Annotated in this window: 42 protein-coding genes and 3 pseudogenes (1 of these 45 running past the window's edge); 16 read left to right on the top strand and 29 right to left on the bottom strand. The window is 68.6% G+C overall.

Translation table 11 applies throughout. The features are described 5' to 3' along the window. Together ACWGJ5_RS34590 and ACWGJ5_RS34585 are read left to right on the top strand one after the other, a co-directional pair. On the top strand, window positions 1–281 hold the 3' end of the coding sequence (locus ACWGJ5_RS34590) for a maleylpyruvate isomerase family mycothiol-dependent enzyme (protein ID WP_453313589.1). It extends 511 nt beyond the left edge of the window; 281 of the gene's 792 nt are visible here — the last part of the coding sequence; its start codon lies beyond the left edge, outside the window; the stop codon is at window positions 279–281. Window positions 282–432: 151 nt separating this feature from the next. Beyond that, window positions 433–801 (top strand): annotated as a pseudogene (locus ACWGJ5_RS34585) (transposase family protein); the annotation flags it as partial. A gap of 532 nt (window positions 802–1333) precedes the next feature. On the opposite strand, the gene ACWGJ5_RS34580 reads toward ACWGJ5_RS34585, so the two are convergent. Beyond that, entirely contained in the window at window positions 1334–1876 is a 543-nt protein-coding gene (locus ACWGJ5_RS34580; RefSeq protein ID WP_453313588.1) for a GNAT family N-acetyltransferase, read from the bottom strand. Window positions 1877–2034: 158 nt separating this feature from the next. Here ACWGJ5_RS34580 and ACWGJ5_RS34575 point away from each other — a divergent pair. Beyond that, window positions 2035–2677 (top strand): annotated as a pseudogene (locus ACWGJ5_RS34575) (IS630 family transposase); the annotation flags it as partial. 80 nt (window positions 2678–2757) lie between these two features. Here ACWGJ5_RS34575 and ACWGJ5_RS34570 read toward each other — a convergent pair. Further along, window positions 2758–3411, bottom strand: coding sequence for a class I SAM-dependent methyltransferase (locus ACWGJ5_RS34570; RefSeq protein ID WP_453313587.1), 654 nt, complete (start codon window positions 3409–3411; stop codon window positions 2758–2760). 360 nt (window positions 3412–3771) lie between these two features. Here ACWGJ5_RS34570 and ACWGJ5_RS34565 point away from each other — a divergent pair, with 360 nt between their 5' ends. The 3 genes from ACWGJ5_RS34565 (at window position 3772) to ACWGJ5_RS34555 (ending at window position 9869) form a co-directional block, all read left to right on the top strand. Next, a complete protein-coding gene (locus ACWGJ5_RS34565; RefSeq protein WP_453313586.1) occupies window positions 3772–5682 on the top strand; it encodes a hypothetical protein in 1911 nt (636 codons plus the stop codon). Window positions 5683–6454: 772 nt separating this feature from the next. After that, a complete protein-coding gene (locus ACWGJ5_RS34560; protein WP_453313585.1) occupies window positions 6455–8875 on the top strand; it encodes a SpoIIE family protein phosphatase in 2421 nt (806 codons plus the stop codon). 151 nt (window positions 8876–9026) lie between these two features. Beyond that, window positions 9027–9869 carry an NmrA/HSCARG family protein gene (locus tag ACWGJ5_RS34555; RefSeq protein WP_453313584.1) on the top strand — a complete coding sequence of 281 codons (843 nt, stop codon included), beginning with the start codon at window positions 9027–9029 and terminating at the stop codon, window positions 9867–9869. Here the strand turns inward: ACWGJ5_RS34555 and ACWGJ5_RS34550 are convergent. The 13 genes and pseudogenes from ACWGJ5_RS34550 to ACWGJ5_RS34490 form a co-directional block, all read right to left on the bottom strand. Continuing rightward, window positions 9866–10384: a pyridoxamine 5'-phosphate oxidase family protein gene (locus tag ACWGJ5_RS34550; RefSeq protein WP_453313583.1), complete on the bottom strand. Its 519-nt coding sequence runs from the start codon at window positions 10382–10384 to the stop codon at window positions 9866–9868. The two genes, ACWGJ5_RS34555 and ACWGJ5_RS34550, sit on opposite strands and share 4 nt — an antisense overlap. Before the next feature lie 335 nt (window positions 10385–10719). Then, window positions 10720–11349 carry a helix-turn-helix transcriptional regulator gene (locus ACWGJ5_RS34545; RefSeq protein WP_453313582.1) on the bottom strand — a complete coding sequence of 210 codons (630 nt, stop codon included), beginning with the start codon at window positions 11347–11349 and terminating at the stop codon, window positions 10720–10722. A 46-nt stretch (window positions 11350–11395) separates the two neighbouring features. After that, window positions 11396–11873 (bottom strand): annotated as a pseudogene (locus ACWGJ5_RS34540) (hypothetical protein). A gap of 653 nt (window positions 11874–12526) precedes the next feature. Further along, window positions 12527–12835 (bottom strand): EthD family reductase, encoded by a 309-nt coding sequence (locus ACWGJ5_RS34535; RefSeq protein ID WP_453313581.1) that lies wholly within the window; start codon window positions 12833–12835, stop codon window positions 12527–12529. Window positions 12836–12854: 19 nt separating this feature from the next. Further along, window positions 12855–14510 (bottom strand): alpha-keto acid decarboxylase family protein, encoded by a 1656-nt coding sequence (locus ACWGJ5_RS34530; RefSeq protein ID WP_453313580.1) that lies wholly within the window; start codon window positions 14508–14510, stop codon window positions 12855–12857. Between the two features lie 19 nt (window positions 14511–14529). Next, on the bottom strand, window positions 14530–15321 hold the full coding sequence (locus ACWGJ5_RS34525; protein WP_453313579.1) for a hypothetical protein: 792 nt from the start codon (window positions 15319–15321) through the stop codon (window positions 14530–14532). Between the two features lie 29 nt (window positions 15322–15350). Then, window positions 15351–16385 carry a sugar phosphate isomerase/epimerase family protein gene (locus ACWGJ5_RS34520; RefSeq protein ID WP_453313578.1) on the bottom strand — a complete coding sequence of 345 codons (1035 nt, stop codon included), beginning with the start codon at window positions 16383–16385 and terminating at the stop codon, window positions 15351–15353. A gap of 19 nt (window positions 16386–16404) precedes the next feature. Beyond that, the gene (iolE, locus tag ACWGJ5_RS34515) at window positions 16405–17319 is read right to left on the bottom strand and encodes a myo-inosose-2 dehydratase (RefSeq protein WP_453313577.1); all 915 of its coding nucleotides are present in this window, start codon (window positions 17317–17319) and stop codon (window positions 16405–16407) included. Next, on the bottom strand, window positions 17316–17840 hold the full coding sequence (locus ACWGJ5_RS34510; RefSeq protein ID WP_453313576.1) for a hypothetical protein: 525 nt from the start codon (window positions 17838–17840) through the stop codon (window positions 17316–17318). The genes iolE and ACWGJ5_RS34510 overlap by 4 nt, the downstream gene beginning before the upstream one ends. Then, window positions 17837–18949 (bottom strand): ferritin-like domain-containing protein, encoded by a 1113-nt coding sequence (locus ACWGJ5_RS34505; protein WP_453313575.1) that lies wholly within the window; start codon window positions 18947–18949, stop codon window positions 17837–17839. The genes ACWGJ5_RS34510 and ACWGJ5_RS34505 overlap by 4 nt, the downstream gene beginning before the upstream one ends. Next, a complete protein-coding gene (locus ACWGJ5_RS34500) occupies window positions 18946–20871 on the bottom strand; it encodes a GMC family oxidoreductase (protein ID WP_453313574.1) in 1926 nt (641 codons plus the stop codon). Before ACWGJ5_RS34500 ends, ACWGJ5_RS34505 begins: the two co-directional genes overlap by 4 nt. A gap of 76 nt (window positions 20872–20947) precedes the next feature. Further along, on the bottom strand, window positions 20948–22369 hold the full coding sequence (locus ACWGJ5_RS34495; RefSeq protein WP_453313573.1) for a glycoside hydrolase family 15 protein: 1422 nt from the start codon (window positions 22367–22369) through the stop codon (window positions 20948–20950). 1218 nt (window positions 22370–23587) lie between these two features. Beyond that, window positions 23588–23794 (bottom strand): hypothetical protein, encoded by a 207-nt coding sequence (locus tag ACWGJ5_RS34490; protein WP_453313572.1) that lies wholly within the window; start codon window positions 23792–23794, stop codon window positions 23588–23590. A gap of 581 nt (window positions 23795–24375) precedes the next feature. Between ACWGJ5_RS34490 and ACWGJ5_RS34485 the strand changes: the two genes are divergently transcribed. After that, window positions 24376–24765, top strand: coding sequence for a hypothetical protein (locus ACWGJ5_RS34485; protein WP_453313571.1), 390 nt, complete (start codon window positions 24376–24378; stop codon window positions 24763–24765). Between the two features lie 747 nt (window positions 24766–25512). Here ACWGJ5_RS34485 and ACWGJ5_RS34480 read toward each other — a convergent pair. The 4 genes from ACWGJ5_RS34480 to ACWGJ5_RS34465 all read right to left on the bottom strand — a co-directional run bounded on the left by ACWGJ5_RS34480 (window position 25513) and on the right by ACWGJ5_RS34465 (window position 30963). Next, window positions 25513–26457, bottom strand: a complete 945-nt coding sequence (locus tag ACWGJ5_RS34480; RefSeq protein WP_453313570.1) for a GNAT family N-acetyltransferase — start codon at window positions 26455–26457, stop codon at window positions 25513–25515. A 323-nt stretch (window positions 26458–26780) separates the two neighbouring features. Next, window positions 26781–28406, bottom strand: coding sequence for a multicopper oxidase family protein (locus tag ACWGJ5_RS34475; protein ID WP_453313569.1), 1626 nt, complete (start codon window positions 28404–28406; stop codon window positions 26781–26783). Between the two features lie 168 nt (window positions 28407–28574). Continuing rightward, complete coding sequence (locus tag ACWGJ5_RS34470; protein WP_453313568.1) at window positions 28575–29876, bottom strand: MFS transporter; 1302 nt, start codon at window positions 29874–29876, stop codon at window positions 28575–28577. 1 nt (window position 29877) lies between these two features. Further along, window positions 29878–30963 carry a GNAT family N-acetyltransferase gene (locus ACWGJ5_RS34465; RefSeq protein WP_453313567.1) on the bottom strand — a complete coding sequence of 362 codons (1086 nt, stop codon included), beginning with the start codon at window positions 30961–30963 and terminating at the stop codon, window positions 29878–29880. 291 nt (window positions 30964–31254) lie between these two features. Between ACWGJ5_RS34465 and ACWGJ5_RS34460 the strand changes: the two genes are divergently transcribed. The 8 genes from ACWGJ5_RS34460 to ACWGJ5_RS34425 are packed head-to-tail and all read left to right on the top strand — an operon-like array spanning window position 31255 to window position 38432. Next, entirely contained in the window at window positions 31255–32610 is a 1356-nt protein-coding gene (locus ACWGJ5_RS34460) for a DegT/DnrJ/EryC1/StrS family aminotransferase (protein WP_453313566.1), read from the top strand. Then, window positions 32607–33458: a transketolase gene (locus tag ACWGJ5_RS34455; protein ID WP_453313565.1), complete on the top strand. Its 852-nt coding sequence runs from the start codon at window positions 32607–32609 to the stop codon at window positions 33456–33458. The genes ACWGJ5_RS34460 and ACWGJ5_RS34455 overlap by 4 nt, the downstream gene beginning before the upstream one ends. Continuing rightward, window positions 33455–34480 carry a transketolase family protein gene (locus tag ACWGJ5_RS34450; RefSeq protein ID WP_453313564.1) on the top strand — a complete coding sequence of 342 codons (1026 nt, stop codon included), beginning with the start codon at window positions 33455–33457 and terminating at the stop codon, window positions 34478–34480. Before ACWGJ5_RS34455 ends, ACWGJ5_RS34450 begins: the two co-directional genes overlap by 4 nt. After that, on the top strand, window positions 34477–34656 hold the full coding sequence (locus ACWGJ5_RS34445) for a lysine biosynthesis protein LysW (protein WP_385315850.1): 180 nt from the start codon (window positions 34477–34479) through the stop codon (window positions 34654–34656). The genes ACWGJ5_RS34450 and ACWGJ5_RS34445 overlap by 4 nt, the downstream gene beginning before the upstream one ends. Window positions 34657–34659: 3 nt before the next feature. Continuing rightward, window positions 34660–35529 (top strand): lysine biosynthesis protein LysX, encoded by an 870-nt coding sequence (lysX, locus tag ACWGJ5_RS34440; protein ID WP_453313563.1) that lies wholly within the window; start codon window positions 34660–34662, stop codon window positions 35527–35529. After that, window positions 35526–36548, top strand: coding sequence for an N-acetyl-gamma-glutamyl-phosphate reductase (gene argC, locus ACWGJ5_RS34435; protein WP_453313562.1), 1023 nt, complete (start codon window positions 35526–35528; stop codon window positions 36546–36548). Before lysX ends, argC begins: the two co-directional genes overlap by 4 nt. A 7-nt stretch (window positions 36549–36555) precedes the next feature. Then, on the top strand, window positions 36556–37365 hold the full coding sequence (locus tag ACWGJ5_RS34430) for a [LysW]-aminoadipate kinase (protein WP_453313561.1): 810 nt from the start codon (window positions 36556–36558) through the stop codon (window positions 37363–37365). Between the two features lie 29 nt (window positions 37366–37394). After that, window positions 37395–38432 (top strand): M20/M25/M40 family metallo-hydrolase, encoded by a 1038-nt coding sequence (locus ACWGJ5_RS34425; RefSeq protein ID WP_453313560.1) that lies wholly within the window; start codon window positions 37395–37397, stop codon window positions 38430–38432. A gap of 69 nt (window positions 38433–38501) precedes the next feature. On the opposite strand, the gene ACWGJ5_RS34420 is transcribed toward ACWGJ5_RS34425, so the two are convergent. The 4 genes from ACWGJ5_RS34420 to ACWGJ5_RS34405 all read right to left on the bottom strand — a co-directional run bounded on the left by ACWGJ5_RS34420 (window position 38502) and on the right by ACWGJ5_RS34405 (window position 42072). Continuing rightward, window positions 38502–39335, bottom strand: a complete 834-nt coding sequence (locus ACWGJ5_RS34420) for an AfsR/SARP family transcriptional regulator (RefSeq protein WP_453313559.1) — start codon at window positions 39333–39335, stop codon at window positions 38502–38504. A gap of 86 nt (window positions 39336–39421) precedes the next feature. Then, complete coding sequence (locus ACWGJ5_RS34415; RefSeq protein ID WP_453313558.1) at window positions 39422–39775, bottom strand: cupin domain-containing protein; 354 nt, start codon at window positions 39773–39775, stop codon at window positions 39422–39424. A 377-nt stretch (window positions 39776–40152) separates the two neighbouring features. Beyond that, a complete protein-coding gene (locus ACWGJ5_RS34410; RefSeq protein WP_453313557.1) occupies window positions 40153–41604 on the bottom strand; it encodes an MFS transporter in 1452 nt (483 codons plus the stop codon). Window positions 41605–41661: 57 nt separating this feature from the next. Continuing rightward, on the bottom strand, window positions 41662–42072 hold the full coding sequence (locus ACWGJ5_RS34405) for a DUF3291 domain-containing protein (RefSeq protein WP_453313556.1): 411 nt from the start codon (window positions 42070–42072) through the stop codon (window positions 41662–41664). Window positions 42073–42189: 117 nt separating this feature from the next. Between ACWGJ5_RS34405 and ACWGJ5_RS34400 the strand changes: the two genes are divergently transcribed. After that, entirely contained in the window at window positions 42190–42807 is a 618-nt protein-coding gene (locus tag ACWGJ5_RS34400; RefSeq protein WP_453313555.1) for a MerR family transcriptional regulator, read from the top strand. Window positions 42808–42810: 3 nt separating this feature from the next. Here ACWGJ5_RS34400 and ACWGJ5_RS34395 read toward each other — a convergent pair whose 3' ends face one another. The 6 genes from ACWGJ5_RS34395 to ACWGJ5_RS34370 form a co-directional block, all read right to left on the bottom strand. Next, window positions 42811–44121 (bottom strand): NAD(P)/FAD-dependent oxidoreductase, encoded by a 1311-nt coding sequence (locus tag ACWGJ5_RS34395; protein ID WP_453313554.1) that lies wholly within the window; start codon window positions 44119–44121, stop codon window positions 42811–42813. Between the two features lie 30 nt (window positions 44122–44151). After that, entirely contained in the window at window positions 44152–44868 is a 717-nt protein-coding gene (locus tag ACWGJ5_RS34390; RefSeq protein WP_453313553.1) for a 4'-phosphopantetheinyl transferase superfamily protein, read from the bottom strand. A gap of 138 nt (window positions 44869–45006) precedes the next feature. Further along, window positions 45007–46803, bottom strand: a complete 1797-nt coding sequence (locus ACWGJ5_RS34385) for an acyl-CoA dehydrogenase family protein (protein ID WP_453313552.1) — start codon at window positions 46801–46803, stop codon at window positions 45007–45009. Next, window positions 46790–48514: an acyl-CoA dehydrogenase family protein gene (locus ACWGJ5_RS34380; RefSeq protein ID WP_453313551.1), complete on the bottom strand. Its 1725-nt coding sequence runs from the start codon at window positions 48512–48514 to the stop codon at window positions 46790–46792. The genes ACWGJ5_RS34385 and ACWGJ5_RS34380 overlap by 14 nt, the downstream gene beginning before the upstream one ends. Beyond that, complete coding sequence (locus ACWGJ5_RS34375; RefSeq protein WP_453313550.1) at window positions 48511–50145, bottom strand: PfaD family polyunsaturated fatty acid/polyketide biosynthesis protein; 1635 nt, start codon at window positions 50143–50145, stop codon at window positions 48511–48513. Before ACWGJ5_RS34375 ends, ACWGJ5_RS34380 begins: the two co-directional genes overlap by 4 nt. A 23-nt stretch (window positions 50146–50168) precedes the next feature. After that, the gene (locus ACWGJ5_RS34370) at window positions 50169–57647 is read right to left on the bottom strand and encodes a beta-ketoacyl synthase N-terminal-like domain-containing protein (protein WP_453313549.1); all 7479 of its coding nucleotides are present in this window, start codon (window positions 57645–57647) and stop codon (window positions 50169–50171) included. Window positions 57648–57671: the final 24 nt, after the last annotated feature.

Raw genomic sequence — 57671 nt, 5'->3', positions numbered from 1 at the left:
CCAACTCCGCAGCCACGGCCGGACTCACCGCCCGATACCGAATCCGGCTGCGCGGGGGCGATACATTCAGCGTATCCCTGACCGACGGCACCGTGCAGGTGACAGCAGGGACACCACCCAAGCCCGCGGACTGTACCATCCTCCTCGATCCCGTCGCCTTCCTCCTCATCGCACTGGGCCGGCTCAATCCCTGGCGCGCCATCGCCCAGGGTCACGTCCTCGCCTGGGGCCCCCGGCCATGGCTCGCCCCCCGCTTCCCCGCCCTGTTCACCGCACCCTGAACCGGCACCCGGGCGGCCACACGCAGCACTCGAAATGCCAAGTCCTAAAGGGTGCTGCACAAGGCCGTGAGCTGGGCATCTCCTAGGTGTGGCTGGGGTGTTACGGGCTGGGCGGGTGTGGGTGGAGACGTTCACGGGGCTGCGGGTGACGCAGTTCTCGGGTCTGATGCAGGTCATCGTGGACGCGGACACCAGGCTGGTGATCGCGGCAGCCCGTCCGGTGCCGGGGACCACCGCGGACGCGCATGCCTGGCGGGCATCCGGGCTCAGCCAGTACTGCCAGGACGTGACGGTGCTCGGTGACGGCGCGTATCTCAACTGCGGGATCGCGGTGCCGCACCGCAAACGCCCCGGGCGGCCGCTGCTGAAGGGCCAGGAGGACGACAACGCAGAGCACCGCAAGGTCGGCGGACGCGTGGAACACTTCATCGGCCGGATGAAGAACTACAAGATCCTCCGTGACTGCCGGCAACGCGGAGACGGCCGCCATCACGCAGTCCAGGCCGTCGCCCACATGCACGCCGCCGGTGCACGCAAAAAGGGGATTTCCAACAGGAACCGCCTGTCTGTCTCGCCTCCGAGCCGGACGACGACGGGCTAGGACGCTCCCGCCGCGCTCCTACCGCCAAGCTGCACCTGCCCGTCGAACAGAGGCAGAAGCCCATGTCCATCGTGATCACGGGCGGGCAGCGCGGGGATTCTCCGCAGTTCGAGGTCGTGCCGGCCGCCTCCGGGTGCCCCGACTGGGGTTCGTCAGGCCCCGCGTGCGCCCGCGACGGGTGCGGGCGGATAGGGCGTACGCGTCCCGCAAGAACCGCGCCTGGCTGCGGCGTCGCGGGATCCGCTCCACCATTCCGGACAAGGCCGACCAAGTCTGCAACCGCAAGAAGCGCGGGTCCGGCGGCGGCCGGCCACCGAAGATCGACCCAGAGGAATACAAGCCCCGTCACGCGGTCGAGTGCGGCATCAATCGCCTCAAGAGACATCGAGCCGTGCCACCAGGTACGACAAACTCGCGGTCCGCTACGAGGCCACCGTCCTCGTTGCCGCCATCAACGAGTGGTTGTGAAGTACTGGTCCGACGACAACTCGAACACCCGTACTCGCCGACCGCAGGTGGGATTGACGGTCTCACGGACCGGATGCATCCCCAGTTTGGTCATGATCCGTTCGGAGGCGTAGTTGCACACTTGAGTGATGCTGACGATCCGCTCCAGCCCTCGCTCTTCGAACCCGAACCGCACAGCGGCCACAGCGGCCTCGGTGGCCAAGCCCTGCCCCCAGTGGGAACGTCCCAGCCGCCAGCCGACCTCAACCGCCGGCAGTACCTCCGGCAAGAAGTCGGGCACCGAAAGGCCAGTGAACCCGGCCAACTCGCCAGTGGACCGGATCTCCACGGCGAACAGGCCGAAGCCCTGTGACTCCCACTCGCTCTCCCATGCCTGGATCCCGCCGCGAGTCTGCTGTTCGTCACGGACGCTGCCGTCACGGATCCACCGCATGACCTCGGGGTCGGCATTCACGGCAGCCATGGGCGCAACGTCTTCCTCGCGCCAGCGACGCAGGATCAAACGGGGAGTCTCAAGCCTGACCATCCGATCATTCTGGATCACAAACGGGCTCTCCGCCATCCTCACCAGGCACTCTCGGTACCCGCCCTAGTGCTGTGACCGCATAGGTTCGCCGAGTTGGTGCTCACGGCTGTTGTGCCGGTCGGATGTGATGACACCTCCGATCGGTGCGGGGAGACGGGATGGCACAGCCGGTCCGAGTGCGTAGATTGACCGAGCAGGAGGGCAGAAGCTGCAGTGGATCGTGCGCCGGGGCAGCACCGGCACGGTGCGCTTCCGTCGCGCGATGATGCTGCTCGCATCGGCGGGCGGCAACAGCGTCCCGGTGACCGCGAATCTCGTGCAGGCAGACGGCCACCACCCGCCCGACCACGCCCGGCAAGCCCTTCACCGGCTGGTCGATCCGGAAACTCGCCGACCACCTGCGGCGCAACGCCTCCCGTCCGATACGGATCGGCCGTGCGACCCTGCGCTGCCTGCTCCCCCGCCGCGGGATCACCTTCCAGCACACCAAGACACGGAACGATTCCACCGACCCGGACTTCGACGCCAAGCTGGAACGCATCGGGTACGCCCTCAACGAGCGACCCCACCGCACCTTTTACTTCCACGGCTGCTACTCGGTCGGCGACGACGCCCTCTGGCGTGTCAACCGGCGCCGCAAGGGCGCCGACCACAGCCTCGCCGCGCTCAAGAGCACCCGGGGCGGCCCGTTCGGACGGCGCCCCGATCTACCTCGTCCTCGACAACCTCTCCGCCCACAAAGCCACCAAGACACGCCCCAGTCCGCAGCGAGAAAGGCATCCGCTGGGGCGGCCACCCTCTCAACCCCCGCGGTCCGACCGTCCACCCCCGTGATCGTCAGTGACCCAGCACGGGCAGCCTCGCCGCAGGAACCTGCCCCGTCAGGGCCTTTCGGGCTTGCGAGCCAGGAGGCAGGCATGCGGTCTGTTCACCCGTCCGCCGGGCTCCTGCTCCAGTCGCGCCGTGACGACGAGTCCGGCCTGGCCCAGCAAGCCGACCACGTGGCCCAGAGGCAGAAGGTGCGACTCATAGGACACTGGACGGCCATAGCCGTGGGTCGGCTGCAGCCGTTCATCGCCGACGTAGTCTCCCCAGAGCAGGAAACCGCCGGGCGCGAGCGTGCGGTGGAATTCAGCAAACACCGCCGCCAGCCACTGCGGAGGCGTGTGGTGGGTGGCATACCAGGCCAGGATGCCGCCGAGCTCGTCGTCCCCCATCTCCAGCGCCGTCATCGAGCCCTCGGTGAACCGCAGGTCCGGATAGGCCTTACGGGCCAGCCCGATCATCTTCGGTGACACATCGACGCCGAAGGCGGACACCCCCAACCCCGCCAGGTACGCCGTGATACGGCCGGGACCGCACCCCAAGTCCGCGACCGGTCCCAGACCGGCCATCCGCACGAGTTCAGCAAACCCCGCCAGCATCGCGCGGGACAACGGGTCCATCTCGGCCGGAGCCGGGACGCGTTCGACGTACCCGGCCGCGACCGTGTCGTACGACTCCCGGACAGCGGTCAAAAAGGAGGGCTCAGCCATGCGGACGACCCTGGACCAGACAACTCACAGGCCGTGGCGCGACCTTGTTGACCTGCCTGACATCCACCACTGCAGACACCCGGGTGGCTACGACGTCGTAATTCGGCCCCGGCATGACGACTCGAATCGGCCCCGTTTCGTGAAGATCCATGACCGCTCGAAACGGTCCCCACGCCGTCATGGGCCAGGTCTCTGCCGGAGTCTGAGAAAGCTGCCGATGCTCAAGTAGGGGCCGATTCCAGCCGCCCGGGTGGGGCCGCCCGAACGACGTCGCAGTCAATGACGTGTACGCGGGTGAGGGCCGGTTGGGCCTTGGCTGCGGGCCTTGTCCCACCGCGAGCCGGCGGGGATCATGACCGCGTGCCGCACCAAGAGAAACTCCACGAACTACTCGCACGCGCCGGCCTCACGGTCGTCGAGGACGTGCGCCCGGGCAGCCTGTTCCCGCCAGAGGCCGGCTGGCGGATCGCGCGGGGGATCGCGGCGCCGGACGGCGTGGCCCGGGAAGCGCTCGATGCCGCATGGTGGCGCCGTCTTTGCGATGTCGACGGCGAGTTCCTGGTGGCCGTCTTCAGGCACCGGATCGGCGGCAACGACTCCTGGTGGACCCGGGTCCGGCACGCCGGGAGCGGCGTGCCGGAGTTGACCGCCGACCCCGGGTTCGTGGCCCTCTCCCTCGACGGGCAGGTGCTGGTGGCGGAGGTGCCCGGCGCGGGCGGGCCTCGGGTGACGGCCCTCGACCGACTGCCGGAGCGGCTGGAGGAGGCCGCCGCGGCCGCCGGGCGCGAGACGGAGGCCGAGCGCGCCGAGGCGTGGGCGGCGGTGCCCGGCCGACGTGCGTGGCCTCTGCACTGGGCGGAGGGGATCGGGTCCAATCCGGCCGCGACGGACGAACTGCTGATCCGGCTGCTGGATGTGGAGGAGGGCTTCCTGCACGGATGCGACCGGCCCGCCGTCCTCGACGCCGCCGTGGCGCACCCCGATCCGCGGGTGCGGTCAAGGCCCGCCGACACCTTCCGGCCCAAGCTCACGTCCGATCAGTGGGTACACGTGGTCCGCGCCGAGCCGTCGCCCGATCGACGCGTGCTCTGGGCGGAGCGCGCCTGCATCTGGGGCGCCGAACTCCCCGAGGACCTGTACGACGACCTCCTCGCCGGCCCGTCCCGCGCGCGAGCCGCCGAACTCCCGGGGCTCCCCGCACAGCACCTCCCTGGCCTCGCGGCCGACGCCGATCCTCGGGTGCGGGCGGCGGCCTGTGCCCGGTGGGAGGACCTCGGTGCGCCGGTGCGGGAGCGGCTGCTGGCCGACACCGACTGCGCGGTGCGAACGGCTGCGCTGCTCGCCCACCACACCGGCGTACCCATGCCTCGCGAGGTTTTCGCCGCCCTGCCCGACCCACGGCGGACGCTCGAACGGTGCCGCCTCGCGCCCGAGCTGGAGGCGGAGATGGTCCGGGACGGGGACGCGGAGGTACGTCGGGCGCTGGCCGCCAACCCGGGCCTGGGCGCGCACGGCGTCGCCGTGCTGGCGGAGGACCCGCGGGACGACATCCGCTCCGCGGTGGCGCTGCGCCCCGACCTCACCGAGGAGCAACGTGCGGCGGTGCGCCACGACTTCGACCCGACGTCGATGTCGCACACCCTGCCCTGGGTCGAGGACCTGCACGGCGACGCCGACGCGATGCGCCGTCTCGCCGCGTCGTCCCACCCGTTGGTCCGCCGCAGTGTGGCCCGAGCCCGGCACCTCCCGCCGGATGTCGTGGCGCGCCTGGCGCGGGATGGGGACCGGGTGGTCCGCCTGTTCCTCGCCGAATCGTGCGAGGACGCGCCGGCCGACATGCTGCTGGAGGTCTGGCGCTGGTGGGACGGCAGCTTCAGCCACCCCGACCGGCCCCGCAGCCACCCCAACTTCCCCCGTGCGGGCCTGCTGCGCTACACGGCCGACCCCAGCGGGCGAATGCGCCGCCTGGCCCTGGACGATCCGGAGTCGACACCGGCCGACGTCGCACGCCTGGTCCGGGATCCCGAAGCCGAGGTGCGCCGCCGCGCGGCTGAGGACCCCCGGCTGTCACCGGCAGACGCGGTGCGGCTGCTGAACGACCCGGAGGCCCACGTCCGCGGCACCGCGGTGCGCAATCCGCGGCTGCCGGCCCGCGTCCTGGCCGGGCTGTTGCACGACCGCGACACGGCATGCGCAGCGGTCACCAACCCGGCGATCCCGGTCTCCGTCCTGCACCGCATCTTTGCCGCGGCTGCGGCAGCCCCGCGCTGAACACCGACATCCCGCACGGCGGCCGTGGTGGTCCGACGGTGAACCCCGGCACGCTCAGCCGGCCACCCCCTGCTCCAACTCCGCGAGCACTCGCCGTACCCCGTCGTACGTGCGCCGCCGGCGCACCTGCAGGGTTGGCCGCGACGCCGTTCGGGCGGCCCCACCCGGGCGGCTGGAACCGGCCTCTACTTGAGCATCGGCAGCTTTCTCAGACTCCGGCAGAGACCTCGCCCATGGGGGCGCGGGGACCGCTTCGAGCGGTCATGGATCTTCACGAAACGGGGCCGATTCGAGTCGTCATGCCGGGGCCGAATTACGACGTCGTAGCCAACCCGGCCGTCACACCGACCCGGCGAACCCATGCGGTCACAGCACTGGCGCCTCCAACTGCGGCAGCATGCGGCTGGCCGCAGCGGCTGCCCCTTTTCGTACGGGATGGCCCCATCCACGCAGACCACGCCTTGGCGGGCTCCATCGCCGGCCGGGAGCCACGGCCGCACCGCAGGCACCGCTCTCCATGCGCTGACGGGCGATGCCCTGGCCGACGGACAAGCGCCCCGCTCGCCGGGCAAGCATCGTCGAATCCAGCATTCGGCAGCAGCCGACTGAGACCACAGGCGCGGCCTTCTAGACATTTACGAACAAACTTTCTATTAATTACCCAATTGCGTTGATCGAGTGAGTCATACGCAAAGGTGATATTGCCGGGAAACGTAGAGAGCCGGCCGAAGGGCTGCCGTTCCATGAGCTCGCCCTGGCCGCTGCTCACGCCGTGGCCCAGGGCGCGGCCCTGCTGGCGGCCTTGTTCGGCGCGGTGGGCCTGTCCGGCCGGATCCTCGGTATCGGCGTCCTGAAGAGCGTGGTGCCCGGCGTTGCCGCGTCCATGAAGCCGAACACCGCCGTGGCTCTGCTGGTGCTGGGCCTCTCCGTGTTCATGGTGGCCCGCAGGGCCGTCGCCCCGCGGGCGATCGCAGTGGCCCGTACGGCTGCGGTCCTGGCCTCCTTGATCGGTGGGCTTGCCCTCGCGGATTACATGACCGGAGCGGGCCTGGGCATCGATGAGTTTCTCTTCAAGGACGACACCGCGCGGGTGGCGACAGGGGTGCCCGGACGGATGGCACCGGACACGGCTGTGGCGCTGACGCTGAGGGGCGTGGCGTCACTGTGCGCGAGCACCTTCCGACTGCCCGCCTGGACGAGTCAGATCCCGGGCCTGGCCGTCCTCAGCCTGGGCATGCTGCGGCTCTACGGGTTCGCCTACGCCGTGCCCGAGCTGGAACGGTTCGGTGACCACACGGGCATGGCTCTGCACACCGCGCTCGCCTTGGTGCTGCTGGGTCTCGCGGCCTTCGTGACCCGGCCGGAGGAAGGCCCGGCGGGCCTGCTGTTGAACGCGGGCACCACAGGCACGCTGGGCCGCTGGCTGTTCGCCACCACCCTGGTAGCACCGCTGCTGCTGGGCTGGGGCGCCCTGGCCGGTGAAGACGCAGGGCTGTACGGGACGCGTCTGAGCATCGCGCTGCTGGTGTGCGGTCACGTGGCCGTGTTCATCGTGGTCATCTTCGCCGCCTTGGCCGTGGGCCGCCGCTTCGAGGTGGCGCACGCGCATGCCGAAGGGCAGGTGCGGCAGAACGAACTGCTGCAGGCGTTCATGGACCACACGCCCGCGGTCATGTTCGTCAAGGACCTGGACGGTCGCTTCCTGGCCGTCAACACGAGGTTCGAGGAGAGCACGGGCCTGCCCCGCGAACGGGTACTGGGTTGCCGGGAGCAGGACGTCATGCCGCCGGACATCGCGCATCAGGCGCGGCTGGCCGACCTCGACATGCTGGCACGGGGCAGCCCCGCACAGCGGCAGGAGCGTTTCGACCTGCCAGAAGGTCCACGGGACTTCCTCACCACTTTGTTCCCGCTCAACGATCCGTGCGGATCGCCCTACGCCGTAGCCGGCGTGCTCGCCGACATCACCGAACGAGTCGCGGCCCAGCGCGAGGTCCAGCGGGCCAACCGGCGCTTCCTCGCGCTGCTGGAATCCGCACCCGACGCCACCCTGATCACGGACGGCGACGGCACCATCGTCATGGCCAACGCACAGGTGCAGTCGCTGTTCGGCCATGCGCCGGCCGACATCGTCGGCGCCAGGGTCGAGGACCTGGTGCCCGTCCCGCAGCGTCCGTTGCACGGCGCGCTCCTGCGCCGGTACCTGCGCCTGGCCGACCCGAAGCCGGCAGTCCTGGACAGAGGCCTGTACGGGTTGCACAGCGACGGCGGTACGTTCCCCGTCGAGGTGAGCGTCAGCACCTTCCAGGCCGAACACGAAACACTGGTGTTCCTGACCGTACGGGACATCACCGAACGCAGGCAGGCCGAAGCCGAACGCGCCGAGCGCTACGAACAACAACGACGCATCGCCTACACCCTGCAGCACAGCCTCATGGGCGAGCCGCCCCGCCTGCCGCACCTGCCCAGCGCCCACCGGTACCTGGCGTCCGTCCAAGACCCCGGGGTCGGCGGCGACTGGTTCGACATCATTCCCCTGGACAAGAGCCACACCGGCATCGTCATCGGCGACGTGATGGGCCGGGGCCTTGACGCAGCGGCCGTCATGGGCCAGATGCGCGCAGCCTCCCACGCCCTGGCCCGCACGGGCATACCCCCCTGCCAGGTCATGACCGGGCTTGACGCGTTCGTCAGCGACCTGGCGGACCAGCTGGTCACCTGCTGCTACCTGGTGATCGACCACGACGCCCGTGAAGTCACCCTGTGCTCGGCCGGACACCTGCCAGTCATCGCAGTGCACCCCGAAGGATCCGCCCACCGGCTGCGGGCACCGATCAGCGTGCCGCTGGGCGTCAACGATTCGTGCGGCGGCGGGCTGCCGTTTGAGGAGACAACTCATCGGCTGCCGCCGGACAGCACTCTCGCGCTCTTCACCGACGGGCTGGTCGAGAGGCCCGGCACTGACATCGACATCCAGATCGACGTCCTCGCGCACACCCTCGACATCGCGCTGAAGGACGCTCCCGACGGCCCGGAGATCCTCGATCAGGCCACAGCCCGGATGATCGGGACCCTCATTCCGGACCCAGCCGTCCATGACGACGACGTGGCACTGCTCCTGATCACGGTGCCCGAGCCGGACACGGCCGCCACGGGTCCGACTGCACGGGAAACTCGAAACGCTCTGTCCTGAAAGGGCGTTTACCTCAAGCGGTCCTGCAACGAACAGGTGCTTACGATCGGGGCAGCCGCGCGGCTGCGTCTGCCGTCCACGACGGATGGTTACGGTGGGGCTGCTGCGTTGATCGACTGCCATGCCTGGTCGCTGGGAAGGACGTTCTGCGATGGTCGATGGGCCGATTCTGGTACTGGGGGCGACCGGCGGGCAGGGCGGTGCTGTGGCCGACGCGTTGCTGGGCCGCGATGCCCGGCTCCGGGCACTGGTACGTGACCCTCAGCGGGGAGCCGCACGGGAATTGGCCCGCCGAGGCGTCGAAGTGGTGGCCGGATCCCTGAGCGATCGCACGTCGCTCGCCGCGGCGATGAGCGGGGTAGCGGGCGTCTTCGCCTTGACCACTCCTTTCGAAGCCGGTGTGGAGGCGGAAGTGGCTCAGGGGCGGGCGATTCTGGCAGCCGCCGGGGAAAAGCAGGTGCCCCATCTCGTGTTCAGCTCGGTGGCCGGTGCCGACCAGAACAGTGGTGTACCCCATTTCGACAGCAAGGCGCGGATCGAAGCCGAGCTGGTCTCCGGGGAAGTGCCCTATACGATCCTCGGGCCCACGTATTTCTTCGACAACGCCCTGGGCGGTGCGGAGCGCATCCGCAACGGCGTTCTCGATCTGCCGCTCCCTCCCGACCGGCCGTTGCAGCAGTTGGCCCGCCCCGACCTCGGTGCGTTCGCCGCGGAAGTCCTGCTCAACCCCGCCCCCTACGTCGGGCGGCGTATCGAGCTGGCCGGCGACGCGCCCACTCCCGCCCAGATGGCGAGCACGCTCGCCGCGGTGCTGGGACGGGAGGTCCGCCACGAGTACGTACCACTGACAGAGATCAGCAATCCGGATATGCATGCGATGTGGGCGTTCCTGAACGGGCCCGGCTATCGCGTGGACATTCCCGCACTGCACGACGCTCATCCGGAGATTCCGTGGACCGGATTCACGGACTGGGCGCGTCTCACGTTCGCTTAGTACCCCACCTGTGGATCGCGGTCCGAGAGCGACGCGTCGGTGAGGGACGGCCGTCGTTCCAGCCACATCCCGTCGCGCATGATGACTCTCCCGCGTAGTTCCGGCTCGCCGCGCCAAGCGCGCACAGTCCTCGGGACCACGCGTACATACAGAAAGGAACCCTCTTCCACGCGTGGATCCCACCCGAACTTGTCGGCGAACGCCTCCGCTGCGCCTCCGGGCACCTCCTGGTCCGGGAAGCACTCCGCCTCACCCTGGAGGAGCACCACGTCGAAGGTGTCCGGTAGCGCCAGGCGCACGCGCGGCTCTTTGCGGACGTTCCGCGCAGTCACGGAAGTGGCGCTGGTGCACAGCCACACTGCTCGCCCATCCCACAAGAACCACAGCGGCACCTGGTGCGGCCCGTGATCAGGGTGAGCCGTCGACACCCATACATCCCGCTCGGTAACGAGCCGCTCCAGAGCGTCGCGCATACGCGCCGCCGTCTGGCGACGAACGATTCCCGTGGTCTCCATGAGGACCGACCCTAGCCAAGCAGGCGCGAAGCGCGCCTGAGGCGCAGGACCTACTCCCAGCGACCGATGAATCCCTCAACCTTTGGGTCGGGGCAACCGACTTCGGTGCTCAGAGTGGCCGGCGGAAGTGCTCAGTCACACTTGCCTCCGGTAGTGGCCGGCTCTCGATGACGGCCCAGTCGTGGAACTGCTCGCGAGAACATGGCCGATGCTGCGGCTTTCCAGCGCGGATCGCAGTCTTGAACGCGTTCATCGACGTCGCCACAGCGACCGTTGAGGCCTCAAGCAGCGCGCTGACCTGGATGGACCAGAATTCTCGGCAGGCACAGGACCGGTCAGCCGCCGAGCAGCATGTGATGTGCCAGCCGGGTGCTTGTGCCGACCCCTCGCTTCGCGTAGATCTTCGTCAGGTGGGCCTCGACGGCGCGTCGGCTGACGTACAGTTGGTCGGCGATCTCGGGGTTGGAGGCGCCCTCGGCCGCGAGCCGGGCGATCCACGCCTCCTGCGGGGTCAGCGCGTCCGCCGCCGCTGGTTCACGGCGGATGTGCTCGCCGGTCGCCTCGAGTTCGGCGCCGGCCCGGCGGGCGAAGGCCGTCGCACCGATCGAGTCGAAGAGCGTGCATGCGGTGCGCAGCCGCTCACGCGCCTCACGGCGTCGGCGCTGCGCCCACAGCCACTCGCCGTAGAGCTGTTGCGCACGAGCCAGGTGGATGCCGGCGCGGGCCTCGCGCAGGTGGCTGACGGCGGCGGCGTAGGCCTCCTCGACCCCGGTGCCCTCGGTGCCCTCGGTGCCCACCGCTTCGGCGAGCACGGCGCGGGTTCTTGCCTCGATGCCGAGCGCGAAGGGGGTCCCGCTCGCCCGGGTGGACTGCGCCAGGCGGCGTGCGGCGCTCTTGGCGAGAGCGGGCTGGCCTGCGCGGGCGGCTGCCCACATGAGGTCGGGCAGGGCGGTGGTGTGCAGCACCCTTTAAGGGCTGTCCCGCCAAATAGCTTCGGGAGTCAGAGGTGTGTCACCCCATGACCTCGCGGGCCGCGTCGAGAAACGCCGAGCGGTTGCCCTCCAGGTAGTCCCGCACGCTCTCACCGTCGGGCAAGCCGTGCCACACGGTCCCGTTGAGGTCGAGGAAGTGCGCGTGTGCGGCGTCATGCACGGGCATGGGGAACTGGATGCGGAGCAGCCGATCCGCGACCCACAACCTGTACATGACGTCCCGGGTCGTGAGATACCAGTCACCTGTGTCCTCCCACTCGGACGGCCGGGTGTAGGCGCAGCGTTCCGCCTCTGCCGATACCTCGATGAACCGCTCCAGCAGCGCCAGCCGTTCCGCCCGTCGGGCCTCCGACAACGCGATCCGCTCGCCGTTGCTGTTCGGCACGCTCCGCTGATTGTTGAGTCCTGTGCTGAACGAGGTAGGACAACACGCCGCCGAGGACAACGCCGCCCAACGATATGAGTGACACCCAGACCTGACCTGCCATGCAGATCATCGTTTCACAGCATGGATCTTTGAGACGATCTCGCTGCGCTGGTGTGATCACGGCGTCCGAGCCGTCCTACAGTAGGCCGCTGCGTGGTTCCGCATGAGCTCGTGACCAGTGGAAACAGTCCATGGGGAAGCTACTCAGCGCAATACGGCCGCCAGCAGGTCGGTGCCCAGCGCCGTCAGATCGGACGGGCCAACAGGCGGGGCACGTCGGTTGACGGGAACCGTCAACCGACGTCATCGCCGGCCGTCCGGGCTGTGATGCCGGCCCTGTACTGACATGGTCCCAGTGGCGCCGTCGTCGCCAGGCGATTGCCATGCACTGCCACGACAAACGCCGCACCGCCGATCACGAACTTCGACCACATGACGATGCGCCGGCTCAGTATGCTCGGAAACGGAGTCGATCAGCAGGTCGGTGAGGCAGTGCCGGAGGCGCTGTGTAACCCGCAGGTCGGGGCTGTAGGGCAGGCCCTGGGCCTGGAGCGAGTGCGGCTCGCCGGTGCGGGTGTCCAGGACGCGGGTGCAGCGGGTGACGAGCTCGGGCCCGTGGAACCCGACGGCCCCGCAGCGTCATGCGACGGCCCGCTCCGCCACGGGACGTATCGGGCAGCCAGACGCTCGCGGCGAGGACACCACGCCTCGGAAGGATCGAGATCAGGCCTCCTCGACATCCGTGAAGAGGAGCCGCACACCGCCAGTCGCCAGCTCGAAAACCTTGGCGACAAACGCCGATGCCTCTCCGGTCGTCACGGCCCTGCTGGCCGCATCGTAGTCGGTGAAGTACAAGTCGAGTACGCGATAGGCCGGCGTCGCGCTGCCATCCTCCTTCGGCCAGACCTTCCCGCTCTCGATCCTCTGGACTCCGGGGATCTTCTTCGCCAGCGCGATCTGCTCGTGGTGACTGGCCTCGAACGCTTCGGGGGATTTCGGGTTTTCGAATATTGCGGTGATCTTCGTGGGCACTATTCTTGCTCCTTGTCCGCTACTGGGTCTTCCATTTCGCATTCTCGGGAATCGATTTGTCCGGCACTCGGACCTGGATGATGGATGGGCTGTTCGAGTTCTTCAGAGCACCCATCACGGCGTCCGACAGCTCTCCATATGTGCCGACTTCCCACCCCCGGCAACCGAACACCTCTGACAGCATGCTGTAATTCCACCGGTGCAGGACGCACGGCTTGTAGAACGGCTTGTCGGCATGAAAAACCGACGCGTCAGCGAGCCACTGTTCTACAGCGTAGACGCCATTGTCGATGACGAAGATGATCGGGTTGAGCTTGAAGCGAGTCTGCGTCGAGAGGCATTGGGCGGTCATTTGGAAGCCGCCGTCGCCCGTGAAAACCATGACCCTCTGGTCGGGCCTCTTCGCCAAGCAGATCCCCGTCGCAGCCGGCGCGCTGTAACCAATCGACGAGTACGACGACTGCACAATGAACCCACCCGACTTCGGCACATCGAGCAGCAGGCTCCCGAAGTAGTTCATGCTCGCATCGCTACTGACGATGGTCTTGCTGTCGATGTACTGTTGTATGAAGTTGTAGAATCCCTGGTACGTGACCACGTCGGACGAGCCCACGGTCGGCGCGCTACGAGCCGGCTTCTCCGGGAGTTTCCGTACTTTGTGGGTAATTTTTTGTGCCAGGATGCCGTCTATCAGGTGCTCCAACGCGACCTGTCCGCCGAAATACGTTCCGAACTTGACTGCGTCGAACGACGCAAAAGCGGTCTTGTCGTAGTCCGGCTCCCAGCCCAACGAGTTGATGTCCGTCAGCCACACGCCGAGGGCCAGTACGAAATCAGCCGTCGCGGCCAGATCCGTGACGGCCGCCGATGACGCCTGGCCGTCGAGCACTCCGGCGAAAAGCGCATCATCCTCGGAGAGGACGGCCTTGCTGAGGAGTTCCGTGACGAATGGGACGTTCAGCTGCTGGATCAGGCTCATGGCCTTGTCCTGGAGGCCGAACCGGTCGATCTCCACACCGACCCAGATGAGCGGGTTCTCAGCGCTTTCAAGCTTTGCACAGATCTGCGCCACCGACTGTTCCAGGCTGGTCTCATCCGACAAGATCCTGGCCGGCTTCAGAACACCCTTCGGCGGCTCGCACTGCAAGTCGACCATGTCCTGGAGAAGCTCGATGTAAATCGGGCGTCGTTCGCTGATGCACTGGGTCAGTGCATAATCAATCAGCATCGGTGCGAGGTCCGGATTGTCGACTCGTATGGCTGCGACCGTCAGGTGCTCGAACGACTGAAGGTCCGTTTCGCGTCCACTGATGAAGTGATGCGCACTGAAGCCGGTCTGCTCGAAGATGAGGGTCTTCTTTATGCTCGGCGTGCCGTTGATCAACACCAGCGGCACCTTCTCGACGTAGGCACCGGCGACCGCGTTCACGGCACACAATGCACCCGCGGAGTAGGTGACACAGAGGGCTCCGATGCCCTTCAGCCTCGCGTATCCGTCCGCCGCATAGCCAGCATTCACCTCGTTGACTTCTTCTACGATCTCAATGCTGCTCGGCGTGACGTAGCGGTTCAACCAGTCTATCGAGTAGTCGCCCGCGATGGAGAACAGATGTTCCAGTCCCAGTTGGCGGAGCCGGTCTACGAGGTACTGCCCCACGGTGCAGGTCTCGTTCATGGTCTGAATACCTCCGTGGTCAGTAGTCGCTCGCGCCGCCGAACAGCCGGGGCATGTATATGTCGAAAATGCCCGGGCACTTGCGTTCGGGATACCGCTGGAGCATGAAGTCCTTGAAGGCGTCGTCTGCCAGCCCGTTGCCGATCGCCTGCCGGGCAGCCGAGAGGTACTCGATGTTGCGAGCGACTTCATTCTTGTCGGCCGGCAGGCCGTGGCCCGGCATGAACAGATCGTAGTCCGACAGCAGCATTTCCTGGAGCACCCGGATCCAGTGGTCCATGTGCGTCGTCAGGTACAGATGGGTGCCGCTGTAGATCAGGTCCTGAGCGAAATACACGCCCAGCTCAGGAAGCCTGATGGTCAGGTGGAAGTCGATTTCGGTTTCTGTCACCCGGTCGAAGATGTACCTGACCCCGTCGATCGTCTCGGTGCCGGGGCCGACGGCGTGCTTGGGCACGACTATCTGGTCCGGAGCGAGGTCGCCGAGTTTCCAGTGGTCGCTTCTCGAGGCTTCCCCGTGCTCTTGGATGAAGCTCATGGTCTCAGGCAGCGCGTGGATCGCGATGTCGCTGAACGCTGTCCCCAACCCGAACCAGTGGTCCGGGTGCCGATGGGAAAGGTACAGTCGCTCGATCGGCTTGCCAAGGCTGTCCGCGTAGTCCCTGAACGCCTTTGCATAGGGAACGAGGAACTGCCCGTCGACGAGAACCAGCTGGTTCCTGGTCTCGATGATATGCGTGGCGTTCGCGATATTGCTGTACGCGAAGGATGCGACGAAGGTGTGAATACGGACATCGTCTGTCTGCTTCACGACCATGATGATGGGATCTGACACCTGGGCTAGCATCCGGGACCTTTCCGAGGAACTCGGGCGGAAGGAATGATGATCTGCTCGCGCAGTTCCTCCAATGCGGCCCTCGCGACGTCGTAGGCGCTGTCGACGTCGGACACCGGGTCGTCCTCGCCGGGCCGCCAGAAGCGCCGGCGTGCCATGCGCATGGAGCTGACGAACGGCGGGATCGCGTTGAACACCTCGATCAGGTACGGCCCTCTGTACACCGGCTCGACCTCGTTCAGGACGATGTCCCACGGGATCCAGCTGTCTTTCACCGCCCCCCGGTCGGGCGCAGATATGTGGACGTAGTGGAGCCGATCCTGCCGGGCGGCTTTCGCGACATTGTCCTTGAAGATCGACGGGCCCTGGCTTTCCATCACGACCTGCGCGGTGTCGATCGTCACGCCGGCCTGCGAGTGCTCGAGTCCCTCGAGGAAATCCAGTGCCTCCGACACCATGTTCGGCGGGGGCGTCTCCCAGCTCTTCACGGGCTCGATGGCGAGCTTCACTTCTCGCGCGGCGGCGTACTCCACCAGTTCCTCGAAGACGGAACGCGCCGCGTGATAGCGCGACTCCATCCAGTCCTGGAGGGCGTCGCTCCATATCGGCTCGTCAGCGTCCGTGACGGGAAAGACGCCGTAGGGGTAGAGGAACGGCCCTGACATGATCGAGTCGCCGCCCAGGATCCGCGTGATGTCGACGCGTGACTTGAGGTAGGACAGGGCCCGTCTGCGCTGCTCCTCGTAAGGCGAAGTCGGGTCGAAGGTCCGCGTGGTCCCGACGTTGGTCGTGAACTTCACGTCCTTCAGCCCCGCCTGGTCGAACGCCTTCTTGAGGGCGACGTAGCTGTCGGTCTCGAGCTTGTGGTCGACGGTCGCGGGCTGGGCGGCGATGTGCAGGTCGAAGCCGTCGTAGCCCATGTCGCTGAGGGCCTTCAGATGATTGATCAGGACTGCGGTGTAGCGTGAGTCCTGCGGCCTCAAGTCGGCCGTGAACATGAAGAAGCTGAAGAACACGTCCCGTTTGAATGTCTCGTTCATTCCCGGTGACCTCCGTTCCCTACCAGCCCAAGACGTCGGCCAGATAGGCGCGGGCCTTCTTGGCGTACTCGAGCGGGATGGCCTTGTTCGGATCCTGCTCGGCTTCCACGACCAGCCAGCCCCGGTAATCGGCGTCGGCCAGCACCTCGAGGATGGGCCGGAAGTCGATCGCGCCGTCTCCGGGCACGGTGAAGACGCCGAGCTCGACGCCCTCCTGGAACGACAGGCCTTCTTCCCGCACCCGGCTCACGACCTCGGGCCGGACGCTCTTCATGTGGACGTGGCCGATGCGGTCGGCGTAGGTCCGGGCCAGGTCCAGCGGATCGTCGCCGGCAAAGGCCATGTGGCCGGTGTCGAGCAGCAGGTGGACCAGGTCCGGGTCGGTCGAAGCCATCAGCCGGTCGATGTCGGCCCGAGTCATGACGCCAGTGCCCATGTGGTGGTGATAGCTGAGCTTCATCCCGGCCGAGCCGGCGATCTTGCCGAGCTCGTCCAGGCCCGACGTCAAGGCGTCCCACTGGGCGTTGGTGAAAACCGGGCGGTTGGCGAACACGTCGACGGGGAGCAGGTGCGACGACGCTCCGAACTCGGCCACGACCAGCTCGGTCCCACCCAGCGCCTTGACATGGGCCAGCGTCTCCTCGAAGGCGGCGATCGTCTTGTGCCGCATCTTGCCGATCGTGAAGTACGTGCTCGTCCAGGGCTCGGACACCTGCAGGCCGCGGAGATCGAGGGCGGCCTTGAGCGCGGCGGCGTCCGAGGGGTACTTGTGCCCGATGCTGCAGCCCTGGAAGCCGGCGAGCGCCATCTCGCTCACGGCCTGGCCGAAGGATATGTCGGCGTCGATGGTGGGGAAGTCGTCGTTCCACCACAGGGTGCAGCAGACGCCGAGCTTCACCTTGTCCGGGCCGAGGCGGTCAGCCAATCCTGTCATTTCGTCGCCCCTTTCAGGTAGCGGTCCTCGATCCGGGGTGGCTGAGCCCAGGAGCCGTAGCCGGGCCCCTTGGCACCTGGAGGATTGGCCCCGATGGCCCGCCACAGCAGCCCCTCCTGGTAGGAGGCGGCAGTGACCGTGGAGGCTTCGCCCGCAGCATGGGTCCCGTAGCAGTCGGTCCACTCGGGAGGCAGCGCGTACCACATCCCGGCGTACCAGAGTTTGATCACATTGCGGGCCACCGGGCCGAGGCGGTCGTCGCTGAAGATACGGTGGCGCAGGGCCCGGTCGAACAGGTCCCGGTCGAGCAGGATCCGGTCATGGCTTCCGGTATCACCGGCTGCGTCGGCCCGGGCCACCCGGTGGGCGTCCAGGAGGGCGGTGACGGTCTCGTCGCCGCAGGCGGCCCGCACTGTGGCCAAGTACTGGTGGGCCAGACCGGTGCCGAGCAGGTCGGTCTCCTCGAAGGCGGTGAGGTCGACCGACAGGCGGAGGAACTCCTCGAACGACGGGGCGGTCACCGTGTCACCGCCTGCGCTGTCCCACCGGCGGACCGAGAGGCCTCCGGATCGGATCCGACCACGGTCGGGATCTCGAAGGTAGGAGCGGCGTGCAGGCCGTCGCTCCCCGGCAGGGGGTTGCGTACCAGCCGGTTGAACCCGTCGCGCAGGCGGAACATGTCGCAGACGGCGTCCTGCAAGAGGCCGGGCTGTCCGTTGAACGCCCTGGTGAGCAGGGCGAGGAAGGCCCCGTAGGCGGCGTTGAAGTCCCGGGCGACGCCGGCGAGTTCCGAACTCGCCGGGTAGTCGGCCAGCCGGGCACTGACCTTCACCGGGTACACATCGTCCCAGGCGACGCTGAGCGGTGGCCCCGAAGGCGCGTCGGGTTCGTCGCCGACCTGGTAATAGCGGCCGAGCTGCAGCTGCCGGAACCGGTAGTAGTGGGCCAGCTCCCCGTCCGCGTCGTAGATGCCGGAATCGAGGCCCTCGCCCTGGGCGGCGATGAAGCGCAGCGCCCGGCAGGCCGAGTCCAGGTCGGAGACGACGATCACCTCCCCGCCGCCGGAGTAGAAGTACTCGGGCCCCACTTGCAGGTCCGGATCTCCGGAGAAGAGCTTGGGGTCGCCGGCCGCCACCTTCTCGAGCCCCTCGACGATCTCCGCGTAGAACTCGCCGATGCTGTAGAAGCGCATCCCCTCGGCCGTCGGGCTGAAGGCCAGTACCGGACTCCCGCTGTCCGGTGTGCGCAGCAGCCGTGCGTCTGCACTGGGGGCCCGGCCCGGCCGCTCGATCTTGCAGAACGTCTCCACCGCCTCGGGGGACAGGGGCCGCAGGTCGACGGTGAAGTCGTTCTCCCCGTCGGGCAGGTAGGCCGGGTAGGACGGCACAAAGCCGGGGCGGGTCAGGTCGGGCGTGCCGCCGATGGCGTTCAGGACGTTGGCGACGAGGGTCAGGTGCAGCATCTCCTCCACCGCGACCACCCGGACGATGTGGGCGGCGTCGGAGTTGGTGGTGGACCGTATGGAGTAGTACGCGGTCAGGTAAGGGGGGATGGTCGCGTGCTCGAGCGCCATCGCCACGTGCAGATAGCTGATCAGGTCGTCACGGGTGTTGATGGTCGACGCGGTCACCGGGCCACCTCCTGAGGCCGGGGCCGGCCGGCTCCGGTCGAGGTGACCTCGATCGGTGCGGTCTCGGCGTCGAGCTGGGCCAGCATGGCGCGGCTGCTGCGCAGGCAGAGGGCGGCGATGGTGAGCGTCACGTTCGACGTGCCCACGGTGGGCATGCTTCCCCCGCCGACCAGGTAGAGGTTCTCGTGATCCCAGCACCGCTGATCCGGGTTGACCACCGAGGTCGACGGGTCGCGGCCCATCGTGTGGGTGCCGGCCAGGTGGTTGCCCCCGCGGATCTCGTAGCCCTCGCCGCCGTGGACGGCGTAGCCCCAGAAGTTCGGGTCGTACTCGGTGTGGTCCTCGGCTCCGAGGCGGGCGAAGATCCGTCGCGACAGCTGCCGGGCGTACGCCACCCCGCGCATCGTGTAGTCGGGGATGTCGTAGGTGAGGATGGGCCGCATGTTCCCCAGGTGGTCGGTGTAGGCCGGGTCGACGGTGATCCGGTTGCTCGGGTTGGCGGGGACCTCGACCATGAACGCCAACTGCAGCTGGCGGGACACCTGGTCCACCAGGCCCTGGCGGAGGGACTCGCCGTAGCGGCCACCGGCGTCCACCAGGTCGATCAGGTCGGTCATCGGCGCCCCCCGGGCCCACCCCCAGCCGTCGTTGTGGATGTCGACGCTGAATGCCGCCTGGCGGCGGCGGAAGCGGCCCCCGCGCAGGTCGGTGATGCCGCCTGTGCAGTTCGTGCCCCGGAAGGTGCCGGCCACCTCGGGGAGCAGGGCCCACGCCAGCAGGTAGGCGTGGTCCATGAAGTTCCGCCCCATCAGGCCGCTCGAACCACGCAGGCCGGAGGCCAGCATCAGCCGGGGGTTCTCCACCGCGTTGGCGGCCAGGATGAACAGCCGGCCCCGGGCTCTCATGGTGGTGAAGCCGGGGCTGCCGGGCCGGTCGTAGCGGCGGTATTCGATCTCGGTCACCCGGCGGGTCTGCTCGTCGACGTGCACCTTGTGGGCCACCGCCTGGGCCACCAGGTCGACCCGGCCGCTCTGGAGGGCCGTCGCGAGGGTCTTGCCGGCGTGGTACTTGGCCTGCACCGGGCAGATGGGCACGCAGTTGTTGTTGCCCTGGCACCGTTCGCCGACCTCGACCTGGTACGTGCTCACCGCCCCTCGCGGCACGTAGCCCTTCCCGCCGTCGAAGGCCGGGTTCGGCATCCCGTTCCGCCCCTGCGGGAACGGCCGGACCCGCAGCTCGCGCCGCTCCCCGTCGAGCTCGACCGGCATCCCGTCGAGGTCCTTGGCGACCGTCCGGTCCAGGTAGGACAGGGGCAGCCCCTTCATCGGGAACACGTAGCCCTCGTCGAAGGTGATCCCGAGGTAGGCCTGGTCCTCCACGTCGGCGGAGACGCCGATCTCGCGTTCGGCCTCGTTGTAATACGGGGCGAGGTCCTCGTAGGTGAGCGGCCAGTCGGCCCCCTCGCCGTAGAGCGTGCGCATCTGGAAGTCCTCGGGGAGCATCCGCAGCGTCTTGGCCTCCCAGTGCATGGTGGTGCCGCCGAGGACCCGCGTATAAGTGGTGTCGGTGGCGAAGGGCCCGCTCTGGACGAGGTAGGCCGAGGCGTCGGGCGCGCCCGGGAAGATGCGCCGTGCGTCGGTGCCGCGGGGCATCGGGGCGTTGGCGACGACCGGGTAGGGGGACTGGTTGTCCTTGCTGGTAGCCGAGTAGAAGCGGTCGAGGTAGCTCTCGTAGCCCCTCAGGGTGAGGTCCTCGGCCGGGCCCGCTTCGAGTATCAGTACCCTCTTGCCGGCGTCGCTCAGCCGCGAGGCGATGAGGGCGCCGGCGATCCCGCCGCCGACGATGACGGCGTCGTAGAGAACCTCGGCCGCCGCCGCGGGGTCAGTGCGCTTCGCCGCCCCCTCGGGGAACTTCGCGTACATGGGGCAGTCACTCCTCCGCTGCCAGGCGCGGCCGGGACCGGTGTGGTGTCGGGGACTGGAGTCGGTCGGCCATGGGTCAGAGGGCCTCGGCCCGGGCCCGCATGGCGGACAGGTAGGCGGCATAGCTCCACGTCAGGTTGTGAACACTGCGCTGGAAGCCGGTGGTGCCGTCGAACTGCTCGGAGAGCTCCAAGTTGTCACTGTGGTAGATGACGGCCCGCACCATGGCGTCACCGGTCGCCGCCAAAGCGGCGGCGGCTGCAGCCGGGGGCGTCGACGCGTCGATGCCGGACTGGGCGAAGAAGGGTGCGGACAGGTCGTCCAGGGGCACCTTGCCACTCGACTTGATCTCGGCAGCCAGCTTGTAGTGCAGCTCAGCGACGTTGCACGTGGAGAGGGCCCACGGGTGGCCGCCGAGCACCGGGTGCGCGGTGTCACCGTCGTAGACGTCGCCCGGGTAGCGGCCGAACAACGGCCCGATACCGAACTCTTCCTTGTCGGCTTTGTTGATCGGGTAGAAGGCGATGCCGCCTTCCTCCCACTGCGAGCGCAGTTGGGCCGCTGTGGCCAGCAGCTTGGTGTCGGTGACGGGAAGAGCGCCGTAGACGGCCGACTGGACGATGTCGATGTTCGGGTCGTAACCACTGACGACCGGATTCTGGGGCGAAGGCTGCGCCCCGTCACCGGGATCGGCCAGCATGCTCACGTACTTGCTCCCGTCCCAGTGGCCTGCAAGGGCCTGGCGCAGCCACTTGATGGCGGGCCGCAGTCCGGTCGGCTTGTCGATGCCGACGACGGTCGAGGCCTGGATGTCCTCGAAGCAGCGCAGCTGGGCGGAGCGGGCGAAGAAGCTGTACCCGCCGTGCTCCTCCCACAGGTTCGTGGTGGGGCCCTGGTAGACGCTGAGGAGGTAGGCCACGTTCGCGTTCACCAGGTCGACCGCCCGCTTCTGGGTGCCGACATCGAGCTGGTCGTAGGCGGCCAGGATGGTGATGGTCTGCAAGGCCGGACCGTCGTTCTGCTCGGTCCACGGGCGTGCGTCGCCGGCGATGTTGAAGCAGGCGTGCCCCTTCGTCAACGGCGGCTGGGTGCTGGAGTGGCAGAGGTCGGCGAACTGCACGTAGTCGTTGAGCGTCTGCACCGTCCCGCCCGGGCGGGTGGGCATGTCGGCCTTGGCCACCTCCATGGCCGTGATCGCCCCGTCGCGCACCCAGTTGAAGACGTAGTCCTCGTCGATGCCGGGGGTGTCGGCCGGGAAGGACGGGGCGGCGATAATGCAACCTGGCTTCGAGTTCCGGGAAATGTCGCCAGGCGACTGCGGATCGCTGAAGGCGAAGCCGTCGCTGGCGATGTTCCGGAACATGAAGGTGTACATGATCGGCACGAGCGAGGGTAGATCCACCGCTCCCGGAGCAGAGGAGATCTGGACGTTCGCCCGCGCTCGGGAAGTGTCGGCCGGCCGGTTCGTGCGGGCGGGCGTGGTGTTGGATTCGGACATTGCTGAACTCCCCCGACTTCTTTCGAGCGGAACTATCGGATTCGGTCGTTCCCCTGGTCGCGTGGACCGAAAGGCTTGGAACCGAGTGCGTCCATGAGTTGCCTGCACGGGGTGCGTGGGCTTCCGGGACGAGCAAGCCGGATTGACGGCGCAAGAGGTTGTTCTTGGGGACTTCAATGGTGCCAGGCTGCCAGTTGGTATCGCTGCTGGTAACGCCTGGCGCGCAGATCACTGCCGCGACACCAACGGTGCGCGGGAACTTTGATATCCCCGAGTGGGCCGCGGGCGCGTTCCGGTCGACTCGGTCGACCTGGGGCACGACCTGCCCATCGCCCGCACCCTGGCGGCCGCACAGGTGCGGCACGTCTTTCGTGAGCTGCGCGCGTGGAATGGCTGGGAGGATGCGCGGGCAGTCACGGGACTGCCCTTGACCTGAAGGGTTGCGATGATCTGAATGGTCATCAGGACCCGTGCACACACACGACTTCCCGGGCGGGGCGCAGCCCCGCGGGACGCCGGCGGTGTCACACGCCTGCCGGGCAGAGCAGGCAAACCGATCATCCCGGACTCGCGTTTTCGCGCTGGAGACGCGGCGAGGAGAGTGGCGCACGACCACGCCGTCAGGCCTGCGATGACACCATGAATCAGGTGCCCGAGTCGACGCCATTCCCATAATCGCGTCAATAGGGAATGCATCCCTTCGTCCCCCCGTTTTCTCAGAAAGCGCGCGATGCAGAGACTTTCCGATAGCGCGCCCCAGTGGCAACTTCTCACTGAACGACACTGGGACAATTTTGAAGCAGTCTGAGACGTTGCCGTTCCACGCGATGGATATACCACTTGGCATGCCCTTATCTTTGCGTACCGCAGGCTACAACCAGCCGGGTCGGTGCCACAAGAGAAACTTCCAATGTTGCGTATGAGGTTGAGGTAATCGGATGCAGCTCACTGTTGCATAACTGTGCGTCGAATCCGGATGGTGCACGTGAGCAACTCCCCCGCTCTGTTTCCCAGCGACCACGTCTCGGCTCCGGTCCAAGTCCTCAAGCGCACTGCCGCGACGGCCTCGACGTTCCCCCGGTGCCAGTCAGGGCCAGGTGCCGGACCCGCACGATCCGCGCGGGGTGCGCCAACGCCTGGTCGTGGCGCTGGAACTGCCAGCGTGCGCGGTCCTGGCCGGCGCGACCTCGCTGCCGGCGGTGGGCGAGTGCACGGGCCTCAGTCGAACTGGGCGAAGGTTGCGGTGCCACCCGATGCCGCGACGTCCGCCTGAGGCAGTGCCGTGGCGTAGCGGCGGAGGCCGCCGAGGCGGCCGTTCGCGTGTTCGCCGTACGCGCCCTGGTAGAGGTGATGGCCGAACGGGACGGGACCGGCAGTGTTCCAGCCGGTGCCGGTGTACGCCTTGGTGGCGGCCCGAGACGCCACGCATCCTGCTCTGGTCCGACTCCGCGGTCGTCGACCGTCCCTCCCGCTCACCCTGCCCGCCCTGACCCAACTGGGCTATGAGCGGGCCGAGGAACTGCTGCGGACGCCGATCAAGCCCGTCAGCGGGCGACACCTCGATCCTGAGCTCGGTTGATGAATCGGCGCCCCTTGATGGCAGCCCTTGTAGTCGGCCAACCGCCGGAGCCACCGCTTTCGAGTTGCCGCCGGCCGCAACGGGTCCCCCGAACGCAGGCCTCCCATCGTTACGCAAGCCATAGGGCCATTCGAAGGAGACGAGGCTGCGGAACCGCCAAGAGTGCCACGGAGCGTCAGCCGCCCTTCTCCTGCTCGCAGCGTGATTCGGAGCTGGTACAGGACCGGTGCCCGGGCCCCTCCAGCATCGATGACCCATACAAGGGAGAGTTACGGATATATCCGCTCTTTGTAACGCGAACCCTTTCGTTGACCTGATGTCGTGGTGGTGGGCCACAGTGTGGGGCCTCGGCACCGAGCCGGGAATTTCGGATTGCACACCCGGCTCCGAGCGGGGCCGGTGTGCACGAGCGTGAGGTGACAGATTCATGTCTGTTTCTCGTACGACGGTCCGCCTGATCGCCACCTGTGTGGCTTCGGGCGCCCTCGTCGCCGCGGCAGCCATGCCTGCCCTGGCCGCTGGATCCGGCCAGGACCGCGACAACGGGAGGAGTTACTCGCACAGCCACAGAAGCGACCACGACCACGATGGTCACTTCAACGACCGGGGCTGGGACAGGGACCACGACCGAGGCCGGGGCTGGGGCCGGGGCTGGGACAGGGACCACGACCGAGGCCGGGGCTGGGGCCGGGGCTGGGACAGGGACCACGACCGAGGCCGGGGCTGGGGCTGGGACAGGGACCACGACCGAGGCCGGGGCTGGGGCCGAGACCACGACCGAGGCCGGGACCACGACCGCTACCTCGGCCACCGCTAGCCACCATGGAGGCCGTGCCATGACACGGAGGCCGACCGCACACTCTGCCCACCCGTCGTCATAGCCGGCACGGCCGCTACTGCCCACCGTAGGGCCGAAGACCGCAAGACGCGGTCTTCGGCCCTCCCGAACGTGGCGCCGTTGACCCGAACGTGGCGCCGTTGACGGTGCGCAGCACGAACCGCGGCCTCAGCATCGCCCCAGGACAACAGCCGAGACCACGAGAACGTGCCATGGCCGACCGGACCGCGTGGCGGATCTGCCGGGACAACGGCAGGTGGCGCGTGTTCGGTAAGAAGCACAGCACCAAGAAGGCCGGCCCACCGGTCATGACGACCTCGTCCGCCGTGGCTTCACCTCCGACGGCCCGAACCGGCTGGGGCTTGCGGACGTCACCGAACACGCCGCGGGTGACAGCAAGTTGTACCTGTGCGCGGTCCAGGACGTCTTCAGCAAGATGATCGTCGGCCGACTGCATCGACGCGCGAATGAAATCCCGCCTCGTCGTCGCATCCCTGGACAACGCGTCGCCCGGCGCGAGCGCGTTGCCGGATGCGTTCTGCACACCCATCGCGGATCGCAGTTCCGGTCACGGAAATTCGTCCCGGTACTCGACCGTCGTCCGTGGGCCACCCGTCAGGAACTGCGGATCGCATTCGTGACCTGGTCGAGAGGACCTGACACCGACGTCGCCGACAAGCCTCGCTCGGCCGGCTGACCCCCGTCGAAGCGGGCTCGGATGCCGCATTACTCCATCAGTCGCACACTGACGTCCTGGACGAAAGGGGCCCGGTAGGGGCTGACATCGGAGTCTCGCTCGGCGGTCAGTACATCGAGCCCGAGTGCGGTCACTCTGGTGATCAGGCTGGAGCCGTCATCCCCGGGCAGGTGGTAGCGCAGCAGTAGCGACGGGTCGCTCAGCGCGTCCAGGCGGAGCACTTGTGTGGCCTCGTCGGGGTCGTCCATGGTCCCGAAGAAGCGTGCTGGGGTCGGAGTGAAGCCGAGTGCTGTCTTGAAGCAGAACAGGCCGGGCTTGGCGATGTGACCGTACAGTGCCGGGTCGGTGCCCAGCGAGATGTCACGGCAGCCCAGTTCACGAGCAATCTGGAATGCCTGCATGTACATGGCTCGGACGACGCGCTGTTGTCGGCTGTCCGGGGCGGTGGCCGCGAACCGGATCACCACCGTGGACGTGTCCTTGCGTACGCGGCACACGCAGCAGCCGACGAGTCTGTCGTTCGCGAGGGCTTGTACGGCGAAGTACTCGTCGGCATGCGCGAGGATGTCGTCACGGTCGTAGCGCGCGAAGGGCACACCATGGCGCATTGTGCTGATCTGTCGTTCGTACAGTTCAAGGAAGCGGTCGTAGGTGTCAGCATCCAGTGGCACTACTGTCTTCCAGCGGATGCCCTGCTCGACCACGAACCGCATGCCGGCCCGGATGCTTCGGCGTTCCTTCCCGGAGAGCCTGTCGAGAAACACTTCCTCGGAAGCGCCGGCCGAAGCGATCCAGGTGACCCACGATGGATGAATGGCGAAACCGGCCCGTCGCAGTTGTGGTCTGCAGCGCGGATCGGGGTCGACGACGCGCACCACGTCGAGCTTGTCCCGCCAGGGCACCCAGTCCGAATGCAAGGCCTCGTCGACCGTCAGCAGTGCCGTGGTGAGTCCGTAGGCGGTCTCGACAACCATGGATGCCTCCAAGTGGCGCGGGGTTCGGGACGGCGTCTCTTTCCAGTCCGCCGCTGATCCCGCAACGGACCCTGACTTCAGGCAGGGCTTCCCTGTCCCGTCGGCGACCCCGACGTCGGGTGAGCAACGGCTGGTCAGGAGTTGGTGATGTGGGTGAGGCCACTGAGTATCTGTACGTCTCCTGCGCGCAGGCGCACCGCGTGCGAGGCACAAGGAACGCTGAGAATCCCTTCGCGAGGAAGGAAGAGGCAGTGGTCACCGCCTCTTCCTTCCTTTGCCCGTATCAACTTGGTGCTGTTTCCGGGCAGGTCGCACCGGCGGGACTAGTCGACGACGTTGATGTAGCTCATCATGCCGTTGTCTTCGTGGGCCGCGATGTGGCAGTGGAACATGATCTTGCCGATGAAGTCGGAGAACGGGACGCGGACAACCACCTTGCCGGGCACGCCGTTGACCGCGTGGGGCACCGGAATGGTGTCCTGGCGGCCGACGAAGGGCTGGGGTACTCCGTTGATCGACATGACCTGGAAGGAGTTGGTGTGGATGTGGAAGGGGTGGTCCTCGCCGGCCTCGTTGGTGATGGTCCACTCCTCGACGGTGTTCAGTTTCGCGGGGGTGCTGAACACGGAGGAGTCCATGCGGAACTGCTTGCCATTGATGAGGAAGCCTTCCGAGTCGTTCCCGCTGAGTGTCACGCTGCGGTTCTGCGCGATGGTGGCGTTGGACAGGTCGGGAGGCGAGGGGTTCAGCGCACCGGAGACGGTGGGGAGCTGGGCCTGTGCGGGTCCGGCGACGTTGACCTTGAACAGCGGGGTGTCGGGGTAGTTGTCACCGTCCGGCCCGTTGCTGAAGGCGAGGGTGCGCAGGGTGGTCTGGCCGGGCTGGCTGCCGGCGGTGACCAGCACGTCGTAGCGCTTGCCGGGGGGCAGCAGCAGGGTGTTGGCCGTGGTCACCTTGGAGACCGGTACGCCGTCTTGGCCTATGACGGTGAAGCGGTAGCCGTCGAGCTGGAGGTGGTACCAGATGTCAGCGCCGATGTTGGCCAGGCGCCACAGCTGGGTCTCACCGGGCTTGATGGTGAGCGCGGGCAGCAGTTGCCCGTTGACGAGCCGTACTGTCGGGGCGTCGGAGTCGATCGACGTAGTGTCGGTGTTCTGGACGATGTGACCCGTCTTGTCGAGCTGAACGTCCTTCAGGTTCACGGTGTGCGTGGTGATATTGCGCAGGGCGGACGGCAGCAGGGCCCGGTCGTCTCCAACGACCAAAGCACCAGAGAGGCCGGCGAAGATCTGGTTCTCCACGTCACCGGGGGAGAAGCCGGCAGTGGGCGATGGCGACATGTCCATGCTGGCCATGCCGGATTCGTCCGAGGGGCAGGCCGTGCCCATGGCGTGGCTGTGGTACCAGTACGTTCCGACGGGGTGGTCGGCGGGCAGGTCCAGGTGGTATTGGAACGTGGTGCCCGGGGCGATGCACAGGAACGAGTCGTCCGAGTCGTTCGACGGCGAGACGTGCAGGCCGTGGAAATGCAGGTTGGTCGCGACCGAGAGGTTGTTGACCAGGGTGATGGTGGCGTGTTCGCCCGGCGCGAGGTGCAGGGTGGGGGCGATGAACGAGCCGTTGTAGGACTGGCCCCACACCTGTCTACCGGCCACCTCGAAGCGCGTGTCGTGCGCGTTCAGGGTGATGGTCATGTTGGGGCTGGTGATGGTGTCGAGGACCGGCGGGTCGGCGAAGGGCTGTCCAGAGCTCATGCCCGCCTGCTGCTGGGCTGTGGAGAGCGGCTGATCCGTTGTCGACGCTGAGGTCGGCTCGGCCGATGCGCCCCGCGAATACACGACCGCAGCAGCGATGACCAGCAGCGCAGCTACCAGCGCCTGGAGCGTCATGACGTGCCGTCGCCTTCGCTGGCGGCGGGCATCCGGCACGGTGCCGGTGGTGTTGGACATCGGGTTCCCCTGTTCATGTGGGTCTGCGTAGAGGTTCTCTGAGCGGGTGGGAACTCAGCTCAGAGCATGGGAGTTCGCCGTGTGGGCATGGTGTTCGCGGATGACGTCCCGGCAGAGGTCGTAGCTGACCTGCCATTACTCAGCGTTGCCCTGGAAGAAGTGGGGACGTCATCGGTTGTCGGGGTCCACTGTGGCAGCGGCGGGCATCACCGCTGTCCTGCCGACATCTTGTGCTGCTCCGGCCGCATGCGCCGCCGTGCCACGCTCCGGGGAAGCGCTGCCCAGCAGCGTGCCCCGGCGCCGGCCCAGAGCGGCGAGAGCCAGGAGCACCAGGCCACTCGCGGCGCCCAGCACGAGGAACGGCAATCGGTCGGACACCTCGTAGAGAGCGACGCCGACGAGGGGGCCGAGGACGTTACCCATGTCCGAGACGAAGCCGAACAGGCCAAAGGCCTTGCCGTCGTTCGCCGTGGCGGCCTTCAGCTCGACAATCCCGCGCCGGGTGGTGAGGAAGAGCGTCGCATAACCGAACATGTAGACCACGAAGCTTGCTCCGACGGCCATGAAGTGGGCGCTGGCGGCCATGGCGCACAGGCCGACGGCGGTGACTGCAAGGCCGATCGCCGCGAGAGTCCGCAGTGGCAGTGTGTGCCGGCCCAGCAGCCACATTGCCAGGCCCGAGACGGTCAGTCCGGCGACGAAGACGGCTGAGATCGCCGCTCGAGCCGACGTGTGCGCCCCGGTACTGAGATAGACCGGAAGGAGCGGTTCGAGCGCCGAGTACACCAGGAAGGTGAACATATCCAGCCCGCCGAGCAGGAGTGCCCACACCCACCACCGCACCGGTGCGGACCCCGGCGCGGCGCCATCTGCCTTGGGGTCGGCCTCCGGTTCTTGCGCGGTTTCCCTGGAATCGGGTCCGGGAATGGCCAGCAGGAGTCCGAGAGCCGTCGCTGCGGTCACCACCGCGCCTGCGAAGAACAGCCCTGTCAAGCCGGCAGGCACGGCCACTCCGGCGACCAGCGGCCCGAGGAGGAACCCGGCCACCGCCGCCGATCCGAAGTTCCCCATCATCCGGCTGGTGGTGATCCCGTGCTGTCGGCACAGCGCCGTCATGCCTGCGTAGAGAGCCGGGGAAACCAGTCCTTCACCAATCCCCCAGCAGACCCGGGCGCCCAGCAGGGTGAGACTGTCTCGGGCCAGGGCCGTGAGGGCGATGCCGACCGCGGCGGTGAGCATGGACAGCGTGGCGACGCGATCCGCCCGCCACCTGTCGACCCACCATCCGCCGATCGGCTGGGCGAGCGCCTTGGCCCCCGCGAACAGTGCGAAGGTCAGCGCGACGACGATCGGGCCGGCGCCAACCCGGTGCTCCAGGTCGGGCACGAACGGAATCATCACCGTGTACGACGCGTTGACGCTGACAACGGCTGCCAGAAGCAGTGCGGCACGGCGCCCGCCCGGTCCCATCTCAGGCTCCCGCGATGTAGGTCGACAACGCTTGGTGCATGTGGGCAAGCGCAGGTTCGAGATCCGGGCGGCATTCAGGGGCATAGACCAGGGCCCACAGGTCGGTACCGGTCAACGCGTGCCGTTCCTTGAACTGGTAGTTGTCACGGCCCCACTCGAGGCGGCGCATGCCGTGTTCATACGCCCACTCGGTGCTGCGATACATGAGCGCCACATAGGTACTCAGGTCGTGGAGCGTGGCGTAGTCGACGCCACCGCACATGAAGGTCACTTCCGACCCGCGCCGGAACGCGAAGAAGGCCCCGACCAGCCGGTCGCCCACCTCCGCAGCGACCATCATGGCTCCGGGTACCCGGAGCATGCCGTGCAGGGCGTCCTCGTCGAACAGGGCCGGCCAGTCGTTCTTGTCGCTGGTGTCGACGGTCAGCGGGAACGCGGCGGGCACCAGCGTGTGCGCCTCCGGCGCCTCGACCATCCGAACCCGCAGGCCGCGCTCGTCTGCCCGGCGCAGCCGCCTTTGCACATCCCGTCTGATCTTGTTGGTGACGCGGTACATGTGGTCGTCAAAGTCGCCGGAGAGGTCGCAACTGTAGGTGCGTTCGAGCAGTATGCGGCCGACCGGAGGTCCGGCCGCCGCCAGCCAGTCGGCCACACCCTCCCCGGTGAGGTTGGGTACCACGAGCAACTCGGCCGGTCCTGACTTGATCCATTCCATCGCGGTGGCATACGCGCCACGGACCAGCGCAGCGGGCATGTGCCCGCGCTTGCCGTACATGGAGTACGGGGAACCGGCGAAGATCACGGGGTTGCCGAACCGGCCGACGAGGCCGACCTGCCGCTCGTATCCGTCCCAGAACGGGGACTGGTGCACAGCGTAGAGCGGGAGAACCGAGGCCCCGTCAGGGCTCGCCGGGTTGGTATGAACATAAGCGTGCCTCGCCCGCTTTTCGATGCCGATGCTCTCCCAGGCGCGCAGCCAGCCCGCGGAGTCGTACAGGCAACTGGCGACTACCCGCTCTGGTACCACGTCGGACAACCGCCAGTCGGACGAGGCCACCATGCACTGGCCGGTTCGTGCGGCATCCACCGCGCACACCTCCTGCTCGGGCCATCGGGTTGAGACTGGCCCACGGTAGGGACGGACACTCTCGCGGTGGTCTCACGCTGGTCCCGCCCCGCACCGCCCGGTGGCCGGCATCGCACCGCCTCGGAGCCATCGCGCGGGGAACCAGGCCGCCGCATATCACCGTGAGAACGCGACAAGAGCGGGCAGCCGTAGCGTCCACTGCAGGGCCGGGGCGCACAGCATCGTGGACGGCTCTTCACGTATCCCGTGATACGGAACAGGCAAAGCCTGTTTGGCTCATAAGGGGAAGACATGAAGGCTCAGCTGGCGATGTTCGGCAGCAGGCCCGTGGTTCGCCCGGAACACCGACGGCTGGAGTGGCCAGTGGTGACGCAGGCGGACAAGGACGCCGTTCTTCGTGCTTTGGACAGCCGTAAGTTCACGGTCGGTGCGAAGGACGAACAGGAGATCCGCGGGCTCGAGACGGAATGGGCCGAGTTCTGCGACACTCGTTACGCGGTCGCCGTCAACAGTGGCACGGTGGCACTGGAATTGGCGCTGACCGCCTTGGGCCTCGAGCCCGGTGACGAGGTGATCGTGCCGGCGCTCAGCTACGTGGCGACTGCCATGGCGCCGCTGTACCAGTTGGCAATTCCCGTCTTCGTGGACATCGACCCGGTCACGTTCAACATCGACGTGCACCAGATCGAAGCGAAGATCACAAACCGCACCCGGGCGATCATTCCGGTCCACCTCGGCGGTCTGCCCGCCGACATGGCAGAGATCCGGGCCCTGGCCCGCAAGTATGACCTGCTCGTGATCGAAGACGCCGTGCAGGCGCAGGGCGGGAAGTACCGCGGTGAGACCGCAGGCTCCATGGGAGCTGCCGCGGTGTTCAGCCTCAACGTCGAGAAGAGCATTCCCACTTGCGGTGAAGGCGGACTGATCGTCACGGACGACGAGAAGGTCGCCGAGCGCTGCCGGAGCCTTCGGATCCTCGGTGAGGACCTCAGCACAGAGGAACGGCTATACGTGTCCGCCACTCGCGGCTCAAACCTCAAACTCAGTTCGGTGCTGGCCGCCTTCACCCGGGCACAGCTCGCCAGGTTCTGGGACTACCAGGGTCGCCGCGACCAGAACATCCCCCCTTTTCTGTCGCGGCTTGCGGCGCTGCCGGGCATGGTGGTCCCGCCCGTCCCAACTGACCGCACGCACATGTGGCACATGCTGCGCTTCCGCTTCGACCCGCAGGCGGCGGGCCTGGACGGGGTCACGCCGGGCCGTTTCCGCCAGGCTCTGCGCCGGGCACTGCTCGCCGAAGGTGTGCCGCTGACGCACTACCAGATCATTCCGCTGCCGGGTCAGCCGGTGTTCCAGGAGCAGAACGCCTATGGCCAGGGCTATCCGTGGTCACTGCCGGGAACCAATCCGCAGCGCTACGATCTGGCCGACTACCCGGTGACCTGCCAGGTCATTGAGGACTCTCTCTGCCTGCGGCGCATGCATCTGAACCCCGACGCGGGTCCTGCACTGGACGAGTACGCGACCGCCTTCGAACAGGTCTGGGAAAACCTCGACGTCATCGCCCGCTTCGCTCGGGCCCTCGACTACGAGCCGCCGTGGGCCGCCGTCAAGGGGTACCGGCAGAAGGCCGGCGTGCCGGCGTGAGCGTCCAGATCGCCGAGTCAGCCACGGGCGAGGACGCCGGCTGGGAGGACTTGCGGTGCCGGGCGATGGTGGTCCGGGAGCACGTACTCAGGATCGGTGCCGGGTCGATCGGCACGCACGTGGGCGGGTCCCTGTCGGCGACCGACATCCTTGTGGCCCTCTACTTCGGGGTCCTGCAGGTGCGGCCGGACAACCCGGGCTGGGCGGGGCGCGACTACTTCGTGCTCAGCAAGGGGCATGCCAGCGCGGCGCTGTACGCGACACTCGCCGAGCGGGGGTTCCTTGCCACGTCCGAGCTGGACACCTACGGGTGCGCCACCGGGCGGCTGATGGCGCACCCCACACCCGCTGTGCCGGGCGTGGAGTTCGCGACCGGGTCGCTGGGCCACGGTCTGTCGCTGGCCACCGGACTGGCTCTGGCTGCACGCCGGGCCGGACGCCCCAACCGGGTCTTCACCCTGATGGGCGATGGCGAGCTGCAGGAAGGGGCGGTCTGGGAGGCGGCGATGGCGGCCGCGCATCTGGACCTGGACAACCTCACCGCCGTAGTGGACCGCAACCGTCTGCAGATCAGTGGTCCGACCGAGGACCGGATGCGGCTGGAGCCCCTCGCCGACAAGTGGCGGGCCTTCGGCTGGCATGTGTCCCGGGTGAACGGCCACGATTTCGCCGAACTGGTGCCGGCATTGCGGTCCGCCCCGCTTCCCGGGCGCCCGACCGTACTGATCGCCGACACGGTCAAGGGGCGCGGCGTGCGCCATCTGGAGCACCGCAGGCAAAGCCACTTCGCCAAGCTCGGTGAGGCAGCGTATGAGCGGGCGCTCGCCGCCCTGCGAGCCACCTCATGAGTGTCACGCAGAAGGGGCAGGGCATGGCGCAGGGTGCTGTCGACGGCTCCGACCGGGTGGCCTACCGCGCCACACTGCTTGAACTGGCACGAGCAGACAGTCGCATCTGGTGCCTTGACTCGGACATGGGCGGGCTGGAGAAGCAATTCCAAACCGTACTGCCGGAACAGTACGTGGACCTCGGCATTGCCGAGGCGAACCTGATGTCCGTCGGAGCCGCGCTCGCCGGCACCGGAATCCTGCCCTTTGTCAACACCATGGCCGCGTTCGCCTCGGCCCGGGCCCTGGAGCAGGTCAAAATCGACATCGCCTACCACAGGTTGCCGGTACGTATCGTCGCCACGCACTCCGGCTTGTCAGCGGCCCACCTGGGCCCGACCCACCACGCCCAGCAGGACCTCGCGGTGATGCGGTCGCTGCCGAACATGACAGTGATGACGCCGGCGGACGCAGGCGAGACGGTGCGGATGGTCAACGCAGCAGCGTACCTGCCCGGTCCGGTGTACATCCGGCTCGGCCGCGGCCCGACCGACCCGGTCTACCACGGGGAGGCCGGCTTCACGGTGGGTAAGGCGGTGCAGCTGCGCGCCGGCTGCGACGTGACGATCATCGCGGCTGGTTCCTACCCCGTGCTGTTCGCGCTGGAGGCGGCTGAACAGCTCGCTGAGCAAGGCGTCGAAGCCGCGGTGCTGAACATGCATACCATCAAGCCCCTCGACCTCACGACAGTGGTGAGGGCGGCGAGCAACACCGCCGGCATTGTGACCGTCGAGGACCACGCGCTGCTCGGCGGGCTCGGCGGTGCGGTCACCGAGGCTGTCGCCGAGCACCAGCCGACCCGCGTGCTGCGGGTCGGCGTGAGCGACGCCTTCTCCTCCCGGCCGGGCAGCCACTATGCCCAGCTCCTCACTGGCGGGGTCAGCCCGCAGAACGTCGTCGCCGCGGCCAAGGCCGTCGTGAGCGGCCGCTCCAGCACGACATCCGTTCACAACAGTCACACACCGAAGGAGAGCGCGTCATGACCACTGCTACGACCAGCGCGTGCCCAGAGTGCGCCGAGATTGTTCCGACGGCGCCGGACATGCGCGTGTCGGCGATCGTTGTATGCCCTACCTGCACGGCCGAGTTGGAGATCATCGGCCTGCAACCGGTCGAGTTCGCACTCGCCCCGGAGATCGAAGAGGACTTCGGGGAGTAACAGGTGAGCACGAGTGCGTCGCAGGACGGCCATCTGGCCGTCCTGACCACCCGTATCCGCCTCGAGGAGCGGCTGATTCTCGCCGCCCTCGAGCGGCGCGGCATCCCATACACGTGCGTCGATGACCGCACCCTGGTCAGCGACCTCCAATCCCCACCCCAGGTGCGGTACCGAGGCGTGCTGAACCGGATCATGTCGCATACGCGGAGCTTCTACGCCGCGCGCCTGTTCGAGTCGACAGGCCATCAGGTACTCAACGCGAGCAGCGTCATCGAAATCTGTGGCGACAAGATCCTCACGTCGCTGGCGCTGGTACGCGCAGGGCTGCCCACCCCGCGGACCGTCGTGGCGGTCACCCCCGACGTGGCACTGCGGGCCATCGAGGAGATCGGATACCCGGCGGTGGTCAAGCCCGCCGTCGGGTCGTGGGGCCGGCTGCTGTCCAAGGTCAACGACCGGGACGCGGCGGAGACACTCATCGAGCACAAGCAGGCGATACGTTCACCAGTGCACTCGGTCTTCTACATCCAGGAGCTCATCGACAAACCCGGCCGTGACATACGCGTCGTCGTGCTCGGCGACCAGGTCGTCGCAGCCGTGTACCGCCGGTCGGAACACTGGATCACGAACACGGCACGCGGCGCCACCACGGAGCCGTGCGAGGTGACGCCAGACCTGGCCAAACTCGCCCTGCAGGCCGCGGAGGCGGTGGGCGGCGGCATGCTCGCGGTGGACTTGATTGAACGCGCCAGTGGCGAGGTGCTGGTCACCGAGGTCAACCACACCATGGAATTCCGCGGACTTGCCTCGGCCACCGGACTGGATATCGCCGATCTCATCGTCAGCCATGTCCTGGAGGCGGTGGACTGGTGAAGGCCTCAGTGATCGGCGCCGGCGGATACATAGGCGGCGAACTCGTCAGGCTGCTGCTTCAGCATCCGCACGTGGAGCTGATCCAGGCGACCTCGACACGCCACCGCGGACGTCCCCTCAGCGCCGCGCACCCGAACCTGCGCGGCCAGAGCAGCTTGTCCTTCGTGTCCGAGGAGGAGATTTCGGAATCTGACGTTGTCTTTCTGGCGGTGCCGCACGGGGCATCCATCAAGGGCATGGGCGCGTGGTCCGCACTCGCACCCATGGTGGTGGACCTGAGCGCCGATTTCCGGCTCCAGGACCCCACTGTGCGGGAACGCTACTACTCCGGCGCCGCGCCGGAGCAGCCCTGGCTCTCCCGCTTCCAGCCGGGAATACCTGAACTGCACCGCGAGCGGCTCCGTGGAGCGAGCCACATCGCGGTGCCGGGCTGCATGGCCAACGCCGCCATCCTTGCCCTGCACCCGCTCGCCACGGCCGAGTTGGTGACGGGCGCGGTCTTGGTCGATGCCCGTACCGGCTCCAGCGGCAGCGGGAGGACCCCCGACGAGGGCAGTCACCACCCCGAACGCAGCGGCGCTCTGCGCATGGCCAAGCCGCACAACCACAGGCACACCGCAGAGATCGAGCAGGCATGTGGTGTGCGGGTGCACATGACGGTGACCGGCATCGAGGCCGTACGCGGGATCCAGGTGGCCTGCCACATCACCCCGTCGCGCACCGTCAGCGAGCGCGAGCTATGGGCGCTCTACCGTGCGGCCTACCAGGACGAGCCCTTCGTGCGGCTGGTCAGAGAGCGGTCGGCCCTGCGCCGGATGCCGGAGCCGAAGATCCTCAGCGGCACCAACTACTGCGACATCGGCCTCTCGCTCAACTCTGCGGGAGATCACCTGATCGTCGTAGCGGCCATCGACAACCTCGTGAAAGGAGGAGCCGGCAATGCCGTCCAGTGCTTCAACATCGCCTCCGGCCAGGACGAGACCGCGGGATTGCGGTTCGCCGGGCTTCACCCGGCCTGAGCGTCTCGTGGTCAAAGTCGGCGGTTCGCTCGGCGCGGACATGGCCGGTGCATGCGCTGACATCGCCGGGCTCGCTCGGCAGGGCAGCGAGGTGGTCGTCGTGCACGGCGGCGGAGCCGAAGCCGACCGGCTCGCCGCTGAACTCAACCGCCCCACCCGCATCATGACGGCGCGTAACGGCCAGCGCAGCCGCTACACCGATGCGCCCGCGCTCGACGCGCTCGTCATGGCGATCCTGGGCCGCATCAAACCGACGCTGGTCACGGAACTGACCGGGGCCGGACTACGCGCTGTGGGCCTATCAGGGGTGGATGGATCCCTGGTCACCGCTCGCCGAACGCCGCCGGCCAGGGCTGTGGTCGACGGTGTCGACCGGGTCGTCCGCGACGACTTCTCCGGGCGCATCGACGAGGTCGATCCACACCTCGTGATGACCCTGCTGCGCGGCGGCTACGTCCCTGTCGTGTCGCCTCCGGCACTGGACCCGGCCGACGGCATGCTCAACGTCGACGCCGACCGGTTCGCCGCCCGGCTCTCGGTCGCCCTGGCAGCCGACTGGCTGATCATCCTGTCCAACGTGCCTGGTCTGCTACGCGACCCCGCGGATCCGACGAGCCTCGTGGCCAAGGTGCCCGGCGAGAAGTTGTCCCGCTATCTGGACGGCGCGGGAGGGCGCATGAAGGTGAAACTCCAAAGCGCGGGTGAGGCCTTCCGGGCCGGGGTCCCGCATGTCGTCCTCGCCGACGGCCGACTGGACTCCCCGGTGCTCGCCGCACGGGCGGGTGCCGGCACGACATTCGTCAAGGGAGGGCGATGAGTACGCGTGCAGAGTCGTTACTGCGACGCATGGTCGAGATCCCCTCACCGTCGGGTGAAGAGGCGGAGCTCGCCGCCTTCCTGGCCGGGGAGCTGCAAGGCTGGGGCTTCGAGACGCACATCGACGAGGTTGGCAACGTCATCGCCAGGCACGGCAGGGCCTGTGACCCGACGATCATGCTGATCGGCCACATGGACACCGTGCCGGACCAGTTGGAGGTGCGGCAGGAAGGCACCATCCTGCACGGGCGTGGCACGGTGGACGCCAAGGGACCGCTGGCCACGATGATCTGCGCGGCCGCGACCGCCGAGGTCGGTCACGTGCAACTAGTCGTCGCAGGAGTGGTCGAGGAGGAGACCTTCGGACGGGGTGCGACACACCTCCTTGAGGGGCACCGCCCCGACGCCGCCTTCGTCGGGGAGCCCAACGGGTGGTCCGGCGTCGGCATTGGCTACAAAGGGCGAGTCATGGTGCGGTACGAGGTATGCCGTCCCGCCGTCCACACGGCCAGTCCTGAGGAGAAGGCCACCGAGGCGGCCGTCGCCTTCTGGAACAAGGTGGTCGGCTACTGCGACAGGTACGCAGCGGGAAGCCGCGCCTTCGACCGGCCCGTTCCGACGCTGGTGGACATGGGCGGCACGCTTGAACAGGCTCGCATGACCGTCGCCTGCCGCACTCCCCCCGGATTCGACCTCGAGGATTTCGAGCGGTTCCTGGCCGACGCCGCCGCAGACGGTGTGCTGAAGATCGACGACCGGACCCCGCCCGTGCGCATCGACGCCCGTGGCGCCGCAGTACGTGCCCTCTGCTCGGGGATTCGCGCACAGGATGCGCGTCCCACGCTGAAACTCAAGACGGGCACAGCGGACCTCAACATTGTTGAGCCGCGCTGGAAGGTGCCGATGGCTGTTTACGGCCCAGGTGACTCCAGCCTCGACCATACTGACCGGGAACACATCGACCTGGCCGAATACGCGATCGCCATCGATGTGCTCCGGCATGCGCTGGAGACGCTCGCCGGCGAGCTCGTGCAGACCGGCAAGGAGGCAGCCCCTGGTACCGGTTGACGCAGCAGGTGAACCGTACAGAGCTGCCGGGTCACTGCTCGCCTCTGCAGGTCCCGGCAGACGGCCGGCTCAGGACACAACCCACAGGGTGGTCTCTGGGCGCGCGATGACCTCGCTGTGGAGGATCGGGTGGCCGGCGATGATCCGCTGGTGCAGCTCCTGGAGGCGGGCGCAGGGATCCAGGCCGACAAGGCTGACCAGTGCCGCCCGTCCCGCGTGGTAGGCCGCGAGGGCGTCGGCACGGCGGTCGGACAGGTACAGTGCCGTCATCAGCAGCCAGCGGAGCTGTTCGCGCAACGGGTGCTCGTCGACCAGCAGGCTCAGCTCCCCGACCAGTTCCCGGTGCCGGCCAAGGGCGAGTTCCGCATCGAAGCACTCCTCCAGCAGGGTGAGTCGGCGCTCCGCCCAGTACGTCGCGACCGGTTCGAGCGCCCGACTCTCCAGGCCGGCCAGCGGCTCTCCGTCGAACAGCGCTAGAGCCGCGCGGTAGTCGTCGACGGCGCCCGTCGGATCACCGGCATCGGCTCGGACCCGGCCACGCCCTTTGAGCTTCTCGAAGAGATCGGTGTCCAGGGAGCCGTCGGGCAGCCGTAGCAGGTAGCCGCCGCGGACAGTCTCGATGAGGTCGGCACAGGCGCCGGCCTTGACCAATGCCTTGCGTATCCGCCACACACAGGTCTGTATCTGCTTTTCCGCGGTGGTCGGCGGTGTGTGGCCCCAGACCGCATCGATCAGTCTACCGATTGGCACAGCCTTGTTGGCCTCGGTCAAAAGCACGGCCAGAACGGTGAGTTGACGACTCTCTGGGAGGGGAACATCTTCTTTCCCGCAACGGGCCCGCAACGGTCCCAGAATATGAAAGAAGACTTGAGGAGTGCTGTCGGACGACGGTTCGACCTGCATGGAAATTCTCGATTCAGCATGAGTTTGGTCGGCAGAGTCATCGGCACAGCCTGCGGCGGTGCGTCGATCAGGCAAAATCCGCGACTTCAGGCCTTCTCTTCGGCGCTGTTGATTTTGAAGATGGATACGTACCTGACAGGTGTCTCGGCGGCGAAGTGGATGTGTGCGGAACCGGCCGCCGCGGCGAAGACATCGCCGGCGGTCATGGTGCGGCCCTGGTTGCTGAGCGTGCCATCGATGACGTAGAGGAACTCGGCGTATTCGTGCACGTGCGGGTCCGTCCGGTAGCCGGGCTCGGCCTCGACGATGGCCACATGGTAGCCGTCCGCGCGTGCGGCGATCCTTGCCCGTGCCTTGCCCTGGGCACCCCAGGGGATCCAGGGGAGTTCGTCATTGCCATCGACGTGGGCGATGTCCCAGCCTTCGAGTGCGGGTTCCATCGGATTCCTTTCGAGTGGACCACCGGATTCAGCCGGCGGGCGAATCGAATGTCCATGACCGTGATGCGTTCGCGGGCGAGCGGTTCGACACGGCGGGCATGACCGGTTCCCGGGCCCGAAGCCAGACCGGTTCGCGAAATCCCGTCGCGCAAGAGAGGTTGGCATCCGTCGGGTGCGGGTCCACGGCCAGCGATCGCCGACCATGCCGGCGCCCGTAACGTCCTGTCCCGAGCCGGGCCGGTCCTCTGCGACGTGACCCGGCCACCGGCACAGGGAACCCACGCGTTCACACGTGCGTGGAGTCATGGCCGCTCCATGCCCCTAGGGGCGCGGGTGCCCGCGGGGGATTCGGGCACCCGCGCCGGTCAAGGGGGCGGTCAAGCGGTGGCTGCTGCGGTGCGGTCGCCTTCGGTGGCGGTTGTCTCCGAGGCGGTGGCCTGGGCATCGGCGGATTCTGGCTGGCGGGGGATGCCCAGGGCGCACAGCGATCCGGCCAGGACCACGCCGACGCCCGCCCACACGGCCGGGTGCAGGCCGTGCACGAAAGAGGTGGGTGATGTGGTGCTGCCGTGGCTGGTGAAGACGGTGCTCAGCACGGCGATGCCGAGTGCGCCGCCGACCTCGCGGACGGTGGTGTTGGCGCCGGAGGCCTTGCCCGCGTGCTCTTGGCTGACCGAGCCGAGCACGACGGCTGCGGTGGGCGCGAAGACGAAGCCCATGCCGATGCCGGAGACCACCATCGGCGCGACCAGGGTGGTGTAGGAGGTGTTGGTGCCGGCGACCAGGTTGATCCAGGCCAGGCCGGCGCCCTGCAGGAAGAGGCCGAGGGCCATCAGGCGTCCACCGCCGACCTTGTTGGTGAGCACCCCGGCGGCGGGGGCGACGAACATGGGCATCAGTGTCCAGGCCAGCGTACGCACGCCGGCTTCCAGGGGGGTGCGTACCGGGGCGATCTGGAGGTACTGGGCGAGCAGGAAGAGCGAGCCGAAGACGCCGAAGTACATGCTGGCAGAGACGATGTTGGTGAGGGTGAAGGCGCGCACCCGATAGAAGGAGAGCGGCAGCATCGGCTGCGGGGTGCGGCGCTCCCAGAGCAGGAAGAGGGTGAGCAGTGCGGCCCCGGCGGTGAAGGCGCCGAGTACGGTGGTGGAGGTCCAGCCATCGGTGGAGCCGTGCACGATGCCCCAGACGACGGCGAACAGTGCGGCGGCGGCCAACAGCATGCCCACCAGGTCAAGGCCCACACCCTCGAGGCGGCTCTCCTGCAGCACGAGGTGGATCAGCGGCACGGCCAGGATGCCGACCGGGACGTTGACCCAGAAGATCCACTGCCAGTCGAGGCCGTCCACCACGGCGCCACCGACCACGGGCCCCATGGCCACAGCCAGGCCACTGATGCCAGACCACAGACCGAGTGCGAGGCCGCGCTTGCGGGCCGGAACGGCCTGGGAGAGCAGGGTCAGGGACAGGGGCATCACGGCCGAGGCGCCGATGCCCTGGATGGCCCGGGCGGTGATGAGCTCGCCGCTGGTGGTGGCGAGGCCACAGAAGACGGATGCCACGGTGAAGAGGGTGATACCGAGCACGAACACCCTGCGGCGGCCGAAGCGGTCACCCAGCGCGGCGGCGGTGAGCAGCAGGCAGGCGAAGCTCAGCACGTAGGCGTTGACGAACCACTGCAGGTCCTGGGTGGAGGCGTTGAGCTTCACGGCCAGTGTGCGCAGCGCGGTCGAGACGACCAGGTTGTCCAGCGCAACCATGAACATCGGGACGCTGGACGCCACGATCGACAGCCACAGCGGCGCCGAGCGGGTGTCGGGCTTGGACATGAGGTCTCCTGGGTGAGTTCGTCGGAGTGTGGTGCGACGAGCGGGCTGGTGAGGTGCTCAGGAGGTGGCGTCGGCGGTCTGTTGCTCGGCGAGGCGGCGTTTTGCGTCGGCCCAGGTGATGGGCAGTTCGTCGATCGGTACCTCCCAGAAGGTGAAGACCGACTGGCGCATGGTGGACCGCAGGCCCTTCATGATCGAGTTGTGTGGCTCGGTCTTGGCGTAGGTGTAGAGCAGGTCCCGGCTCTCCCAGGCGGAGAGGGTCCAAAAGGTGCGGCCCAGCGGGTCGGCGATCAGCGAGGCACCCAGCGCACCCTGTGCGCCGCGCACTTGCTTCCAGGCGATGAGTGAGCGGAGGAAGAACCGAGGCACGTCGCTGAGTGAGCGCACCTCCAGTCGAGAGGCCATGACCAGTGCGGTCGTGACGCCGGGCCGCGGCTTGTTCGGGATGGTCCAGGGGAGTGTGGGCATAACTGAGCCCTTCCTAGAGGGGGCGCCCCTGCGGACGCCGCCTATGACCACAATGGACAGTGTCACTATCCATGATAGACAGTGGGACTATCTAGTTACCAGAAGGAGGCGGTCCCGATGCGAATCTCCGAACTGAGCCGGAAGACCGGGGTGTCCGTGCCCACGATCAAGTTCTACATCCGGGAGGGACTGCTGCCGGCCGGCCACCTCACCTCCCCCACCCAGGCCGAGTACGACGAGCAGCACCTGCGCCGACTGCGGCTGATCCGGGCGCTCATCGGGGTTCGCGGACTCTCCGTGGAGGCGACCCGGCAGGTACTGGGCGCACTGTCCGAGGAACAGTCCCAGCCACACCGCGTCCTCGGCCTCGCCCTCGGCGCCATCCGCATCTCCGAGGAGCCCACCGAGGAGATCGAGCAACTCGCCACGGTGGACGCACTCCTGGAGAAGCTGGGCTGGCAGGTGCACAACGACGCCCCCGCCCGCGGCGTACTGGCCGAGACCCTGGCCGGCCTGCAGCAGCTCGGCGCCGCCCTGGACTGGCACACGCTGCTCCCCTACGCCCGGCTGGCCGAGGAGACCGCTCGGCTGGACCTTGATCAACTGGAGGGGGTCGCAGACCCACTTGAGCTGGCCGAGCGGGCCATCGTCCTCACCACCCTGCTCGAACCCGCCCTCATGGCGCTGCGCAGGCTCGCCCAGGAGCACGAGTCCTCGCAGCGCCACAAGGAGTGAGGCTCAGGCATCGAGGCCGTCGAGTTCCTCCAGCAGCTGGCGGGCCGCCTCGGCGCCGGAGGAGAAGCCGGCCTCATGCGAACCGATCTGGTCCCAGCCGAGCCCGCGGGAGTGGAAGTAGGAGCCGCAGAGCTTGACCCGGGGGCCCTCGTTGACGTCGTAGATGTCCTTCTGCAGTTCACGCACAGGGTTGTCGATGATCGGGTGGGTGTAGGGGAAGCGGGCAATCACGGTCTCGGGACGCACCTCGTTCGGGTAGTCGAGGGTGACGAAGTAGTCCCGCTCGGCGGTAAAGCCGTGCAGCTTGTTCATGTAGTACGCGACGTAGGTGCGGGCCTGGCCGTCCACGGAGACCTTGCCGTAGTTCCACGCCTGCCAGCGTTCGCGGTCGGAAGGCATCACCGCGTCGTCGGTGTGGAGCACCACGTCGGAGGAGTTGTAGCGCACGGTGGCCAGTACGGTCCGCTGCCGCTCGGTGGGGTTCTCCAGCATGGACAGCGCCTCGTCCGCGTGCGTCCCGATAACGGCGTAGTCGAAGCGCTCGCTGCCGCCAGCCGTCGTTACTGTGACACCGTCTGGCTCCTGACGGACACCGGTGACCGGTTCGCCGGAGCGCACCTCGGGGCCGATGGCGGCGACGGCCTTGCGCACGTATGAAATCGAACCGCCGCCCACCGTGCGCCAGTCCACCCGGCGCCCGCCCAGGCCGCCTTCGTCGTGGCCCATGTAGAAGGCGATGACGGTGGAGGCGGGGATCTTCCAGATCAGCTCGGCGGGCACTGACCAAACGGCGGAGCAGAGCAGGATGACGTAGGAGTGCCGGAACTCCTGGCTGTAACCGCCACGGTCCAGGTACTCGCCGAGCGGGACGTCGGTGCGTCGGCGCAGGAAGTCGCGGCGGCCCTCGGTGTGGAAGCGGCGAGCCTCCCGCCAGATGGTGAGAAACTCCGGGGAGCTGTTGTAACGCGCTGTCACCTCTTCTTCCGGGAGGTCGAGTTCTTCGGTGCCGTACTCCAGGCCGGTGCCCTGGTCGAAGAAGTTGAACCCACCGAGGTGCTCCACTGCCTCCACCCCCAGCTGGTCGAAGAAGCCATAGAGGTTGGGATAGGCCGGGCGGTTGAAGACGACGAAGGCGGTGTCGATGCCGAGGACGCGGCCGTGCTCCTCGATCTCGACCGTGTTGGCGTGCCCGCCGAGGCGGTCCTCTCGTTCGAAGAGGGTGATCCGGGCGCGGTCGCGCAGATGGTAGGCGGCAGAGATGCCGGAGACGCCCGCGCCGACAACGACGACGCGGGGGGTGTGTTCGGGTGCCATGGTGGTCCTCACAGTGAAGCGGACGGGCGGTCAGGCGGCGGGCATTTCGGCGAGGTCGATGCGGTGCAGGTCGCCCGGGCGGCCGTGCTCAGCGGCAACGGCAAGCACGTATCCGGGTGCGGGACGGAGTAGCTCAAACCACCAAGTGTCTGCCGACCCGGGCGGCCGGTGGGGGTCGTACACGGTGATCGGCTCATCGGGGGGCGCGGCGAAGGCGAAGCTGGCCAGGTTCCGGGTGATCCCGGTACCGAGGGCCTTGAGGTACGCCTCCTTGAGCACCCACATTTCGCTGAGCCGCTCAGCGCGGGCCGCCCGCGGCAGGGCGGCCAGTTCGGCGCGCTCTGCCTCGGCCAGGTGCGGGAGGAGGTGGGCGACAGCGTCCGACGAGGCGGGCGCGCACTCGACGTCCACCCCACACTCGCGGCCGCAAGTGACCACGCAGGCGATCAGCCCCTCGGTGTGCGAAAGATTGAATCGCAGGCCCTCGTCGGGTGGTTCGGCCTCGGGCCGGCCCCAAGGGCCAGTCCGGAAGCGCCAGGCGTGCGGTGGCCGCTCACTGCGCGCGCTGAGAGCATAGCGGGCCAGCATCCGGGCCCCTAGGAAGCGACGGCGCGCACCCTGGCCGCGCAGGCGCTCCATTCGGGCCCGTTCCTTCCCGGTGAGTATTCGAGTGCCGCCGAGCGCACTGGCGAAGCCGTCCACTGCCCGTTCGGGGAGCAGCCAGAGGACGGCTGGATCAGCGCTCATTGCTGGCGTCCTCAAACTCCGGGCCATTGCGGTACACGGCCGCACTGCCGTGGGGCAGTGCGACGAGGTGACGGAGTCGGGGGCGGAGCGGACGGCGGTCTGCGGGACGGAGCTCACGCCGGTGTCCTCCTTGCGAGGTCAGTAGCGGACGGCGTCCTGGGTGACGACGCGCGCGGCGAGCGGAAACTGCCAGTGTGAGAAGAGCCGGTCCCCTCGGTGGAAGTGCCGCAGCACCTGCATCACCTCGTCCACCACAGCCTGGTCGGTGACGGCCTCGTGCGGCCGCAGGTGCCGACGCAGCCGCTCCAACTGGAGCAGCAGTACGGCACCGTTGGGCAGCGGCTCCTCCAGGGCCTCGTGCGAGTGGACGAAGGTGAGCACGCACGCGGCGGCGGCATGCACCAGGCAGTACTCCTTGGCTAGGCCGAACAGTTCGGCGGACTGGCCGTAGGCCCTGCCCTGGCCGGTGCGCAGCTGGTCGCAGCGCTCGGCCAGTGAGGCGGTGTGGTCGATCAGCTCCTCGGCGGTGTCGGCGGCGCAGCGAAGCCAGGCTCGCTGGTCGTCCTCCTTGGCCTCCTCAGCGAGGGCGCGCAGCCGGGTGACGCCCTCCGGCGCGGCCAGCACGGTGTCGTCCCGGCCGCGGCTGAACAGCTCCTGCGCCCAGGGCCGATAGGGCGGCATCGCCTGCTCGATGCCGTACATCATGGCGGCGTTGCGCACCGAGTCTGCACGCAGTTGCTCGTCGGCCTTCAGCGTGGTGGTGAGCAGCGGCTGCAGCTGGTTGCCGAGGTTACGCAGATTGACGACGGTGTTGCCGTCGGCGAAGTTGGCCACCAGCAGGTCGCGGAGCATCTTCTGGAAGACGCCGTAGTGCGGGTGACCGCGCAGGAAGAAACGGGCGCCGAGCACCACGGCCAGCTGGGACATGGTGCGTTCAAGCAGGGTCGGCACGAAGTACTTCACCACCGAGGAGGAGACGCTGGCTTGTTCTGGCGTCACCTGCAGCCCACGCACCGCCCCGAGACTGACGGCGTCGGCCACCAGCAGGTCGGCGAAGACCTCAGTGAGCTGGCGGCGGCTGTAGGGGATGTCGCTGACGGCCTGGCCGAGGATGATCCTGCCCTCTGTGAAGTCGAGGGTGAGGCGCAGCCCGGTGTCCACGGCGGAGAGCGCAATGCTGCTGATCTGGGCTCGGGCGGTCTGGGTAGCCTTCAGGGCTATCTCCAGGCCCTGGCCCTCGGCACCGAGCCGGGCGTCCTCCGGCACGAAGACGCCTTCCACCCGCAGTCCACTGATGTCCATGGCGCGCAGGCCGTGCAGCCGCTCGCCGGGCAGCTCCTGGATGCTGCTGACTGGAGCCGTGCGCTTGTCCAGCACGAAGACGGAGAAGCCGCCGGTGCCGCCGCGCTCGCTGGTGCGGGCGAAGACCACCATGCCGTCGGACCAGGTGGCGTTGCCAATCAGCCACTTCTCGCCGGTGAGGAGGTATCCGTCGTCCACCCGGGTCGCGGTCATGGCGTTGGCCAGCAGGTCGCTGCCGTAGGCGCGTTCGGACAGGCCCCACGAGAGCCGGTGGCCGTTCTTGACGGCCTCGACGAGCTGGCGTTTCTGCTCGTCGGTGCCGGCGATCCACACTGGCATGAAGGCCAGGTTGGTGATGATCAGCGCGGTGGCGGTGGCCGGGTCGCGCCGGGCGACCAGCCGGACCAGGTTGAACTCGGCTTCCACGTCTCCCGCGCGGCCGCCCTGCTCGCCAGGCAGCGCGTACTCCGGTACGCCCCAGCCACGCAGCATCTGGACGAACTCGTTGGGGTAGGACTCGCGCTCATCCAGCTCCATGATCCGGGCGTACGGCATCCGGCTGGACGGAGCGTGCGGGCAGCCGAGGAATTCCTCCAGCCGGGCGGCCAGTGCGGTCAGGTCACCCTTGGGCATCGGCGGCCTCCTGGTGAGTCGTTGCGAGGGGGACGGGGGCAGCGGTGAAGAGCAGGTCCTGCACGCGCAGTGCGGCGAGGGTGTCGAGGGCGGGCAGCAGGCGCGGGCCGTGCCACTGAGGATCGGTGCCCTCGGCGCGGGCCAGCAGGTAGCCGAGGGCGGCGCGCAGCCAGCCGGTCGCGCCGGGTTCGGCGCCGTACAGCGGGCGTTCGCGATTGGCCCACCACAGGTGGACGCACGCGGCTGCGCCGTGCAGCCAGGCGTAGCGTTCGGCGAGGTCGGCGAGGGCGTTGGGGTCCGCGCCGGGCCGACGTGCAGCCTCAGCCCTCGGCAGCAGGTCGGCGACGGCCTCGGCCAGGCGGGCGACGACGCCCGGCGTGTCGTCGTAGAGGGACGCGCGGACTGACGCGGCCACAGTGGGCAGCCCGCCAAGTACCGGGTCCACGCCCCGTGCGATGAGGTCGAGGCGGGCCGGCTCGTAGGGCGGCAGTTCGGCGTCCAGGGTGAAGATGCGGCGCAGTGTCTCCGGTTCGGGCACTTCCGTGCTGTTGAGCAGGGTGGGCAGCTGGCCGCAATAGGCGCGCAAGTTGGCGTAGGGGCTGGCGTCGATGACGCGGACGACGGCCGAGTCGCGCTGCAGCTTCTGGAAGACGCCGTTTCCGGGTGCTGCCTCGCGCAGCACTGAGCGAGTGGCAAGCACGGTGCCACAGCAACGCAAGAGGTCTTCGGCGGCTTCGGCCACCAGGTGCTTGGCTGCCAGGCCCCAGACGCTGAAGGCCTCGGGCACCACGTGCACGCCGCGGGCGGCGGCAAGCGCCACCGCGTCCGCCGCCAGCAGCGCGGCGGACGCGACCGCAAGCTCCCGTGCGGCGTACGGAGTGGCGGACAGCATTGTGCGGCCGACACGGCGCTCGGCGGCGAAGTCGCCGGTGACCCGGAGGGCGGTGTCCGCGATGCCGAGCGATCCCGCCATGCTCATCAGCCGCACCGCCTGCTGCGCCCGGATGGCGACCTCCAGGCCCTCGCCTTCTTTGCCGACCTGTGCGTCCCACGGCACGGGGAGGGCGTTGAAGCGCAGGGTGGCGAGGTCGATGCCGCGCATGCCGCCGGTCAGCGGTGCCGGCAGCCGGGTCAGGTCGTCGAGGTCGATGGTTCCGTCGGTCAGATCGAGCAGGACAGAGGTGAAGGCTCCGGGGCCGCGTTCGCCGGTGCGGGCCACGACGTAGATGGCCTCGCACCGCAGGCCGTTGCCGACCAGCCATTTCTCGCCGTGCAGCAGCCCGTTCGCGTCGAGCCGCACCTCGCCGGCGAGCAGGTCGCTGCCGTGATCCGCCTCGGTGAGCGCGAAGGCGACGGCCCCGCCGTCGCGCAGGATGCGCGCCACCCGCTCTTGTTGCTCTGTGGTGCCGTGCAGTTGCAGGCAAGTGGCGGCGATGATGCTGAACATGGTGCCGGGCATGATTGTGACGTCCCGGCGGGCTGCAGCGCGGACCAGGGTGAGGCTGCGGTCGAAGGACTCGAAGGTGCCGCCCCATTGCTTGGGCAGGTAGTTGAGGTGGAAACCCACGTCGCGCAGCGTCTCGCACAGCTGCTGGGGGAAGGCGTCCGTCTCGTCGCGGGCGACGGCGGCGGCCCAGCCGTACGGGTTGGCGGGATCGGCCGGGTCGCCGAGCAGCTGCTCCAGCGCCTCCGGGGTCAGGTCGGCGCTCATCGGGCACCTGCCGTGGGTGCGGTACCGGCCGGGGTCTCCAGCGGGATGGGGCGGTAGTCGGCGGCGCCGGCCGGGACGTGCACGCCCGCCAGGCGCAGCTGGGCAAGTCGGGTGTGGAAGGCGGCTCCGCGCATGAGATGGTGGGCGACGTCGGCGACCCGGCGGTTGCTGGGATTCTTCAGGTAGCTCCCGGTGACCCAGTCGTTGAAGGAGCCCATGGCCGGTCCGCACCAGATCTGGTAATCCTGCGCCCGGTTCTGCTCCCCCATCACAGCCCAGCGCGAGGCCATGCCCAGGTACCAGCGGAAGACCAGGGCCATCTGGCGCTTGGGGCTGCCGGCGGCACGGGTGAGCTGCTCCGGGTCGCGGCGCTCGAAGTAGGTGACGCAGTCCTGCCAGACGTCCTGAAGCGGGCGGCGGAAGATCTGTTGCTCCAGCCGGGCGCGCTCGGCGGGGGGCAGTGCCTCCAGGCCGTCGTAGGCCTGGTAGAGCTGGTAGAGGCGGCGGGCTCGCATCGGGAAGAGGGTGCCTTTCTTGAGCACCTGGAGGTCGACACCCATCTCGAACATGTCGGCGGCCGGGGCCATCTCGCAGTCCGCGATGCCGGCCTCGGCGAGCATCGCCTTGGCCGCGGCAGAGGCGCCGGACTCCAGGCAGGACTGGTTGACCGAGCCGGTGACGACGTAGGCCGCGCCCATGGCGAAGGCCGAAGCCACCGCGGCCGGTGTGCCAAGGCCGCCGGCCGCGCCGACCCGGATCGGCACCGGGTAGCGGTGCTCGCGCTGGACGTGGTCGCGCAGCCGCGAGATGGCCGGGAGCAGTGCGGGCAGCGGGCGGCGGTCGGTGTGGCCGCCGGAGTCGGCCTCCACGGTGATGTCGTCGGCCAGCGGGACGTGGTGGGCGAGGGAAGCCTGTTCGGCGGTGATCAGGCCCTGCTCCAGCAGGGTGCTGACGGTGGTGGCGGGCGCGGGGCGCATGAAGCGCTCGGCGGTCTCCGGGCGGGAGATCTTGGCGATCAGGCGGTTGTCGGCGATGATCCGGCCGGCCTCGTCCCGGCGCAGCCCGGCCACGCGGTAGCGCACCACGTGTGGCGTGAGGCCCATGTAGGCGGACGCCTCGATGCAGCGCACGCCGTTTCGCAGGAACAGCTCCACCGCCTCGCGCTCCAGGCGGTCCTCGCTGGGGCTGTGGATGAGGTTGACGGCGTACGGCAGGCCGGGGATCTCGGCGGTGAACCGGTGCAGCGCCTTCTCGATTGTTTCCGGCAGCAGCCCGGCCGCGCCGAAGGAGGCCAGGAAGCCCTCCCGGGCGAGCGCGATCACCATGTCGGCGGAGGCGATGCCGCCCGCCATGGCTCCGGCCATGTAGGGCTGGCGAACGCCGTGGGCGGCGGTGAAGGCTGCCGAGCCGAGCCGGTGCGGGGGCAGCGGGGCGGCGGCGGCCAGGAGGTGTGGGCCCTGGCCGGTGGGGGCGGCGGTGCCGCCGGAGACGGCGCCCGGGCCCTGCGGGGTGCTGACGATGAAGCAGGGGTTTTCCAGGTCGGCGAGGACCTGGTAGATGCCGGCCAGGTCGGTGCCGGGCAAGCTGTCGCCCTGCCAGCGCAGCGGGGTCCGGTGGTGGGTGGTGGCCATGGGAAGCGCAGCTCCTCGGCTGGTCAGGCGGGGTCGGGGGCGGAGCGAACCTCGATGGCCGCGTCGGTGAGCTGGTAGATGCGCAGGCCCGGCTTCCACAGGTCGGCGTCGGCCACGAGCAGCACCCGGTCGGCCTCTCGCCGCACCTCCTTGATGTGGACGTCGAAGCGGAGTTCTTTGTCGTCGCGGAGGATCTGGCCGCGGTACTTCCAGCTCGTCTCGATGCCGGTGGCCATGGCGAAGCGCGGGTTGTCGATGCCCTCGGCCAGGCCCTGCTCCAGCACGAACAGCCTCATGGCCTGCAGCACGGCCTCCACGCCGAGCGAGCCGGGCATCACCGGGTCGCGGTGGAAGTGGCAGTCGAAGTACCACTCGTCGGGGCGGACCTGGCGGTAGCCGTGCAGGTAGCCGGCGCCGTGCCGGCCGCCGTCGGCAACCAGGTCGACGTGGTCGACCAGGTGGAAGTGGCCGCCGGGCAGGTGCAGGTGACCGCCCTCGGGGTCGGTGAAGGCGGGTGCGTCGTCGGGGAGTTCGATACGGCGCACCCGCTCTGCGGTGGGCTGTTCCTGCTCGATCCAGGGCGCGGCGTAGGTTCCGTTGTCCAGGCCGAGCTGGTTGGCGAGGGCGGCCTCGCTGAAGTAGCCGAAGAGGGATTCGCCGGTGTAGAAGACCTCGCCGTCGGCGGAGAGCTCGTAGGAGAAGTTCTGCAGCACGGCGCCGGAGACGGCGCTGGTCATCAGCAGCTTGGAGTGATGGCGGATGGTCTTGCCGCACAGGTCCACGTCCTTGACCAGGGTGGCCCGGCCGTCCAGGTTGCGGATGGCGTACTGCTGCTGCGGGTCCTTCAGGGTGGCGCCGAGGTAGTAGCCGAGGAAGATGGCCGCCTGCAGCGAGGTCTCCATGTATACGCAGTTGGGCATGTGCGGGTGGGAGTTGTGCTGGTAGTACCAGGCGTCCGCGGGCGAGTCGTACTCGGTGACCATCTCTGAGCCGGGGCCCAGGTCGCCGCGGGTGCCCTTGAGTGACATCACCCGGTCCACGAACTGGAAGTCGCCGTTGGGGATGTAGGGGGCGCGGCTGTCGCGGTAGATCTCGAACTCCGGGCCCATCGCCATGTCGAGCAGGCCCTTGGCGGCGTGCGCCAGGTGCAGTTCGTTGATCATCGCGGGTTCGCCGCTGCGGTTGCGGCGGCCGAGGAAGGAGGGCACTCCCCCGGTCTCCGGGCGGTAGGGGGTGTCGTCCTTCTCCTGCACCTGGAGGCCGAGGTTGCGCATCTTGATGACTGGCTTGTCGCCCAGGTAGACCAGGATGTCTGCCATGACGGTCGGCCGCGGCAGCAGCGTGATCTGCATGATCTCGACCTCGTAGCGGATCTCCTGGTGCGCCGGGGTGACCTGGCCGCGCACTTGGACGTCGATCCGCTCGTCGGTGACGGTCTGGAAGCGGGCGTCCGGCAGCGTGAGGTGCATGCCCAGGTAGAGCAGGTAGATCTGAAGCAGCTGTACGGCGCCCTCGGCGACCAGCGATCCGGCCAGCACCGGGTCGTCCGGGAAGTGGCAGGTGAAGTACCAGGCGTCCGGCTCCAGTCGCTTGACGGCGGTGAGCTTGCCCAGGCCGCGCGGGCCGCCGAGCCGCTCCACCCGCACCTCGTCCACCATCCGCAGCATGGCGTCCGGCAGCCGCAGGGCCGGGTTGAGCCCCGGGTCCTGGGCGTGTTCGGGGCCGAAGACCGCGCCGTGCCGGCCCTGCGCGAGGAGCTCCAGGTCGGCGGCGGTGAGCAGCGTCTTGTCGGTGCGGGCGAGCGGTTTGAACCAGCCCTTGGTCAGGGCGGCACGCTCGGCGCGCTCACGGTCGGTGATGACGATGCCGAGCGAGGAGTCCAGCTCCTTCTGGGTGAAGAACCCAGCGCAGGCGTCCCTCAGTTCGAGGATCAGCTCGTCGTCGGCATAGCAGTTGTAGCTGAAGAAGAAGAGCGTGGTGTCGCCGTTGCGGACGAAGCGGTCGATGGAGATGTCGTAACGCAGCGTCTGCCCGGCTCGGGGCAGTCCCCCGCGGAAGATCAGCGAGCTGTCCAGCAGGCGGTAGACCCGGTTGCCCATGTTACGGAAGTCGATGCCGAGGTAGCTGACCAGCAGCAGGTCGCACTGGCCGGCCTCGACGGTGACGGCCGGCGGCGCGCCTCCGTCCACCAGGTACCAGGCGTCCTGGGGAATGTCGTACTCGGTGGTGATGGTGGCCGGTCCGAACACTCCGGTCTGTGCGTTGAGCCGGGTGACCCGGGTGACGAAGTGGTACGGCGGTGCGGGCAGGCGGACGCGTTTGGCGTAGGCGTCGATCGATGCGAAGTCCGGGCCGAACACCTTGGCCACTGAGCCGGTGGCGAATTCCAGCAGCGCGGTCTCGTCCCAGATCACGCCCTCTTGCGGCGCGGTGGGTGCGGCAGGTTCCGTGGTGGGTTCGGTGGGTGCGGTGGGTTCGGTGGGTGCGGTGGGTTCGGTGGGTTCGGGGGATGCGGTCTGCAGGGTCGAGGCGGGCACGGGCCGGGAGGCTGCCGGGGGCAGCGAAGCGGGTGCGCCGGGCGGAAGGGCGGCGGGAGGCGGGAGGGGCGTGGGCGGCGCGGGCCGGGTGGCGGCACCCCGCTCCAGCAGGGCCTCGGCGCGGCTGAGGGTGGCGTCCTGCAGGACGTGCTGGGTCTCCATCACCACGGAGTGCGTGGAGATCATCTGACGGCGCATCTCGCGCACGAGATCGGCGGCGGGCGAACCGGTGGTGTCGGGGCCTACGGTCGCGGATGCCTCAGGCCCGTTGGGGGTGGCCGGGGCGCCAGGGAGGTCGAGGAGGGGTGCGGATGTGGTGGCGGGCTGCTGCGGGACTGGTGGCGCCCAGGGCAGGAAGGCGATCGGGTCGCCGTCGAAGATGATGCCCTCGGGGTCCGCGAGGGTCGGGTCGGCGGGCATGGGATCGGGTTCCTCCGGTACGGGGGGCGGGACAGGGGCCGGGGCAAGTCCGGCAGCGGAGACCGCGGCGGGTGCGGCGGCCTGCAGGGACACGGTGACCTGCTGGGCGGCGGCCGGGATGCTCGGCTGATCGCCCGTCAGCAGGCCTGTCTCAGGGGCGAGGGCGCGCACCCCGCGGGCCACCAGCTCCGGCACCGGGTCGCCGCCGCCCACCCGGAAGCGGGTGGTGCGCCGGGCCGGGACGGCCGCTTCGGCCCGCTGCTGGGCGCCGAGCAACGCCGTGAGGTCGACAGGCAGTCCGTGCCCGACCAGCCGGGCGACCAGGTGGGCGATCGACTTGGTGGCCGGCACACCGCGGCGGTCCACGCAGACCGCGACGTGCGGCTGCTCGCCCAGGGTGTCGCGCACCCAGCGCGAGCAGGTGGCGCCGGGGCCGACTTCGATGAAGTAGCGGTAGCCGCGGTCGTAGGCGGTGTGTACCAGACGTGGGAAGTCGATGGTGGAGCGCAGCGTGTGCGCGATGCGCCGGGCGATGCGCTCGCGGCCCAGGATGGGCAGCTCCTGGTAGTCGTAGGCGGAGAACAGTTCCAGGCCTTCGATCGAGCCGGTCGGGTAGTCGTTCAGCCCGGCCAGGCCTTCAAGTTCGGCGTCCACCACCGGGCAGTGCATCACCACGCTGACCGGGGAGCGGGCCGCTGGGCAGTCCAGCTCTCCGATGAGGGCGCGGCACTGCGCGGGGTCGCCCGCGATCACCAGTTCGCCGGGGGTGTTGACGTGGGTGAGGAAGACACGGTCGTAGCGGGCCAGCGCGGCTTCGGCGGTGCGCTGGTCGGTGAGCAGGACGTGCGACGCCCACAGGTCCCTGTCCGGGGTGTGGGCCGGGATGTCCCGCCACAGCTCGCGCACGGTGCGCCGCTGGCCGACCAGGCGGTCCCGGAAGATCGGGGTGGTGCTGATCAGGTCGTCCCGGCGGCCCTCGGCGAGCCAGCCGCCGGTGGCGAAGAGCATGCTGGACTCGCCCAGGCTGTAGCCGAAGCCACCGTGTGCGGAAACGCCCAGGACCTCTCGCACCAGATGGGTGTAGAGGATGGCGAAACTGGTTCCGGTGGCCAGCATGAACGGCACGTCCTCGCTGAGTGTGCCCTCCAGCTGCATCAGCTCCCGCCGTCCCGGCGTCACGTACGTGCGCGGGTGGAGCAGGGCGGCGCGCAGTTGTCGGGCGGGCTCTTCGGCCTGCGCTTCGAAGTGCTCGAGCAGGCCGGGGAAGGCGCGGAAGAGGTCTTGGCCCAGGCCGGGGTAGGAGTTGAACGCGCCGGGGTAGACCAGGGCGACCTTGCCCTCCGGACCGATCGGGCGGGCGGTGAAGTATGAGCCGGCCGGGGTGGCCCACTCGCCGTCCGCGGCGTGTGCACCGGGGATGTCCCGTGCGGCGAGTTCGAGTTGCCGCCGCAGGTCGGCCGCGTCGCGGCCGACGAGCACGGCGCGAAGTCCCGTGCTGTGCAGCGTGTGAGCCGCCTCCCGGGCAAGCGCCAGCGGATCGGCACCGTCCGCCAGCAGGTACCGGTGCCGCTCGACGGAGGCCAGCAGGGCGTCCAGGTCGTTGGCGGAGAGCGCCAGCGGTATCGGGCCCTGGGCCCGCTGCCAGTCGGAGGCCACTGTGCGCCCGTGGGTGGTGTCCGAGGAGATCACCAGGTGTGCGCAGGCGCCGTCTCGGCCCAGCATGCTGACGGCGGCGTGCCGCCGGCCGTGGCGCGAGGAGCGTAGCCAGGGCCGGGACTGGTCGGGCACGTAGAGCGCGGAGCCCGCGAAGGGGTCCTCGAACTGCGCTGCGGGCCGCTGCCATCCGGTGGATCCGGGAACATACCCGTGGTGCAGGCAGAGCACGGCCCGGATCAGCGCCGCCATCCCAGAGGCACAACCGGCGTCACCGATCTGTGCGGTGACACTGCCGAGCGCGACGGTGCGCACCGGCTCGCCGCCGCAGCCATGGACGGCGGCCGAGGCGCCGTCTCGCGTGGTGTCGGCAGCTGCACCGGACTGGCCGTCCGTCTCCCCCACTCGGTACACCCGAGCCAGCGCCGTGAGTTCGGCGTGGTCCTGAGCCTGCGCGCCGCCCGCGTGGGCCTCGACGTAGCCGATCTCCGCGGGGATGATGCCGGCGGCGGACAGTGCCGCCTGCGCGGTCTGCGCCACGGCCTCCGCGTCTGCCTGCGCAACGGATCCCTCCCGGGCCCCGGTGCCACGCAGCGCCAGCGCGTCCAGGCGGGCGTAGACGCGGCGGCCTTCGGCCTCACCGCCGCGGGTGACGACGACCGCGCCGGCTCCCTCGCCGATCCGCGGGCCCTGGGCGCCCTCGGCGAAGCTCAGCCCCGCCTCCGAGACCACGTCGGGGTGCAGCAACAGATGCTCCGCGGAGCCAGTGAGGTCGACCGCGCCGACCAAGACCGCCTCGATGCCCTGGTCGAGCAGCAGCAGCCGGGCCACCTCGAGGGCCTCGGCGGTGCCCGAGCCCTCCGCCGAGATGGTGAAGGACGGCCCAGTGAGGTTCCACAGCGAGGAGATCCGGCTGGCCATGACGTTGCCGATGTAGCTGAGCACCTCGTTGGCCACGATCGGCGGCACCACAGCGTCCCGGGCCACCTCCGCCACCGCGGCCAGCTGCTCTTCCGTCAACTCCACGCCCGCGCGCTCGAAGTGCTCGCGCAGGAAGGAGCCGAGGGCGTAGCGGGTGAGCCGGGCGTGCGCGTACGGCTCCAGCTCCATCGCCACCACCACCGCGATCCGCCGCGGCTCTGGCGCGCTCGCGCCTGCCGGGATGGCCCGGCTGTAGCCGGCGTCGCGCAGTGCCTCGTCGGCGACCTTGGTGGCCAGCGCGTGCTGGAGGTTGTAGGTGCGCAGGTCGTTGGGCGGGATCTTGAGGTCGACGGGGTCGATGTCCACGCCGTCCACGTAGGCCCCGTGCGGCACGGACGCGCCGGTCAGCCCCGCCCGTTCCAGGGTGCCGCCGCCGGTCTGCTCCAGGCCCCGCCAGCGCCGCTCGGGCAGCGGGCCCAGCACATCCGCGCCCTCGTAAATGGCCCGTTCCAGCGCGCTCACGCCGTCCAGTGGGCCGAAATGCGCGCCCAGGCCGACTATGTCCAGCGCGGGCGGCTCGGCCGGGGGCTCCTCGTCGGGCTGCCAGATCTCCGCTGCCTCCGGCGCGGAGAGCACCACGTGCGCATTGGTGCCGCCGAAGCCGAACGCGGAGACTGCCGCTCGCAGCGGCCCGAGCTCCTGCGGCCACGGCCGGCCCTCGCGGACCAGCGCCTCCTCCCCCACCTGGCCGTCCGCGGAGCGCACGGGCTGCTCGACGCCGATGGTGGGCGGGAGGTGTCCCTCGTTCATGGCCAGGATGACCTTGAGCAGGCTGCTCAGCCCGGCGACGGTGAGCAGGTGCCCGATGTTGCCCTTTACCGAGCCGATCAGCGGCACCTTGCCGTATCGCCCGAAGAAGGCGGCAACGGATTCGGCCTCGGTGGCGTCGCCCAACGGGGTGCCGGTGGCGTGGCACTCCAGGTAGTCGATGGCGGCAGGGTCCACGCCGGCCTCGGCGTAGGCGAGTTCGTAGGAAGCGAGCTGGCCGCCGCCCTGCGGGACGAGCAGGTGGCGTCCGCTGCCGTCGTTGCTCAGGCCGATGCCATCGATGACGGCGTGTATGCGGTCGCCGTCCCGCAGCGCGTCGGCGAGGCGCTTCACGGCGACCATGCCGGCGCCCTGGCCGGTGAGGATGCCCCCGGAACGGTTGTCGAAGGGCTGGCTGAAGCCGTTTTCCGGGTAGGCGTGCAGGTCGCTGAAGGAGAGATGGATGAGGGTGGGGTCCGGGGCACAGACACCACCGGCCAGCACCAGGTCGGCCTGCCCGGTCGCGAGGTGGCCGCACGCCAGCTTGAGCGCGTACAGCGCAGAGGAGCAGGCCGCGTCCAGGGCGTAGCGGGGGCCGCCGAGCCCGAGCGCGGCGGCGGTAATGGCCGCCGGGGAGCCGCTGACGCGGAGGTTTTCCCCGCGCAGCAGTTCCGGGTCGACCAACGGGGTGCCCTCGGGGAGCTGCGCCAGCGCCGGCAGCCCGGCCCGGCGCAGGCCTTCCAGCACCGCCTCCTGGGCCAGCGGGACGCTTGTCCGGGCCGATGTCGGAGTCGGGAAGGAGTAGTTGCCGAGGATGAGGGCGGTGCGCGCGAGGGTCTCCGGCTGGGCGTCAAAGCCGCCGTCCCGCAGTGCCTGCCGGGCGGTGTGCAGCGACCAGTGGAAGATGCGGTCGAGGCGGGTGAGGTAGTCGGGGTCGAGGCGGTAGCCGGTGGGGTCGAATGCGAAGTCGGTGACGAAGCCGCCGCGGCGGCAGTAGATGCGGTGCTGCGGATCGAGGTCGGCGTCCTGGGGTTCGGCGCCGAAGATGTCGTCGCCGCCTTCCCGGCGGGCGTCCGCCCCGCTGCTCAGGTTCTCCCAGAACTCGGCGGGGGTGTGGGCGCCTGGGAAGAGACAGGACAGGCCGACGATGGCGTACTTGCTCATCAGAGCGAGGTCCCTCCGTGGGTC

This window comes from Streptomyces sp. NPDC054783 (genome assembly GCF_053611725.1).
This window is presented reverse-complemented; position numbering and strand designations above follow the sequence as displayed.

What these genes read in the sequence shown, in the direction of transcription:
- ACWGJ5_RS34385 (WP_453313552.1), bottom strand. Translation starts at nt 46,803, where the DNA reads ATGCCCAAGGGTGACCTGACCGCACTGGCCGCCCGGCTGGAGGAATTC.
- ACWGJ5_RS34520 (WP_453313578.1), bottom strand. Translation starts at nt 16,385, where the DNA reads ATGAACGAGACATTCAAACGGGACGTGTTCTTCAGCTTCTTCATGTTC.
- ACWGJ5_RS34420 (WP_453313559.1), bottom strand. Translation starts at nt 39,335, where the DNA reads ATGCAGGTCGAACCGTCGTCCGACAGCACTCCTCAAGTCTTCTTTCAT.
- ACWGJ5_RS34390 (WP_453313553.1), bottom strand. Translation starts at nt 44,868, where the DNA reads ATGAGCGCTGATCCAGCCGTCCTCTGGCTGCTCCCCGAACGGGCAGTG.
- ACWGJ5_RS34410 (WP_453313557.1), bottom strand. Translation starts at nt 41,604, where the DNA reads ATGTCCAAGCCCGACACCCGCTCGGCGCCGCTGTGGCTGTCGATCGTG.
- ACWGJ5_RS34470 (WP_453313568.1), bottom strand. Translation starts at nt 29,876, where the DNA reads ATGGGACCGGGCGGGCGCCGTGCCGCACTGCTTCTGGCAGCCGTTGTC.
- ACWGJ5_RS34380 (WP_453313551.1), bottom strand. Translation starts at nt 48,514, where the DNA reads ATGAGCGCCGACCTGACCCCGGAGGCGCTGGAGCAGCTGCTCGGCGAC.
- ACWGJ5_RS34500 (WP_453313574.1), bottom strand. Translation starts at nt 20,871, where the DNA reads ATGTACGCGAAGTTCCCCGAGGGGGCGGCGAAGCGCACTGACCCCGCG.
- ACWGJ5_RS34530 (WP_453313580.1), bottom strand. Translation starts at nt 14,510, where the DNA reads ATGAACGAGACCTGCACCGTGGGGCAGTACCTCGTAGACCGGCTCCGC.
- ACWGJ5_RS34550 (WP_453313583.1), bottom strand. Translation starts at nt 10,384, where the DNA reads ATGGAGACCACGGGAATCGTTCGTCGCCAGACGGCGGCGCGTATGCGC.
- ACWGJ5_RS34480 (WP_453313570.1), bottom strand. Translation starts at nt 26,457, where the DNA reads ATGGTTGTCGAGACCGCCTACGGACTCACCACGGCACTGCTGACGGTC.
- ACWGJ5_RS34425 (WP_453313560.1), top strand. Translation starts at nt 37,395, where the DNA reads ATGGTCGAGATCCCCTCACCGTCGGGTGAAGAGGCGGAGCTCGCCGCC.
- ACWGJ5_RS34415 (WP_453313558.1), bottom strand. Translation starts at nt 39,775, where the DNA reads ATGGAACCCGCACTCGAAGGCTGGGACATCGCCCACGTCGATGGCAAT.
- ACWGJ5_RS34485 (WP_453313571.1), top strand. Translation starts at nt 24,376, where the DNA reads ATGTCTGTTTCTCGTACGACGGTCCGCCTGATCGCCACCTGTGTGGCT.
- ACWGJ5_RS34445 (WP_385315850.1), top strand. Translation starts at nt 34,477, where the DNA reads ATGACCACTGCTACGACCAGCGCGTGCCCAGAGTGCGCCGAGATTGTT.
- ACWGJ5_RS34375 (WP_453313550.1), bottom strand. Translation starts at nt 50,145, where the DNA reads ATGGCCACCACCCACCACCGGACCCCGCTGCGCTGGCAGGGCGACAGC.
- ACWGJ5_RS34450 (WP_453313564.1), top strand. Translation starts at nt 33,455, where the DNA reads ATGAGTGTCACGCAGAAGGGGCAGGGCATGGCGCAGGGTGCTGTCGAC.
- ACWGJ5_RS34580 (WP_453313588.1), bottom strand. Translation starts at nt 1,876, where the DNA reads ATGGTCAGGCTTGAGACTCCCCGTTTGATCCTGCGTCGCTGGCGCGAG.
- ACWGJ5_RS34400 (WP_453313555.1), top strand. Translation starts at nt 42,190, where the DNA reads ATGCGAATCTCCGAACTGAGCCGGAAGACCGGGGTGTCCGTGCCCACG.
- iolE (WP_453313577.1), bottom strand. Translation starts at nt 17,319, where the DNA reads ATGACAGGATTGGCTGACCGCCTCGGCCCGGACAAGGTGAAGCTCGGC.
- ACWGJ5_RS34370 (WP_453313549.1), bottom strand. Translation starts at nt 57,647, where the DNA reads ATGAGCAAGTACGCCATCGTCGGCCTGTCCTGTCTCTTCCCAGGCGCC.
- ACWGJ5_RS34475 (WP_453313569.1), bottom strand. Translation starts at nt 28,406, where the DNA reads ATGTCCAACACCACCGGCACCGTGCCGGATGCCCGCCGCCAGCGAAGG.
- ACWGJ5_RS34460 (WP_453313566.1), top strand. Translation starts at nt 31,255, where the DNA reads ATGAAGGCTCAGCTGGCGATGTTCGGCAGCAGGCCCGTGGTTCGCCCG.
- ACWGJ5_RS34395 (WP_453313554.1), bottom strand. Translation starts at nt 44,121, where the DNA reads ATGGCACCCGAACACACCCCCCGCGTCGTCGTTGTCGGCGCGGGCGTC.
- ACWGJ5_RS34555 (WP_453313584.1), top strand. Translation starts at nt 9,027, where the DNA reads ATGGTCGATGGGCCGATTCTGGTACTGGGGGCGACCGGCGGGCAGGGC.
- ACWGJ5_RS34570 (WP_453313587.1), bottom strand. Translation starts at nt 3,411, where the DNA reads ATGGCTGAGCCCTCCTTTTTGACCGCTGTCCGGGAGTCGTACGACACG.
- ACWGJ5_RS34495 (WP_453313573.1), bottom strand. Translation starts at nt 22,369, where the DNA reads ATGTCCGAATCCAACACCACGCCCGCCCGCACGAACCGGCCGGCCGAC.
- ACWGJ5_RS34405 (WP_453313556.1), bottom strand. Translation starts at nt 42,072, where the DNA reads ATGCCCACACTCCCCTGGACCATCCCGAACAAGCCGCGGCCCGGCGTC.